Origin of the sequence: Bradyrhizobium sp. 2TAF24 (genome assembly GCF_052115025.1) — a bacterium.
Taxonomy (GTDB): Bacteria; Pseudomonadota; Alphaproteobacteria; order Rhizobiales; family Xanthobacteraceae; genus Bradyrhizobium_A.
Map to the genome: position 1 here is coordinate 54,836 of NZ_JBFRFW010000004.1, position 54,927 is coordinate 109,762.

At 68.5% G+C, this 54,927-nt stretch carries 55 protein-coding genes (1 of these 55 running past the window's edge); 15 read left to right on the forward strand and 40 right to left on the reverse strand.

Annotated features, from left to right (window positions below):
• Positions 1-10: 10 nt before the first annotated feature.
• The gene (locus AB4Z37_RS08170; protein WP_441516472.1) at positions 11-337 is read left to right on the forward strand and encodes a PilZ domain-containing protein; all 327 of its coding nucleotides are present in this window, start codon (positions 11-13) and stop codon (positions 335-337) included.
• A 21-nt stretch (positions 338-358) separates the two neighbouring features.
• Here AB4Z37_RS08170 and AB4Z37_RS08175 read toward each other — a convergent pair whose 3' ends face one another.
• The 8 genes from AB4Z37_RS08175 to AB4Z37_RS08210 form a co-directional block, all read right to left on the reverse strand.
• Positions 359-1,183 carry a creatininase family protein gene (locus AB4Z37_RS08175; RefSeq protein ID WP_441516208.1) on the reverse strand — a complete coding sequence of 275 codons (825 nt, stop codon included), beginning with the start codon at positions 1,181-1,183 and terminating at the stop codon, positions 359-361.
• Between the two features lie 154 nt (positions 1,184-1,337).
• Positions 1,338-2,036, reverse strand: coding sequence for an ABC transporter ATP-binding protein (locus tag AB4Z37_RS08180; protein ID WP_441516209.1), 699 nt, complete (start codon positions 2,034-2,036; stop codon positions 1,338-1,340).
• Positions 2,023-2,796, reverse strand: a complete 774-nt coding sequence (locus tag AB4Z37_RS08185; RefSeq protein ID WP_441516210.1) for an ABC transporter ATP-binding protein — start codon at positions 2,794-2,796, stop codon at positions 2,023-2,025. Before AB4Z37_RS08185 ends, AB4Z37_RS08180 begins: the two co-directional genes overlap by 14 nt.
• The gene (locus tag AB4Z37_RS08190; RefSeq protein ID WP_441516211.1) at positions 2,793-3,755 is read right to left on the reverse strand and encodes a branched-chain amino acid ABC transporter permease; all 963 of its coding nucleotides are present in this window, start codon (positions 3,753-3,755) and stop codon (positions 2,793-2,795) included. The genes AB4Z37_RS08185 and AB4Z37_RS08190 overlap by 4 nt, the downstream gene beginning before the upstream one ends.
• Complete coding sequence (locus AB4Z37_RS08195; protein WP_441516212.1) at positions 3,752-4,615, reverse strand: branched-chain amino acid ABC transporter permease; 864 nt, start codon at positions 4,613-4,615, stop codon at positions 3,752-3,754. Before AB4Z37_RS08195 ends, AB4Z37_RS08190 begins: the two co-directional genes overlap by 4 nt.
• The gene (locus AB4Z37_RS08200; protein WP_441516213.1) at positions 4,615-5,817 is read right to left on the reverse strand and encodes an ABC transporter substrate-binding protein; all 1,203 of its coding nucleotides are present in this window, start codon (positions 5,815-5,817) and stop codon (positions 4,615-4,617) included. Before AB4Z37_RS08200 ends, AB4Z37_RS08195 begins: the two co-directional genes overlap by 1 nt.
• A gap of 90 nt (positions 5,818-5,907) precedes the next feature.
• The gene (locus AB4Z37_RS08205; RefSeq protein WP_441516214.1) at positions 5,908-7,137 is read right to left on the reverse strand and encodes a gallate dioxygenase; all 1,230 of its coding nucleotides are present in this window, start codon (positions 7,135-7,137) and stop codon (positions 5,908-5,910) included.
• A gap of 227 nt (positions 7,138-7,364) precedes the next feature.
• Positions 7,365-8,069, reverse strand: coding sequence for an isochorismatase family protein (locus AB4Z37_RS08210; RefSeq protein WP_441516215.1), 705 nt, complete (start codon positions 8,067-8,069; stop codon positions 7,365-7,367).
• A gap of 192 nt (positions 8,070-8,261) precedes the next feature.
• On the opposite strand from AB4Z37_RS08210, the gene AB4Z37_RS08215 reads away from it, so the two are divergent.
• Entirely contained in the window at positions 8,262-9,464 is a 1,203-nt protein-coding gene (locus AB4Z37_RS08215; protein ID WP_441516216.1) for a LysR family transcriptional regulator, read from the forward strand.
• A gap of 423 nt (positions 9,465-9,887) precedes the next feature.
• Here the strand turns inward: AB4Z37_RS08215 and AB4Z37_RS08220 are convergent, their stop codons facing one another.
• From AB4Z37_RS08220 to AB4Z37_RS08240, 5 genes are all read right to left on the reverse strand, one after another.
• Positions 9,888-11,063, reverse strand: a complete 1,176-nt coding sequence (locus AB4Z37_RS08220; protein WP_441516473.1) for a 4-hydroxybenzoate 3-monooxygenase — start codon at positions 11,061-11,063, stop codon at positions 9,888-9,890.
• A 146-nt stretch (positions 11,064-11,209) separates the two neighbouring features.
• Positions 11,210-12,463, reverse strand: a complete 1,254-nt coding sequence (locus tag AB4Z37_RS08225) for an MFS transporter (protein WP_441516217.1) — start codon at positions 12,461-12,463, stop codon at positions 11,210-11,212.
• Positions 12,441-13,100, reverse strand: a complete 660-nt coding sequence (locus AB4Z37_RS08230) for an isochorismatase family protein (protein ID WP_441516218.1) — start codon at positions 13,098-13,100, stop codon at positions 12,441-12,443. Before AB4Z37_RS08230 ends, AB4Z37_RS08225 begins: the two co-directional genes overlap by 23 nt.
• A 215-nt stretch (positions 13,101-13,315) precedes the next feature.
• Complete coding sequence (locus tag AB4Z37_RS08235) at positions 13,316-13,759, reverse strand: abscisic acid-deficient protein Aba4 family protein (protein ID WP_441516219.1); 444 nt, start codon at positions 13,757-13,759, stop codon at positions 13,316-13,318.
• A 137-nt stretch (positions 13,760-13,896) separates the two neighbouring features.
• Positions 13,897-14,826 (reverse strand): LysR family transcriptional regulator, encoded by a 930-nt coding sequence (locus tag AB4Z37_RS08240; protein WP_441516220.1) that lies wholly within the window; start codon positions 14,824-14,826, stop codon positions 13,897-13,899.
• Positions 14,827-14,926: 100 nt separating this feature from the next.
• Here AB4Z37_RS08240 and AB4Z37_RS08245 point away from each other — a divergent pair, with 100 nt between their 5' ends.
• Both AB4Z37_RS08245 and AB4Z37_RS08250 read left to right on the forward strand, forming a co-directional pair.
• On the forward strand, positions 14,927-15,814 hold the full coding sequence (locus AB4Z37_RS08245) for an NmrA family NAD(P)-binding protein (RefSeq protein WP_441516221.1): 888 nt from the start codon (positions 14,927-14,929) through the stop codon (positions 15,812-15,814).
• A 95-nt stretch (positions 15,815-15,909) separates the two neighbouring features.
• Entirely contained in the window at positions 15,910-17,166 is a 1,257-nt protein-coding gene (locus tag AB4Z37_RS08250; RefSeq protein ID WP_441516222.1) for an MFS transporter, read from the forward strand.
• Here AB4Z37_RS08250 and AB4Z37_RS08255 read toward each other — a convergent pair.
• Positions 17,150-17,371, reverse strand: coding sequence for a hypothetical protein (locus AB4Z37_RS08255; RefSeq protein WP_441516223.1), 222 nt, complete (start codon positions 17,369-17,371; stop codon positions 17,150-17,152). The two genes, AB4Z37_RS08250 and AB4Z37_RS08255, sit on opposite strands and share 17 nt — an antisense overlap.
• Positions 17,372-17,706: 335 nt before the next feature.
• Here AB4Z37_RS08255 and AB4Z37_RS08260 point away from each other — a divergent pair, with 335 nt between their 5' ends.
• Complete coding sequence (locus AB4Z37_RS08260) at positions 17,707-17,919, forward strand: hypothetical protein (protein WP_441516224.1); 213 nt, start codon at positions 17,707-17,709, stop codon at positions 17,917-17,919.
• A 168-nt stretch (positions 17,920-18,087) separates the two neighbouring features.
• On the opposite strand, the gene AB4Z37_RS08265 is transcribed toward AB4Z37_RS08260, so the two are convergent.
• On the reverse strand, positions 18,088-18,828 hold the full coding sequence (locus AB4Z37_RS08265; protein WP_441516474.1) for an esterase/lipase family protein: 741 nt from the start codon (positions 18,826-18,828) through the stop codon (positions 18,088-18,090).
• A gap of 206 nt (positions 18,829-19,034) precedes the next feature.
• On the opposite strand from AB4Z37_RS08265, the gene AB4Z37_RS08270 reads away from it, so the two are divergent.
• The gene (locus AB4Z37_RS08270; RefSeq protein ID WP_441516225.1) at positions 19,035-19,478 is read left to right on the forward strand and encodes a MarR family winged helix-turn-helix transcriptional regulator; all 444 of its coding nucleotides are present in this window, start codon (positions 19,035-19,037) and stop codon (positions 19,476-19,478) included.
• Between the two features lie 81 nt (positions 19,479-19,559).
• On the opposite strand, the gene AB4Z37_RS08275 is transcribed toward AB4Z37_RS08270, so the two are convergent.
• The 5 genes from AB4Z37_RS08275 to AB4Z37_RS08295 all read right to left on the reverse strand — a co-directional run bounded on the left by AB4Z37_RS08275 (position 19,560) and on the right by AB4Z37_RS08295 (position 26,858).
• Positions 19,560-21,011 (reverse strand): NAD-dependent succinate-semialdehyde dehydrogenase, encoded by a 1,452-nt coding sequence (locus AB4Z37_RS08275; RefSeq protein WP_441516226.1) that lies wholly within the window; start codon positions 21,009-21,011, stop codon positions 19,560-19,562.
• A 30-nt stretch (positions 21,012-21,041) separates the two neighbouring features.
• On the reverse strand, positions 21,042-22,313 hold the full coding sequence (gabT, locus tag AB4Z37_RS08280) for a 4-aminobutyrate--2-oxoglutarate transaminase (protein ID WP_441516227.1): 1,272 nt from the start codon (positions 22,311-22,313) through the stop codon (positions 21,042-21,044).
• 368 nt (positions 22,314-22,681) lie between these two features.
• Complete coding sequence (locus AB4Z37_RS08285; protein WP_441516228.1) at positions 22,682-23,569, reverse strand: LysR substrate-binding domain-containing protein; 888 nt, start codon at positions 23,567-23,569, stop codon at positions 22,682-22,684.
• Between the two features lie 296 nt (positions 23,570-23,865).
• A complete protein-coding gene (locus tag AB4Z37_RS08290) occupies positions 23,866-24,711 on the reverse strand; it encodes an outer membrane protein (RefSeq protein ID WP_441516229.1) in 846 nt (281 codons plus the stop codon).
• Positions 24,712-25,112: 401 nt separating this feature from the next.
• Complete coding sequence (locus AB4Z37_RS08295) at positions 25,113-26,858, reverse strand: CocE/NonD family hydrolase (protein ID WP_441516230.1); 1,746 nt, start codon at positions 26,856-26,858, stop codon at positions 25,113-25,115.
• Positions 26,859-27,031: 173 nt separating this feature from the next.
• Between AB4Z37_RS08295 and AB4Z37_RS08300 the strand changes: the two genes are divergently transcribed.
• On the forward strand, positions 27,032-27,664 hold the full coding sequence (locus AB4Z37_RS08300) for a TetR/AcrR family transcriptional regulator (protein WP_441516231.1): 633 nt from the start codon (positions 27,032-27,034) through the stop codon (positions 27,662-27,664).
• A 48-nt stretch (positions 27,665-27,712) separates the two neighbouring features.
• Here AB4Z37_RS08300 and AB4Z37_RS08305 read toward each other — a convergent pair whose 3' ends face one another.
• Positions 27,713-28,384 (reverse strand): TetR/AcrR family transcriptional regulator, encoded by a 672-nt coding sequence (locus AB4Z37_RS08305; protein ID WP_441516232.1) that lies wholly within the window; start codon positions 28,382-28,384, stop codon positions 27,713-27,715.
• Between the two features lie 167 nt (positions 28,385-28,551).
• On the opposite strand from AB4Z37_RS08305, the gene AB4Z37_RS08310 reads away from it, so the two are divergent.
• From AB4Z37_RS08310 to AB4Z37_RS08320, 3 genes are all read left to right on the forward strand, one after another.
• Positions 28,552-28,812 carry a hypothetical protein gene (locus tag AB4Z37_RS08310; protein ID WP_441516233.1) on the forward strand — a complete coding sequence of 87 codons (261 nt, stop codon included), beginning with the start codon at positions 28,552-28,554 and terminating at the stop codon, positions 28,810-28,812.
• Positions 28,813-28,988: 176 nt separating this feature from the next.
• The gene (locus AB4Z37_RS08315; RefSeq protein WP_441516234.1) at positions 28,989-29,252 is read left to right on the forward strand and encodes a hypothetical protein; all 264 of its coding nucleotides are present in this window, start codon (positions 28,989-28,991) and stop codon (positions 29,250-29,252) included.
• A gap of 372 nt (positions 29,253-29,624) precedes the next feature.
• The gene (locus AB4Z37_RS08320) at positions 29,625-30,125 is read left to right on the forward strand and encodes a hypothetical protein (RefSeq protein ID WP_441516235.1); all 501 of its coding nucleotides are present in this window, start codon (positions 29,625-29,627) and stop codon (positions 30,123-30,125) included.
• A gap of 3 nt (positions 30,126-30,128) precedes the next feature.
• Here AB4Z37_RS08320 and AB4Z37_RS08325 read toward each other — a convergent pair whose 3' ends face one another.
• Both AB4Z37_RS08325 and AB4Z37_RS08330 read right to left on the reverse strand, forming a co-directional pair.
• Positions 30,129-30,920 (reverse strand): shikimate dehydrogenase family protein, encoded by a 792-nt coding sequence (locus tag AB4Z37_RS08325; protein ID WP_441516236.1) that lies wholly within the window; start codon positions 30,918-30,920, stop codon positions 30,129-30,131.
• Positions 30,917-31,732 (reverse strand): sugar phosphate isomerase/epimerase family protein, encoded by an 816-nt coding sequence (locus tag AB4Z37_RS08330; protein WP_441516237.1) that lies wholly within the window; start codon positions 31,730-31,732, stop codon positions 30,917-30,919. Before AB4Z37_RS08330 ends, AB4Z37_RS08325 begins: the two co-directional genes overlap by 4 nt.
• A gap of 233 nt (positions 31,733-31,965) precedes the next feature.
• Between AB4Z37_RS08330 and AB4Z37_RS08335 the strand changes: the two genes are divergently transcribed.
• Positions 31,966-32,646, forward strand: a complete 681-nt coding sequence (locus tag AB4Z37_RS08335) for a hypothetical protein (protein WP_441516238.1) — start codon at positions 31,966-31,968, stop codon at positions 32,644-32,646.
• Between the two features lie 45 nt (positions 32,647-32,691).
• Complete coding sequence (locus tag AB4Z37_RS08340) at positions 32,692-33,978, forward strand: MFS transporter (RefSeq protein ID WP_441516239.1); 1,287 nt, start codon at positions 32,692-32,694, stop codon at positions 33,976-33,978.
• On the opposite strand, the gene AB4Z37_RS08345 is transcribed toward AB4Z37_RS08340, so the two are convergent.
• On the reverse strand, positions 33,935-34,834 hold the full coding sequence (locus tag AB4Z37_RS08345; protein WP_441516240.1) for an alpha/beta fold hydrolase: 900 nt from the start codon (positions 34,832-34,834) through the stop codon (positions 33,935-33,937). The two genes, AB4Z37_RS08340 and AB4Z37_RS08345, sit on opposite strands and share 44 nt — an antisense overlap.
• A 92-nt stretch (positions 34,835-34,926) precedes the next feature.
• Here AB4Z37_RS08345 and AB4Z37_RS08350 point away from each other — a divergent pair, with 92 nt between their 5' ends.
• On the forward strand, positions 34,927-35,715 hold the full coding sequence (locus tag AB4Z37_RS08350) for an IclR family transcriptional regulator domain-containing protein (RefSeq protein ID WP_441516241.1): 789 nt from the start codon (positions 34,927-34,929) through the stop codon (positions 35,713-35,715).
• A gap of 509 nt (positions 35,716-36,224) precedes the next feature.
• Here the strand turns inward: AB4Z37_RS08350 and AB4Z37_RS08355 are convergent.
• From AB4Z37_RS08355 to AB4Z37_RS08365, 3 genes are read right to left on the reverse strand one after another with little or no spacing between them, the layout of a single operon-like run.
• Positions 36,225-37,037: an alpha/beta fold hydrolase gene (locus AB4Z37_RS08355; protein WP_441516242.1), complete on the reverse strand. Its 813-nt coding sequence runs from the start codon at positions 37,035-37,037 to the stop codon at positions 36,225-36,227.
• Between the two features lie 11 nt (positions 37,038-37,048).
• The gene (locus tag AB4Z37_RS08360) at positions 37,049-38,677 is read right to left on the reverse strand and encodes an FAD-dependent oxidoreductase (RefSeq protein ID WP_441516243.1); all 1,629 of its coding nucleotides are present in this window, start codon (positions 38,675-38,677) and stop codon (positions 37,049-37,051) included.
• A gap of 29 nt (positions 38,678-38,706) precedes the next feature.
• Positions 38,707-40,134 carry an amidase family protein gene (locus AB4Z37_RS08365; protein WP_441516244.1) on the reverse strand — a complete coding sequence of 476 codons (1,428 nt, stop codon included), beginning with the start codon at positions 40,132-40,134 and terminating at the stop codon, positions 38,707-38,709.
• A gap of 258 nt (positions 40,135-40,392) precedes the next feature.
• Between AB4Z37_RS08365 and AB4Z37_RS08370 the strand changes: the two genes are divergently transcribed.
• Entirely contained in the window at positions 40,393-41,427 is a 1,035-nt protein-coding gene (locus tag AB4Z37_RS08370; RefSeq protein WP_441516245.1) for an aldo/keto reductase, read from the forward strand.
• Here the strand turns inward: AB4Z37_RS08370 and AB4Z37_RS08375 are convergent.
• Both AB4Z37_RS08375 and AB4Z37_RS08380 read right to left on the reverse strand, forming a co-directional pair.
• The gene (locus tag AB4Z37_RS08375) at positions 41,408-41,539 is read right to left on the reverse strand and encodes a hypothetical protein (protein ID WP_441516246.1); all 132 of its coding nucleotides are present in this window, start codon (positions 41,537-41,539) and stop codon (positions 41,408-41,410) included. The two genes, AB4Z37_RS08370 and AB4Z37_RS08375, sit on opposite strands and share 20 nt — an antisense overlap.
• A complete protein-coding gene (locus AB4Z37_RS08380; protein WP_441516247.1) occupies positions 41,536-43,152 on the reverse strand; it encodes an MFS transporter in 1,617 nt (538 codons plus the stop codon). The genes AB4Z37_RS08375 and AB4Z37_RS08380 overlap by 4 nt, the downstream gene beginning before the upstream one ends.
• Positions 43,153-43,256: 104 nt before the next feature.
• Between AB4Z37_RS08380 and AB4Z37_RS08385 the strand changes: the two genes are divergently transcribed.
• Positions 43,257-43,478 (forward strand): hypothetical protein, encoded by a 222-nt coding sequence (locus tag AB4Z37_RS08385; RefSeq protein WP_441516248.1) that lies wholly within the window; start codon positions 43,257-43,259, stop codon positions 43,476-43,478.
• A 135-nt stretch (positions 43,479-43,613) separates the two neighbouring features.
• Here the strand turns inward: AB4Z37_RS08385 and AB4Z37_RS08390 are convergent, their stop codons facing one another.
• The 11 genes from AB4Z37_RS08390 to AB4Z37_RS08440 all read right to left on the reverse strand — a co-directional run.
• Entirely contained in the window at positions 43,614-43,769 is a 156-nt protein-coding gene (locus tag AB4Z37_RS08390) for a hypothetical protein (protein WP_441516249.1), read from the reverse strand.
• Positions 43,770-44,159: 390 nt separating this feature from the next.
• Positions 44,160-45,026 (reverse strand): isocitrate lyase/PEP mutase family protein, encoded by an 867-nt coding sequence (locus tag AB4Z37_RS08395; RefSeq protein WP_441516250.1) that lies wholly within the window; start codon positions 45,024-45,026, stop codon positions 44,160-44,162.
• 68 nt (positions 45,027-45,094) lie between these two features.
• Positions 45,095-46,195: a branched-chain amino acid ABC transporter permease gene (locus tag AB4Z37_RS08400; protein ID WP_441516251.1), complete on the reverse strand. Its 1,101-nt coding sequence runs from the start codon at positions 46,193-46,195 to the stop codon at positions 45,095-45,097.
• Entirely contained in the window at positions 46,192-47,058 is an 867-nt protein-coding gene (locus AB4Z37_RS08405) for a branched-chain amino acid ABC transporter permease (RefSeq protein ID WP_441516252.1), read from the reverse strand. The genes AB4Z37_RS08400 and AB4Z37_RS08405 overlap by 4 nt, the downstream gene beginning before the upstream one ends.
• A 7-nt stretch (positions 47,059-47,065) precedes the next feature.
• Positions 47,066-47,770 carry an ABC transporter ATP-binding protein gene (locus AB4Z37_RS08410; RefSeq protein WP_441516253.1) on the reverse strand — a complete coding sequence of 235 codons (705 nt, stop codon included), beginning with the start codon at positions 47,768-47,770 and terminating at the stop codon, positions 47,066-47,068.
• A complete protein-coding gene (locus AB4Z37_RS08415; protein WP_441516254.1) occupies positions 47,767-48,486 on the reverse strand; it encodes an ABC transporter ATP-binding protein in 720 nt (239 codons plus the stop codon). The genes AB4Z37_RS08410 and AB4Z37_RS08415 overlap by 4 nt, the downstream gene beginning before the upstream one ends.
• A gap of 192 nt (positions 48,487-48,678) precedes the next feature.
• Entirely contained in the window at positions 48,679-50,007 is a 1,329-nt protein-coding gene (locus tag AB4Z37_RS08420) for an ABC transporter substrate-binding protein (RefSeq protein ID WP_441516255.1), read from the reverse strand.
• A 196-nt stretch (positions 50,008-50,203) separates the two neighbouring features.
• Positions 50,204-52,006 (reverse strand): FAD-dependent oxidoreductase, encoded by a 1,803-nt coding sequence (locus AB4Z37_RS08425; protein WP_441516256.1) that lies wholly within the window; start codon positions 52,004-52,006, stop codon positions 50,204-50,206.
• A gap of 44 nt (positions 52,007-52,050) precedes the next feature.
• The gene (locus AB4Z37_RS08430; protein ID WP_441516257.1) at positions 52,051-52,953 is read right to left on the reverse strand and encodes a dioxygenase family protein; all 903 of its coding nucleotides are present in this window, start codon (positions 52,951-52,953) and stop codon (positions 52,051-52,053) included.
• Positions 52,950-54,110 carry a maleylacetate reductase gene (locus AB4Z37_RS08435; protein WP_441516258.1) on the reverse strand — a complete coding sequence of 387 codons (1,161 nt, stop codon included), beginning with the start codon at positions 54,108-54,110 and terminating at the stop codon, positions 52,950-52,952. Before AB4Z37_RS08435 ends, AB4Z37_RS08430 begins: the two co-directional genes overlap by 4 nt.
• A gap of 167 nt (positions 54,111-54,277) precedes the next feature.
• On the reverse strand, positions 54,278-54,927 hold the 3' portion of the coding sequence (locus tag AB4Z37_RS08440; RefSeq protein ID WP_441516259.1) for a helix-turn-helix domain-containing protein. It continues 238 nt past the right edge of the window; 650 of the gene's 888 nt are visible here — the last part of the coding sequence; its start codon lies beyond the right edge, outside the window — the gene reads right to left on this strand; its stop codon occupies positions 54,278-54,280.

The window sequence follows — 54,927 nt, forward strand, 5'->3', positions numbered from 1 at the left end:
GACGTGGGAAATGCCTGCAGAGCGAGCCGAGATCGATCGAGTCACGTTTTCACGTGGCATTACCGCGCATCTCATGGGAATCGACGGGACCTGGCGGCGCAACTGTGTCGTCGAGAGCATCTCGGACACCAATGCATCGCTGATCGTCGAAGGTTCCGTCGAAGGACTCAACCTCAAGGAGTTTTTTCTTCTTCTCTCGTCCACTGGTCTGGTCTATCGCCGCTGCGAGCTCGAGCGCCTCAACGGCGACCAGCTCGAGGTGCGCTTCCTCAAGCAGATGGCCGGCAAGAAGAAAAAGTCCTCGCAGCGCCAGGGCGCAGCCTACGCCGACGAATGACGGGCACGCCGCGCGGCGGCCTCAATGCGGGGCGCTGATCGCCGCGGCCATGATGCGCGCGGTCTCGTCGTAGTGGCGCCACAGTTCGGGATCGATCGGATTGGGCGCACCGAAATAGCCGTCGGGCGTCAGGCGCCGCGCGGCCTCGCCGCCGGTGCGCCAGGCCGCGAGATCTTCCAGCGTCAGTTGTGTCGGCGCGAGCTGACGCAGCGCCTCGATATCGACGGTCTCGGGATGGTAGCGCATGATCGCCGCCGTCTCGTACTCGTCGGCATGGACGCCGAGAATGCCGGTGACACGAAAGGCCTCCAGCCGCGGATCGTAGTCCCACGGCACCCACCACGGCTCCCTGCCGGTGTCGCCGAGGCGCTCGATCATCTTCCAGCGCACCGGCGTATAGAGCAGCCGCACGCCGGCATGGCCCTGCGCATGGACTTCGCGCAGCACCGCGAGGATCATCTCGTTGTGGGCGCGGTCGCCGTGATGGCTGACGATGTGGATCTCGGGGAAGCCGTTGGCGATCAGCGACGCGATGACGTCGGCGAGCAGCGCTTTCGCGGTCTCGGCGCGGATGCGGAACGAGCCCGTGAATTCGCCGAGCACCGCGTTGATGCCCCAGTAGTTGGGCGGCGCGATGATGGTCTCGCGGCCGGCCTCCGCCGCATAGCGCTGCGTCGCCTTGCACAGCGCCAGCGCGATGAAGGCGTCGGTGCCGACCGGCAGGTGCGGGCCATGGGCCTCGATCACGCCGACCGGCAGCAGCACCGCCGCCTTGCGCCGCGCCGCCGCCGCGACCGCAGTCGCCGTCATCTCGGCCATGGTGCCGGCCAGCAGGTTGTCGCTCATGAATACGTCTCCTCGCGCTTCGCGGTCTCCTCATGGTGAGGAGCGCGGCTTGCCGCGCGTCTCGAACCATGAGGCCAGTGACGCCTCGGCCTCATCCTTCGAGACGCCGCTTCGCGGCTCCTCAGGATGAGGAAGTAGTTCGTATCGCCATCGCTCACACCGCGATCCATTCATGCACCTTGCCGAAGTCCGCGAGCAGTGCCGCCGAGGCGCCCTGCAGCACGATGCGGCCGCGGTCGAGGACGATGGCGCGGTCGGACAGCCGCAGCACGTCCTCGGCGCGCTGCTCGACCAGCACCACCGCAAAGCCGAACTCGCTGCGCAGGCGCTTGAGCGTGTCTTCGAGCTCGTCGACGATCACCGGCGCGAGGCCCTCGAACGGCTCGTCGAGCAGCAGCAGGCGCGGATCCGTCATCAGCGTGCGGCCGATCGCCAGCATCTGCTGTTCGCCGCCGGACAGGCGGTCGCCGCCATTGCGCCGCCGCTCCCGCAGCCGCGGGAACAGGCGATAGATCGCCGCGAGGTCGAAGCGACCGCCGCGCCTGTGGGCGACCAGCAGGTTCTCCTCCACGGTCAGCGACGGAAAGATGTCGCGCTCCTGCGGCACCCAGCCGAGCCCGCGCCGCACCCGCTCGTTGGCCGGCAGGCGAACGATATCCTCGCCGGCGAAACGTAGCGCGCCGCCGAAGCGCCGGGCATGGGCCATCACCGCCAGCATCAACGTGGTCTTGCCGACGCCGTTGCGGCCGAGCACCGCGAGGCACTCGCCCTCGTCGACCGCAAGACTCATGTCGTCGAGCACCACGGCCTCGCCATAGCCCGCGGTGAGGTGTTCGATCTCAAGCAGCGGCATGGTGCCCCCTGCGGCCGAGATAGACCTCGCGCACGCGCTCGTCGGCCGAAATCTCCGCCGGCGTGCCCTCGGTCAGGACGCGGCCGGCGACCAGCACGGTGATGCGCTCGGCGAAGCGAAAGACCAGATTCATGTCGTGTTCGACGAACACCAGCGTCAGCTCACGCGGCAGCGCATGGATGCGCTCGAAGATCGCCTCGCTCTGCGCCGCCGGCACGCCGGCGGCGGGCTCGTCCAGCACCAGCACCCGCGGCTTCGTTGCCAGCGCCACCGCGATCTCCAACAGACGCTGCAGGCCGTAGGGCAGCGTCGCGACGATGCGCTCGGCATGGTCAGCGAGGTTGACGAAGGCGAGATGGCCGCGCGCCTCCTCGATTACGGCGCTGTCGCGCGCCGCGCGGCGCCAGAACGCGAACGTCTTGCGGTCGCGCTCGAAGATCGCGAGCATGACGTTGTCGAGCACGCTCAGGCCGCGGAACAGCTGGTTGATCTGGTAGGTGCGCGCCAGCCCAAGGCGGACGCGACCTGCCTCGCGCAGCCGCGTGACGTCGCGGCCGCCGAGATGGACACTGCCCGCGGTCGGCCGCAGGCCGCCAGTGAGCGCATGCACCAGCGTGGTCTTGCCGGCGCCGTTGGGGCCGATCAGGGCGTGGCGGCTGCCGGCGGCGATGCCGAGATCAACGCCGCCGACGGCGGTGAAGTTGCCGAAGCGCACGGTGAGGCCGCTGGCGGCGATGGCGTTCGTCGTATCCGTCGTCATCGCGCGCCTCCGAACCGCCGCCGCAGTGCACTGACGCCGACGGCGAGCGCGCCGGCAATGCCGCCGCGGATCACGAACACCGAAACCATCAGCACCAGGCCGAGACCGAGGTGCCAGTATTTCGGCGACACCGCGGACAGATAATCCTTGAGGAAGCCGAACGCCGCGGCACCGAGCACGACGCCGGGAATGCTGCCGGAGCCGCCGATGGTGGTCATCATCATCACCTCGGCGGAACGGTCGAAGCCGAGCATGTCGATGGAAGCAAAGCGCGTGGTCTGCGCCAGCACCGCCCCCGCGAGCCCGGCAATGGCGCCGGACAGCGTGTAGGCCATGGCGAGATGGCGCGCGACCGGCGCGCCGATCGCCGGCATGCGGCGGCTGTTCTCGCGAAGGCCCCTGAGCGCGAGGCCGAACGGCGACTGCGTCACCCGCCGCAGCAGCACGAACACCGCGACCAGCACGGCGAGCGCATAGAAGAACGCGGTGCGGCCGAGGAAATCGAACGAAAACAGCCCCAGCACCGGGCCGACCTCGAAATCCGGCATGCCGTCGGCGCCGCCGGTGAGCCAGCGCGCGCTGTTGGCGGCCTCGTAGAACAGGAAGCCGATGCCGAGCGTCACCAGCAGGCGGGTGAAGTCGTTGCCGCGCACCACGACGGGTGTCAGGACAAGCGCCACCACCGCGCTGAGCAAGGTCGCACCCGCAAGCCCGAGCAGCGGCTCGGCGATGCCGGCATGGGCCATGAGCGCGGCGGTGAAGGCGCCGATGCCGAAGAATGCCGCGTGGCCCAGCGACACGATGCCGGCATGGCCCTGCAGCAGGTCGTAGGACAGCGCGAAGATGGCGAGAATGCAGAGATTGCCGAGCAGCAGCAGGTAATCCGGCAGCAGGAGATAGGCGATCACGGCGGCGGCGAGCAGCAGCCAGCCGAGGCCGGCGGAGGGCAGCGTCTTCATGCGCGTCGCCCCGCAAGGCCGGTCGGGAATGCGATCATCATGATCACCAGAAGCCCATAGATCACGAACGAGCCGACCTCCGGCCAGAGATACTTGAACACCGCATCGATGACGCCAAGGCCAAGGGCGGCGAGCACCGAGCCGCCGATCGAGCCGGGGCCGCCGATCGCCACCACCATCAGCACGATGGTGAGGTACTTGAACGGAAACGTCGGATCGAGGCCGAGGAAGCCGACCGACAGCGCGCCGCCGAGGCCGGCGAGCCCGGCGCCGAGGCCGAACGCCACCGCGAACAGGCGGTCGACATTGATGCCGATGCCCTCGGCCGTGCGGCGGCTGTCGACGGCGGCGCGGATGCGCGCGCCGAACAGCGTGCGGTTGAACAGCAGGAACAACGCGGCGGTCGCGAGCAGGCCCGCCAGCACCAGGAACACGCGATAGCCGCCGATGTGCAGGCCGAACAGGTCAACCGGCTGCGTCAGCCAGTCCGGCAGCAGCATCGCCTGCTGCTGCGGACCGAACAGGATGGTGGCGACGGCGCTCGCAGCGAAGGCGAGCCCGATCGAGAACAGCACCTGCTGCAGCGCCGGCATGGCGTAGACATGCCGGATCACCGTGCGCTCGGCGGCGATGCCGATCAGCGCGGTGACAGCAAACGCCAGCGGCAAGGTCAGGAGGAACGGCACGCCACCGCGGCCCAGCGCCAGAGCAGCGACATAGCCCCCGCACATGGCGAACGCGCCATGGGCGAGGTTGATGAAGCGCATCAGCCCCAGCGTCACCGACAGGCCGACCGAGAACAACAGCAGCAGCATGCCGTAGGCGACGCCATCGGCGATGACGGAGATCAGGCCGCTCATTACTTCGCGGGGTCCTTGACGTCCTCGATGGTGTCGATGGCGAGGTTGCGCCAGGCGCCGTCCTTCAGCTGGCCCTGGCGGATGTAGATGTTCTGGACGACGTCGCGGGTGGCGGGATCGATGGTCATCGGGCCGCGTGGGCTGTCGACGGTCATGCCCTTGAACGCCTCCATCAGCGCAGCGGCGTCGAGGTTGCCCTTGGTCTTCTCAACCGCTTTGTAGATCATCGCGGTGGCGTCATAGCCCTGCACCACGCGGTAGCTCGGGACCGCGGCCGGGCCGAACATCTCGCGAAAGCCCTTGAGGAACTCGGCATTGGCGCGGTTCTCGATATCGACCTGGTAGTGCAGCGTCGAGATCACGCCGTCGACCGCGTCGCCCATCGCCGGCAGCAGGTTGTCGTCGACGACGTCGCCAGTGACCAGCAGCTTGATGCCGGCCTTGGTCAATCCGCGCTCCCTGGCAGACTTCATGAATGCCACCGAGACGTCACCGCCGGGATTGAAGGCAAACACCGCGTCGGGCTTGGCCTCCATGGCGCGCTGCAGGAATGGCGCATACTCCATGGCGCTGACCGGCGTGCGGGCATCGCCGATCACCTTGCCGCCGCGCGCCTCGAAACTCTGCTTGAACCAGGTCTCGGCGTCGATGCCCGGCGCGTAGTCGGAGACGATGGTGTAGGCGGTCTTGATGCCGTTGCGCGCCGCCCAGCGGCCGAGCGAGGCCGCGAGCTGCGGCAGGGTGAAGGACGCGCGCACGAAGTACGGCGACTTCTCGGTGATGACTGACGTCGCGGCGTTGACGATCACCGCCGGCTTCTTCGCCTCCGTCAGCAGCGACGCCGCCGCCATGGCGTTGGGCGTGAAGCTGTAGCCGAGGATGACATCGGCCTTGTTGCGGACGATCAGCTCCTGGGTCAGCCTCCGGGCGAGATCGCCGGAGCCGGGGCCCTGGTCGTCACGCACCACCGTCTCGACGGTGAGCCCGGCGACCGTGGTGCCGTGCAGCTTCTGGTACAGCTTGATGCCGTTCTCGTAATGCTGGCCCTGGTCGGCGAAGGCGCCGGACATCGGCAGCACCACGCCGATGGTCAGCTTGCCGTCCGCGGCGCGGGACGCCGCCGGCGCCAGCACCGCGAGCAGCGCCGCGAGGCCAGCGGCCGCCCTCCCCCTGAAACCCCACCCACCGCGCAAGCCTGGCATCGACATGTCTCCTGATTGGCAGGGCCTCGCGGGCCCCTTGTCGTCATTGGTCCGGGCGCGGCGCGCCCGGACGTGAAAGTGTCAGCGGTCTCAGCGCGCGTCGGGCACCTGGCGGGTCGCCAGGAATTCCTCGAAGCTTTCGTTGCGCATCGAGGCATAGACCTCGAGATTGGTCTTGCCGACGAGACGGGCGAACTTCTCCAGCACGAAGAAGTTGGCGCCGTAGCGCACGAGACCGATCCAGTCGCGCTCACGCACCAGCCTGGTCTCCTCCGCGGTCAGGCCGGCCTTGTCGCAGGCGGCCGCCTCGTCCTGCTCGAACGCATCGCGGAACGCCGGCTCCTTCATGTTCCAGAAAAAGCGGTTGAGGCGGATTCGCTCGGTGCCGGTCTTGATGTCGAAGGCGTACGTGCCGGCGATATCCTCGACACCGGCGAGCTGCGGATTGCCGCTGCGGGCCTGTGTCTTCGCCGGCGCGCCCGGATTGTTCTCCTCGAACACCAGCACGGTCATCGCGGTGGTGGTGGCGAGATAGTAGTTCTGGTGCACCTTGGTGATGTCGTCGCTGAGCGCGCCGCGCATCGCCAGCCACATGATCACCTCGACGCTCTCGGCGCCGCCGAGGCGGATGTAGTCGACATGGCGCATGTTCGCGAGCGTCATCGGGTCCTTCTCGATGAGGTCGATGAAGCGCATGTCCCAATCGGTGTCGTTGTAGCCGGTGCGCTCGCCATGGATCTGGTGCGACAGCCCGCCGGTGCCGACCACCACCACCGAGAGGTCCTCGGGATACGATTCGACCGCGCGGCGCAGCGCCTGCCCCAGCTTGAAGCAGCGCATCGCCGTCGGCAGCGGATACTGCACGACATTGACCTCGATCGGGATCACCGCGCCCGGCCAGCCGTCGTTGTGCGGCCACAGCAGCGGCAGCGGCGAGAACACGCCGTGATCGAGGGGGCGATCCTGGAACACCGAGAGGTCGAACTCGTCGTTGACGAGGCTCTCGGCGATGTGGGTCGCAAGCCCGGGATGGCCGGCGAGCGTCGGCAGCGGCCGGCGGCCGGCGCCCTCGTCAGCCACATCGTAGCTCGGCGCGACGCCGAGCGCGAAGGTCGGATAGAGGTCGTAGAAGAAGGCGTTGAGATGGTCGTTGTAGAAGAACAGCAGTACATCGGGCTTCTTCTCCTTCAGCCAGTCGAACGCCGGCTCGAAGCCCTTGAACAGCGGCGCCCACGCCGGCTGCTCCTGCTTGTTCTTGTCGTAAGCGACCCCGATGGTCGGCACGTGGGAGGAGCCGATGCCGCCGATGATCCTTGCCATTCGCCTTGTCCTTCCTTCACCCGTTCACAACTGCCGTGCAGCCACGCTGTATGTTCAACCACCGTGGCGGAGCATCCGCCGAGCGCCGCATGTGATCCGCCGCGGCGATTCTGATCCACCCCTGCGGCAGCGATAGCCGCAAAACGGAAAAATGGCATCTAAAACGCTTATGAGGACTTGCACGGTCCGCGGGCATTGCGCAGCCGCGATGCCCGCGATCGCAGCGCTCACGCCCCCGTTCGCGCCTTGTCCTCTGCACTGACCACGAGATCGTCGATCGTCTCGGCCACCGTGACCACGTCGCCAAAACTCTGGAACACGGTGGTGAAGCCGACATTGTGGTCCTCGGCGAAGCGCGCGGCGTTGGCGTCGGAGACCATGGCGACGCGGTAGTCGAGCATCATGGCGTCGCGCGCCGAGGTCTCGCAGCAGAAATTGGTCAGCATGCCGGTGATCACGACATTGCGGATGCCCTTGGCCGCGAGTTTCTCCGGCAGGTCGGACACGCCCGGCAGAAACGCGCTGAAGCGGCTTTTGGTGGCGACGATGTCGCCGTCCCTGGGATCGAGGTCGGGATGCAGCGCGTGGCCCGGCGCGCCTTCCGTGAGGTTGTCGCGATGGCGCTCGCCGTTCTCCTTGCTGAAGAAATAGTCGTGGTACAGCGGCCACAGGCTGCGGCCGCCCTCGCCCGCGGTCATCTTGACCCAGGCGACATGGGCGCCGCGCTCACGGAATACGCGCGCCAGGCGATTGATGTTGGGGATGATCGCAATCGCGGGGGGCACGTCGGAGACGTAGAAGGTCTGCATGTCGACCACCACCAGCGCGGTCTCGCGCGGCTCGAAGCGGTCGAACACCCGCAGCCGCCCACGCTTCTTCATGACGCGGTCGATCACATAGGACGGCATGACATAGGGGGCCGGTGGCTGCATCGCGGATTCCATGGTTGGCACTGACGGGTCTGCGCGGCACGAAAGGCAGCCACGCGAAACTACCCCTAGAATTGTCTTGCGGCGCGGCGCTGCCTAGGCGCAAATCAAGCGCGGCGCTATCTAAAAAGCTTATCGCGAGAACCGGGCGCACCGGTTCCTCGACGCAACCGGCGCAGGGGGACGAAACGAACCGTGCTCAACACCAGGCATCTGCGGGCATTCCTGACGGTGGCGCAATCCGGCAGCGTGATCCGCTCCAGCGAACTGATCCGCCGGGCACAGTCCGCAGTGACGCGCACCATCAAGGAGCTGGAGAAGGACGTCGGCGTGCCGCTGTTCGAGCGGCGCGCACAGGGCATGCTGCTCACCGAGTTCGGCCGCGCGCTGCAGGTCCGCGTCGAGCGCGCCTTCGCCGAAATGGACGCCGCCCGCGCCGCGTTCACCGCCGCCTGCCCTGCCGTCAAGTCGGTGGCGCAGGCGCCGATCTTTGCGCTCGCGATCGGGCGCCAGCGCCTTCTGGTGTTCGTCGAGCTGGTCGAGCAGCATCACATGGGCGCGGTCGCCGACAGCCTCGGCATCTCGCAGCCCGCGGCGAGCCAGGCGCTGCGCGAGATCGAGAGCGGGCTCGGCGTGCGGCTGTTCAGCCGCAGCGCTGGCGGCCTGCAGCCGACCCCGCTCGGCGCCCTGCTCGGCATGCACATCCGCCGCGCGCTGGCGGAAATCCGTGCCGGCGAGCTCGAGATCGCCTCGCTGCAGGGCGCGATGGCCGGCAGCGTCATCGTCGGCACGCTGTCGCTGGGGCGCGCCCGGCTGCTGCCGACCGCGATCATCCGCCTGATGAAGCAGTACCCCAAGCTGACGGTGTCGACGGTCGAAGCCTCGTTCGAGCATCTGGCGATGCGGCTGCGCGCCGGCGACATCGATTTCATGCTGGGCGCGCTGCGCGAGCCGGAGCACACCATCGGGCTGTCGCGCGAAGTGGTGACCCATGACCTGCTGTCACTGGTGGTGCGCAAGGATCATCCGCTGGCGCGCAAGCGGCAGATCACACCCGCCGATCTCTCCGCCGTGAGCTGGGTGCTGCCGCAGCGCGGCACGCCGACGCGCGAACTGCTGGAGCGCGCGCTCGCCGCGCGCGGCCTCGGCAAGGCCCGCGTCGCGGTCGAGACCGCCGACCTCGCCATCACCCGCGGCCTGCTGCTCGGCAGCGACCTCATGACCGCGGTGTCGGCGCACCTCTACCACCACGAGATCGCCGCAAAGCTGCTGGCGGTCCTGCCCGCCGCGCTGCCGGAGACGCGCCGCCCGATCGGCATCCTGCAACGCCCGTCCTCCAGCCCGTCGCTGGCGGCCCGGCTGCTGATGGACGAACTGCACGCGATCGGGAAGCTGTAGGGCGCAGGCTGGCCATGGCGCTGCATATGCCTCCGCATAACGCGGCATGTGACGCTCGGTGCCGGTCCCACCCAACGCGTCATTGCCGGGCTCGACCCGGCAATCCAGATCCGCGCAACGCGATGAGAGCTTTTTGAAGCTGGATCACCGGGTCAAGCCCGGTGATGACGCAGAATATGTCGATACGCCCCCTCTCACGCGAGCGGAGCTCGTGACCGTCTTCGTCGTGCCTGAACCGTCAACTCCTCATCCTGAGGAGCCCGCGCAGCGGGCGTCTCGAAGGAGAGGCCCGGTGCGACGACGCCGGTTGTCAGCGACGTGCGCGCACGGCCTCGGCCTCATGGTCGAGACGCGCGGCCGAGGCCGCGCTCCTCACCATGAGGAAGGAAGCAACATCCCGCGAGAGAAGCTGTACGCCCCCTGTCAGATCGGCTCGAACGGCAGCCCGACATACTGCTCGGCGATCGCCGTCTGGGCCGCGCGGGAGCCGTGGAGGTGTTCGAGTTCGGTGAGCTGCAGCTCGCGCTCGAACGGGGTGTGCGACGGGAACTTGTGCAAGAGGCCCGTGAGGCGCGTCGAGAAGCCGACCGCTTTCCACACCCGCTTGAGGCAGTGCTCGGAATAGCGGTCGAGCTTGTCGCGCCGGCCGCTCTTGTAGAAATGGGTCACCGCGCCGGCGAGCGCGCGGACGTCGGCGACCGCGAGATTGAGGCCCTTGGCGCCGGCGGGCGGGGTGATGTGCACGGCGTCGCCGGCGAGGAACAGGCGGCCGTATTGCATGGGTGAAGCGATGAACGAGCGCAGCCGCGCGAGGTCGCGCTGGAAGATCTCGCCCTCGACGATCTCGGTGCGGCCCTCGTCGAACATGCGGGCATGCAGCTCATCCCAGAACCGCGCGTCCGACCAGTTGTCCGGATCCTCGTCGGCGCCGACCTGGAGATACAGGCGCGACACCTGCATCGAGCGGCGGCTGCACAGCGCGAAGCCGCGGTCACTGTTGGTGTAGGTCATGTCGGCGATCGGCCGCGACCGCGACAGCACGCCGAGCCAGGCGAAATCATAGACACGGTCGTAGGTGGTGATCTTGTCCTGCGGCACCGCGGCGCGGCTGACGCCGTGGAAGCCGTCGCAGCCGGCGATGAAATCGCACTCCAGCGTCTTCTCCTCGCCGTCGTGCAGGTAGCGGATGCGCGGCCGCTCGCCGTCGAGGTCGGCGAGCTCGGTGACCTTGGCGTCGAACACCAGCGGCTGGCCGGAAGCGACGCGCGCGGCGATGAGATCCTTCACCACCTCCTGCTGGCCATAGATGATGACGCGCTTGCCGGTCAGCTCCGGCAGGTCGAGGTGGATATTCTTGCCCCGAAACCGCATGTCGAGCCCTTCGTCGATCATGCCCTCGCGGTGCATGCGATCGCCGAGCCCGAGTGCCTCCAGCGTCTCGATGGTGCCGGGCTCGAGCACGCCGGCCCGCACCCGCCCCTCGACATAGGCGCGGCTGCGCGCCTCGAGCACGACGCAGTCGATGCCCGCGCGGTGCAGCAGATGCGAGAGAAACAGTCCGGCCGGGCCGGCGCCGATGATTCCAACCTGAGTGCGCATATCTTGATCAGCCATATCTTGATCAGCTTTGAAGGCCGAAGCGGCAGGCGCCGCCTCGGCCGGAACGTTGAAGACGTTCAGGATGCAGTCTGCCGGCCCCCGCCGGCGAGACAAGGCGAAATGCAAAATACCCTGATCGAAACTGCTTATCGGGGGGATGCGGTCTCGGCCGCCGGCAGCACCGGCGCAGCGTCGGTCACGGCCGTGCGGCGGGGCGCCGTCTCGCGCAGGAACAGGCTCGCCGCCATGCCGGCGACGAGGCCGCCGAGGGCGAGGTCCAGCGTGTACTGGATGCCGAAACGATCGCCGATGAAGCCGGCGACGAACGGCGCGACGCCGCCGCCAAAGATCTCGCCGGCGCCGGCGACAAGCCCGATCGCGGACGCCGCGAGCGAGGCCGGCACCGCCTCCGTCGACACCGGCCCGGTGAGCAGCGCCAGGATGCCGAGGCAGAAGAACGCCGAGCCGAACAGGCAGACGAACAGCAGCACGGGGCTGGCGCCCGCATGCATGAAGCCGAACAGGAACGCCGCCGCGCCGATGAACGCCAGCAGCATCGCCGGCCGGCGGCCGACGAGGTCGGAGGCGCCGGAGACGCCGAACTCGCCGAGGAAGCCGCCGAACCCGATCGCCGACATCACGAAGCCCATCTGCGGCGTCGACAGCTTGAGATAGTCGACGAGGTAATTCGGGATCATCGCCCCCATCACGAACACCCCGCTCATGGCGCAGAGCAGGCCGAGCATCGCTACCAGCACGTTGCGGGTGCGCAGCAGGTCGCGCCAGCGCACGTCACCGGCGGTCGCCGCGACAGGCGCCGGCTCGCGGATGACCCGCACCAGCAACACCGCGAGCACGAGGCCCGGCAGCGCCGAGACCACGAACACCCAGCGCCAGGACGGCAGGACGCCGAGCAGCTGGGTCGCCACGATCGGCGCGAGGCCGAACCCGAACAGCGCGAACAGGCTCTGCTGCAGCCCGAGATTGAGGCCGCGCCGGCGCGGATGCGACGCCTCGCCCGCCGCCGCCACGCTGGTGACGCCGAACGAGCCCTCGGCAACGCCCATCGCCACGCGCACCACCAGCAGGCTGACGAACCCGGCGGTGAAGCCGGACAGCGCCGACAGCACCGAGAAGATGATGATGGAGGGGATCAGCACCTTGCGGCGGCCGATCCGGTCGGAGACGTTGCCCATGATGATGCAGAACAGCCCCCAGGCCATGCCCAGCACGCCGACGATGATGCCGAGATGCTGATAGGTCAGGCCGAGATCGGCGATGATCGCCGGAAACAGCGGGGTGATCAGCCAGCGGTCGAAGCCGAGCAGGCCGAAGCCCAGCCCGAGCAGCGTCACCGCCTTCCATTCGTATCCACGATCAGTCCCGCCTGTTGTCGCCATCACGTTCCTCCTGTGTTGCTTGTTTGATGAAGTCCGCCGTGCTCAGCACGCGGCCGAACACGCTGCCGATGATGCGCAGCGTCGCCTGCTGCGAGGCGTCGTCGAGGCCGCCATTGGCGTCGCTGATGAACAGCACCTTGTAGTCGCGCATGAAGGCGCTGCGCGCCGTCGACTCGCAGCAGATGTTGGTGACGGTGCCGATGATGATCAGGGTGTCGACGACGCCGGGGCCGCGGATGTTGCGCAGCACGGTGTCGAGCCGCGTGTTGTAGAACGCGTCGAAGCGGTGCTTGTGGATCACCACTTCGTCCGGCTGCGGCGTCAGCTCCGCCACCACCTCGATGCCGTCGGTGCCCGGCCGCATGCCGCCGACGCGCAGCCGCGGCTGCAGCGCGACTTCGAGCGGCGAAACGTCGAAGGCGTCGGACAGCACGTGGGCGGTGTAGAGCACGGGGATGCCAAGCGCGCGGCAGTGTGCCTGGACCGCCTGCATCGCCGGCAGGAAGCGGCGCGCCATCGCGACCTCCATGATCGCGCCCTCGCGGACGAAATCGTTCTGCATGTCGACGATCAGCAGCGCGCAGCGCGCGGGGTCGATGGCGTAGAGCTCGGCGGCGGTCGGATGGGCGTGGGTCAAGGGTCGTCTCCGCAGGTCGTGCGACCGGCGTGACGTTCGTCGTCACGCTTCTGGCCGCGAAGCGGCGGCACCGTAGGGTAACCGCACATCCTGCGAAAGCATTCGCCGCGGCCACGCGCCGCGACAATGCGAAACACTCAAAGACCCGATCGAAATCGCTTATGCGCGTTCGCGGGTGCAGCAGCGCCGCACGCACTGCACGCGCAGCACAATGCTCACGGCGCCGTGGCGATCAGCCGTGGCACCACGGCGCGCACGACGATGAACGCGAGCAGGCCCGCGGGCCCGGCGAGCGCTGTCAGCACAAGGCACGGCACGATCAGCCATCGCGGCAGATCGAACTGATCGCTCTCGTGCACGATCCACGCGCCGACGAACAGATCGAAGGCGAGATAGTGCAGCCAGCCGGCGGCGAACGTCGCATCGTCGGCGAGCAACGCCTGCAACTGCGCGAGCGCGCCGACGACGCCGTGCAGGGCGTCCCACCCGCGGATGAACAGCACCACATAAGCCACCGCCAGCAGGCCGGGGATGATCACGGTGGCCACCGTGCGCGCGATCGGCAGCGCGGGCCGCGCAAACAGCGCGACGATCAATCCCAGCCAGCCGGCACACGCGGTGGCGGTGGCGATCGGGATCACGGAATGAACATCAAGCACGGCCTTGTCGCTCCTGCTGCGGCCGGCCCGCGCACGCCGACGACCGGCGCGCGGCACGACGGATCGGCCGGGATCATGGCCGCACCGTCGCCGCCGGACCTTGCATCAGCATGATACGGCGGCGGCATGGCACGGATTCAATCCGGACAATCGAGCTGCCGCGCGAGGCCCGCCGCAAGATGGTCGATGAAAAGCCGCGTTCGCGCCGCAAGCAGCTTGCTCGGCGGCCACACCACATGGATCGGCACCGGCGGCAGCTCGTAGTCGGCGAGCACGATCTCGACCGCGCCCGCCTGCAGCAGCGCGCGCAGCTGCCACAGCGGCGCGGTGCCGAGCCCGAGCCCCTCGGCCACCGCGGCCTGCACAGCCATGGTGTTGTCGGAGCGGAACGCACCGTCGACCCGCACATGGGCGAGCCTGCCGTCGATCATGAAGGCCCAGCGCTGCGAATCGGGATCGGTACTGCGGATGACGCAGGCATGCTCGGCGAGGTCATGGGGATGGCGGGGGCGGCCGCGCGCCGCGAGATAGGACGGCGCGGCGAACACCACGCGGCGCAACGCGCCAAGGCGGCGCGCCTTGAGGTCGGTGTCGCCGGGCTCGCCGATACGGATGGCGAGATCGAGCCCGTCCTCGATCATGTCGACGAAGCGGTCCGACAGCCGCAGATCGACCATCACCTTCGGATGGCGCGCCATGAAGCGCGCGATCAGCGGCACGACGAAGACCGGCGCGAACAGCACGGAGGCACCAAGGCGCAGCGTGCCCGACGGCTCGGCGCCGCGGTTCGCCGCCTCGAGGCCGGCGTCGGCGATCTCCGCCAGCGCGGGCTTCACCCGCCGGTAGAACGCAAGGCCCGCCTCGGTCGGCTGCGAATGGTGGGTGGTCCGCCGCACCAGCTCGACGCCGAGCGCACGTTCCAGCGCGCCGAGCTGGCGGCTCACCGATTGCAGCGGGCGGCCAAGATGCCGCGCCGCGGCGGTCAGGTTGCCCTGCTCGACCACCGCCAGGAAGATCGCGATATCGTCCAGCCGTTTTGCCCCGGCGGGGGTCTTCGGCGAGGTCATGCCACATCTCCCGATTTTCGGGAGACCATCTCAAATAATGACCGCCTACTCAACAATTTCGGGAATGACATCTGTGCGGGACTTCAACGGAGACCTGCCCATGTCCATCCCCCCTGCCAAAATCCTGGTCGTCGGCGCCGCCGGCCGGTTCGGCGGCCTTGTCACGACCGAGCTCGCCCGCCGCGGCGCCACGGTCCGCGCGCTGCTGCGCAATCCGGCGTCGGAGGCGGCCGCGCGCGCCAACGGCGCCAGCGAGATCGTCATCGGCGACCTGCGCCGGCCCGACCGCCTGCCGGCCGCGCTCGACGGCATCGACGCCGTCTTCCATCTCGGCCCGGCCTTCGTCGCTGACGAGGCCGAGCTCGGCGTCGCGCTGGTCGACGTCGCCAAGCTCAGCGGCGTGCGCAAGATCGTGTTCTCGTCGGTGATCCATCCGACCAATGGCGATCTCGCCAACCACCGCAGCAAGCTGCCGGTCGAGCAGGCGATCTTCACTTCGGGGCTCGACTACACCCTGCTGTACCCGGCAACCGTGTTCCAGAACCTCGCCGCCGCATGGCCGGCGATCCTCGCGACCGGCGTGTTCGTCGAGGCGTTCGCCGCGAACGCGGCGCTGGCGCGCGTCGACTACCGCGACGTCGCCGAGGTCGCCGCCGAGGCCCTGACCGGCGACCGCCTCAGCGGCGGCGCGTTCGAGCTGTGCGCCGACGACGCGCTCAACCGCCACCAGATCGCGGCGCTGATCGGCGACGTGCTGGGACGGCGGATCGAGGCCGCCGAACTCGGCTTCCGCGAATGGGTGGAGATGGCGCGCCCGCCCTACGACGCGCGCCAGCTCGCGCAGCTCGAGCGCGTGTTCCAGTCCTATTCCCGCTACGGCTCGCGCGGCAACAGCCTGACGCTGACCGCGATCCTGAAGCGGCCGCCGCGCACCCTGCGCGACTATGTCGCGCATCTCGCCCGCACCGACGCCGCCTCCGCCGCGTGATCCGCAGCACGGGCGCGCCGCCGCGCCCGCGTCCCACCGTCGCCCCTCATTCCGGCGCTTGCCGCCGCACAGGTTCCCCCATGTCTTCTTGTCACATGTCCTCGTCTTCTGCCGTGCCGGCGCCGCCGGCGACGCCGACCGCACGCGTGCTGTTTCTCGCCGCTGCGATCGCCGTCATCGTCTCCAACCTCTATGCATCGCAGCCGCTGATCGGCCTGATCGCCCCGGCGCTCGGCCTCGGCCCGGCGGCGGCGAGCCTCACCACCACGGTGACGCTGCTCGGCTATGCCGCGGGCCTCGTCTTCCTGGTGCCGCTGATCGATCTCGTCCCGCACCGCCCGCTGATCGTCGGCACGCTGGCCTGCGCGGTCGCCGCGCTGCTGCTCAGCATCGTCGCGCCAACGCCGGCGCTGTTCCTGATCGCATCCGCCGCCGTCGGCGTCACCACCACCGCCGTGCAGATGCTGCTGACCGTCGCCGCCAACCTCGCATCGGCCACCGAGCGCGGCCGCGTGGTCGGCACCGCGCAGAGCGGCATCGTCATCGGCGTGCTGCTGTCGCGGCCGGCAGCGAGCCTCGTCGCCGAGTTCTGCGGCTGGCGCGCGTTCTATGGCCTGACCGCGGTGCTGATCGCCATTATCGCCGTCGTTCTCGCCCGCATGGTGGAAGCGCGGCGGCCGGCGCAGCGCGCGAGCTATCCGGCGCTGGTCCGCTCGCTCGGCACGTTGATCGTGAGCGAGCCCATCCTGCGGCAGCGCGCGCTGAACCAGGTGCTGCTGATGGGCGCCTTCGGCGCATTCTGGACCGCGGTGGCGCTGCGGCTCGCCGCGCCGCCGTTCGACTTCGGGCAGCGCGGCATCGCGCTGTTCGCACTCGCCGGCGTGTCCGGCGCCTTGATCGCGCCGCTCGCCGGCCGCATCGCCGACCGCGGCTGGTCCGATCGCGCCACCACGCTCGCCCATGTCGTCGCGGTGGCAGGCATCGTCGTCGCCGGCCTTGCCGCCGACGGTCCCTGGGCCCTGCACGCCTCCACCGCCTGGCCCGCCGCCTCGCTCGCAGCGCTGACGGGGGCGGCGGTGCTGCTCGATCTCGGCCTGTTCGCCGACCAGACGCTCGGACGCATCGCCATCAACACCGTGCGGCCGGAGGCGCGCGGCCGTCTCAACGCGCTCTACACCGGGCTGTTCTTCATCGGCGGCGCGGCGGGAGCCGCGCTCGCCGGTCTCGCCTGGAGCTGGCAGGGCTGGGCCGGCGTGTGCTGGGTCGGCCTCGGCTTCACGCTGGCCGCAGTGATCGCCGGCCGCGGCACACGCCGTCAGATGGCACCGGCCGCGGTCACATCGCGCCCTTGAGCCTGCAGGCCGTGGTGCAGCTCATGGTGTTGCCGTGCTCGCAGATCTTGCAGGTCTCGACGCACTGATCGAGGTTGCGCGGCGCCACGCTGCCGGTCAGGCCGGCGGTGCATTGCTTGATTGAATTCGTCGTCTCGGTCTCGGGTTCGCACGCCGCGAGCCCGAGCATCACCACGACAACGAGCGGAACCAGCATCCAGCGCATCGCCATCCTCCGGGTCGGATCGACCGGCCGGGAGACTCATCTGTGACAACACATCATATCATACTGCGGGCCGACAGCTCGACCGGCGTCGCGCGCGGTCGGTCCACCCGGACACGCTCGCACGCATGCCACATCGCCGACACTGGCCGCCAACGGTTAAGAAGCCGTAGAGCTCAGGCCCGCCGCGGCAATCGGGTTCCCGACTACCCCGACCTTCGGAGCCTTTGAATGCAGCGCAAAAACGGCTATGTCACCCGGGCAGCCGACCGCCCTGCGTCCGTCCGGACGCGGATCGATCGTCCAGGCCGTTGCGTACCAGTGATGAGAGCATGTCGATGAAGAAGCACGATGTTGAGGTGTTTCGCGAGGCCGTCGCCCTCGCCGCCTCGGGCGACCATGCCGACTGGCGCAGCGTCCAGGCCAGGCTCGTGGAAAAGGGCTATCGCCGCGCGCCCGACCTGCTCGACGGCAACAAGATCCGCGCCATCATCGACGCCCAGTGCGCCATCGGCCGCGCGCCGAAGAAGAAGGCCGACAAGAAGCACTGAGTTCACCGCGGCGCGGATCGCGGCCCGCGCGCATGGTCTCGCACCTTCGCTCAACCTGGTCCCGTTGCCTGCGATGGCGATCGCGCGACACGGCAAAGGCTCCCGGGCCGTTGCCCGGAAGCCTTGGTGCCGACAGCAGTCGTAAACCCTGCCTCTGGAGCGGCCGTCCTACCTTGCGGTCACCGCGGAGCCGCGCGCGGCCTGCTCGATCACGGCGGCGACGGTCTTGGGCTGCGACACATAGATCGCGTGGCTGCCGGCGACTTCGCTGACCGTCGCCTTGGCGCGGGCGGCCATCGCGCGCTGCGCCGCGGGCGGGATCATGTGATCGCCGGTCGCGACCAGATACCAGCTCTTGTGCGTCTTCCACGCGGGTTGCGTCACGGCACCGTTCAGCGCGGCGACACCCCACGGCACCTGCGCATCGGCCATGAACGCAGCGAGCTCCGGCTTGACGTCGGCGGCGAAGGCAGCCGCGAACTTCGCCTTGTCGAGGAGCAGATTGCCGTTCTGCGGCGGCAGGACCGGCGGCACCGGCGCGCCCGGCGCGGGATGGGCGATCAGCGAACCGACCGACTCGCCCTGGTCCGGCGCGAACGCGGCCACATACACAAGGCCTGCCACCTTCGGATCGTTGCCGGCCTCCGACACCACCGCGCCGCCATAGGAGTGGCCAACCAGGATGACCTGGCCATCGGCGTTGGCGATCGCCTGCCTGGTCGCCGCGACGTCGTCGACGAACGTGGCGGTCGTGTTCTGCACGATGGTGACCTTGTAACCGTCCTTCTTCAGGATCCTGTAGACGCCTTCCCAGCCCGAGCCGTCGACGAAGGCGCCATGGACCAGGACCACCGACTTGATCGGGGCGGTCTCGGTGGGGGCGGCCTGGGCGTGAGCCTGCGGCATCATGGCGGCGGTGAGGGCGAGCGAAACGGCGGTTGCGAAAGCCTTGCGGACAACGGACATGGTCAGCTCCTGCTTGTTTAGTTCACGATAATCTTTATCGCGATAATCAATTGATAGCGCAGCCCTCGACGATTGTCTAGATAAATATTATCGCGATAACCATTTTTGTGATAACGTCCTGACAAATCGGAACTTCAGGAGCCGCCGCCATGCCCGCCCCCGTGATTCCCCTCGACCAGCAGCTGTGTTTTTCGCTGTACGCGACGACCATCGCGATCAACCGCACCTACAAGCCGCTGCTCGACGGCCTCGGCGTCACCTACCCGCAATACCTCGTGCTGAGCGCGCTGTGGGAGAACGACGGCCAGACCATCTCCGCCATCGGCGAGCGCCTCGCGCTCGAGCCAAGCACCATCACGCCGCTGGTCAAGCGGCTGGAGCAGGCCGGCTTCATCGCCCGCCAGCGCAACCCCGCCGACGAACGCCAGGTGGTGGTCAGCCTCACCGCGCAGGGCAAGGCGCTGCGCGCCGAGAGCAGCTGCCTGACGGAAACGCTGCTGCAGCGCTCGGGCCTTTCGGTCGAGCAGATCGTCGATCTCAACGATCGCGTCCGCGCGCTCAACAAGGCGCTGACCGGCCACATGCCCGATTGATCGCGCGCCGCGCCCGATCCAGCAAACGCAAATGCCCGGCACAAGGCCGGGCATTTTTCATGTCGTCGCAGCGTTGTGGCGTTACGTGTCGAGGCCGCCGAGCAGGATGTACTTGATGTCGACATACTCCTCGATGCCGTGGCGCGAGCCTTCACGGCCGAGGCCCGACTCCTTGACGCCGCCGAACGGCACGACATCGGCGCCGAGCAGCGCCGAGTTGACGCCGACCATCCCGGACTCCAGCGCCTCGGCGACGCGGAACACGCGGCCGAGATCGCGGGCGTAGAAGTACGCCGCAAGACCATAGGGCGAGGCGTTGGCCTGCGCGATCACGTCGGCTTCGTCCTTGAAGCGATAGATCGGCGCGACCGGGCCGAACGTCTCCTCCTGCGTGACGATCATGTCGGTGGTGACGCCCGACAGCACCGTCGGCTCGAAGAAGGTGCGTCCCAGCGCATGGCGCTTGCCGCCGAGCACGACCTTGGCGCCCTTGGCGGTGGCATCAGCGACATGGCGCTCGACCTTGTCGATCGCTTCGGTGGTGATCAGCGGGCCCTGCGTCACGCCGTCGTCGATGCCGTTGCCGACCTTGAGCGCGGCGACCTTCTCCGCGAGCTTGGCGACGAACGCATCGTAGATGCTGTCCTGGGCATAGATGCGGTTGGCGCACACGCAGGTCTGGCCCATGTTGCGGAACTTGGACACCAGCGTGCCCTCGACCGCCGCATCGAGATCGGCGTCGTCGAACACGATGAACGGCGCGTTGCCGCCGAGTTCGAGGCCGACCTTCTTCACCGTGGACGCCGCCTGGCGCATCAGGATCTTGCCGACCTCGGTCGAGCCGGTGAAGCTGATGGCGCGCACCAGCGGATTCTCGGTCAGCACCTCGCCGATCGCTGGCGCGTCGCCGGTGATGATGTTGAGGATGCCGCCGTCGATGCCGGCGCGCTGCGCCAGCACGCCGAGCGCGAGCGCGGTCAACGGCGTCTCCGGCGCCGGCTTGACCACCACGGTGCAGCCGGCGGCGAGCGCCGGCGCCACCTTGCGGGTGATCATCGCCGCCGGGAAATTCCACGGCGTGATCGCGGCGACGACGCCGACCGGCTGCTTGATGACGAGGGTGCGGGAATCGGCGCGGTGCGAGGGAATGGTCTCGCCATAGATGCGCCGCGCCTCCTCGGCGTAGAACTCGATGAAGGAGGCGGCGTAGTCGATCTCGCCCTTGGCTTCGCTCAGCGGCTTGCCCTGCTCGGATGTCAGGATCAGTGCGAGGTCGTCGCGGTTGGCGAGGATCAGGTCGTTCCAGCGGCGCAGCAGCGTGGCGCGCTCCTTGGCGAGCAGCTTCGACCACTTCGGAAACGCCGCGCCCGCGGCGCGCACGGCGGCGAGCGCCTCGCCAGCGCCGAACCGCGGCACTCCGCCGACGCGCGCGCCGGTCGCCGGATTGAGCACATCGTCGACCGGCGTGCCCGTCCATTCACCGCCGATCAGGCAGCGGTCGGTCAGCAGGGAGGGATCCTTCAAGGTCAGCATGGTCATCGGTCCTTCAGTTACGAGCGTGCCTCACACAGAGAGGCAGCGCTCCAGGATGGCGAGGCCTTCGTCGATGATGTCGTCGGAGGCGGTGAGCGGCACCAGCAAACGGATGGTGTTGGCGTTGGTGCCGCACGACAGCAGGATGAGGCCGTTCTCATGGGCGCGCCGGGTGACGAGCTTTGTCGCAGCGGCGTCGGGATCGTCGCCGCCACGGTGCTTGACAAGATCGAACGCGATCATCGCGCCCGGGCCACGCGGCGGCGACATCGGCAACAGGGCGTTGGCGCGGGCGAAGCGCGCGATCGCCGCGCGCAGCCGCGCGCCGATGGCGTTGGCGCGGGCCACGAGATTCTCGCGCTCGAACACGTCGAGCACCGCGAGCGCTGCAGCACACGCCAGCGGATTGCCGGCATAGGTGCCGCCAAGGCCGCCGGGTTCGGCGGCGTCCATGATCACCGCGCGGCCGATGACGCCCGACAGCGGCAGACCGCCGGCGAGGCTCTTGGCGACGCAGATCAGGTCCGCCTGGACATCGTAGTGCTCCATGGCGAACATGGTGCCGGTGCGGCCGAAGCCGGTCTGCACTTCGTCGGCGATCAGCACGATGCCGTGTTCGTCGCAGATGCGGCGCAGGCCGCGCATCAGTTCGACCGGCGCCTGGTGGAAGCCGCCCTCGCCCTGTACCGGCTCGATGATGATGGCGGCGACGCGCGAGGCGTCGATATCAGCCTTGAAGATGAAGCCGATGTGGCGCAGCGCGTCCTCGACCGAAACGTCGCCGACGGGGAACGGCACATGCCAGACATCCGGCAGCGCCGGGCCGAGGCCCATCTTGTAGGGAACGACCTTGCCGGTCAGCGCCGAGGCCAGCGCGGTGCGGCCATGGAAGCCGCCCGTGAAGGCGATGACGCCGCTGCGGCCGGTGGCGGCGCGGGCGATCTTGACCGCGTTCTCGGTCGCCTCCGCGCCGGTGGAGAGGAAAATCGACTTCAGCGGGCCATTGATCGGCGCCAGCGCGTTGAGGCGCTCGGCGAGCGCGACATAGGGCTCATACGGCAGCACCTGGAAGCAGGTGTGGGTGAAGTGCTCGAGCTGGTCGCGCACCGCCTGCATGACGTGAGGGTGGCAGTGGCCGGTGTTGAGCACCGCGATGCCGCCGGCGAAATCGATGTAGCGGCGTCCCTCGACGTCCCACACCTCGCTGTTGAGCGCCCTGGCCGCGAACACCGGCGTCGCATGGCCGACCCCGCGCACCACCGCCGCCTGCCGCCGCGCCAGCAACTCCGCATTCGCCGCCATCCACGTCTCCCTGTCATCCGCGACAGGAAACGTAAGCACCGCTGGCCGGCGGACAATCAGCTTCTCCGTCGGCTCTGGTGACCTGAATGCACCAATGCGGGCGCCATCGGTCCCGGATGTCGCAGCACTCATCCGGGTCACGGGTTCAGGCTTTCGGAAAAATGCACCGAGGGCACTGGCGCCTGCCCCTCATGGTGAGGAGGCGCAAAGCGCCGTCTCGAACCATGAGGCCACGGCATCGCCAGACCACCATCCCTCGAGACGCCTGCTGCGCAGGCTCCTCGGGATGAGGCAGAATGCGTGTGGGCGATCGCCCCGTATCCGGGGCCATCGCAACACACCACCGACCTCGCCGGACGGCGCCGCGCCTACACCGCGAGCGCCTGCTTGAGCCAGTCGCGCAGCGCGGCGATGACCGGCTCGCTCCAGCGTTCTTTCAGCGCGACGAGCTGGTAGGTGCCCATGTGCACCTCCGACGTCATCACCTCGACCAGCGCGCCGCCGCGGAGGTCGTCGGCGACCAGCACGTCGTTGGCGAGCGCGACGCCCTGGCCGAGCCGCGCCGCCTCGATGGCGAGGTGGGCATGCCACAGCCGCTGGCCGCGCAGCGGCGGCAGGTCGGCGACGTCGGCGAGCGCGAACCAGCGCTCCCACTGCTCGGTGGATTCCTCGTGGATCAGCGCGATGGCCGCGAGGTCGCTCAGGCGCGACAACGCGGGATAGCGCGCAAGATAGGCCGGGCTCGCCACCGGAAACACCCGCGGCCGCACCAGCGCCTCGGCCATCAGCGCGCCGCGCGCCTCGGTGACGTCGGCATAGACGATCTCCGCATCCGCCTCGCCGCGCGCAAGGTCCGGATGCGACAGCGTCGGCTGCAGATTGACTTCCCAGTTGCGCGGCGGCCCCGTCAGTTCCGGCAGGCGCGGCAGCAGACGGCGGTTGGCAAGGCCGGGTATGCACCAGATGTTCAGCGCCGGCCGCGTCGCCGGGCGCACCGCGACGGTGGCGCGGGCGATGATGTCGAAGGCCTGCGCGATCTGGGCGTGGTAGGCGGCCCCGGCCTCGGTCAGGGTGAGGCCGCGGCCCTCGCCGCGCACCAGCACGATGCCGAGGCTCTTCTGCAGGTTCTGGACGTGACGGGACACCACCGTATGGCTGACCGCGAGCTCATCGCCGGCGGCGCGCACGCTGCCGGTGCGGCCCACCGCTTCGAATGCACGGAGGGCAATCAGGGGCGGCAGACGCGGACGGGTCATGGCCAGATTGTCGTGGCCGCGGCAGGCCCTGTCATCGCGATGGGGTAGCCCATGGTCGCTCGTGCATCTCCGTCAGACGTCGCCGGCCGGTGCCGGCGACGCCGCCCTTGTGACACACACGCGCGCCAACCACAAATGCGGTCGGCCCTCTGGGGTGGCGCGCTTGCCCACGGCGCGTGGCGCCGCGGCTTCGCGAGACCCCAACAAAAAGCCCGGCACGAGGCCGGGCCAGTTTGCTGGGATTGGGAGGAGACGATCGAAGTGAAGTCCAGTCGAAACGAAGTCCTGCACCCCACTCAGTACTTGGCGAGGATCGGGCCAAGGCTGTTGAAGTGATAGTTGATGCCGACACGCGCGCTGTCGAAGTCGTGCTTGAAGCGGTAGGTCGCGAACGCGCCGCCCGGGAAGTTGATGGGGTCGGTGGCGTTCACACTGGTACGGCCGAGGTCGACATGGAGATATTCGCCCTTCAGGCTCCAGCCCGGCAGGAAGGCCCACTCGATGCCGGCACCTGCGGCCCAGCCGACCCGCGTATCGCTCTTGCTGCCGACGAACACGCCGGCGGTATTGGGCGTGTAGATATTGCTGATGCTGCTCTTGGCTTCGCCATAGGCGAGACCGCCGGTGGCGTAGAACAGCACACGGTCGGCGGCATAGCCGACGCGGCCACGGAAGGTGCCGAACCAGTCGATGCGATCGCGGCCGGTGGAGACGCTCGGGACGATGCCGCCGCCGCCGGGGAAGACCACCGTCGAGGCGCTGCCGATGCTGGCGCCCTGGATGTCGGTCTCGAGGCCCCAGACCCACGGTCCTGTCTGCCAGTTGTAGCCGATCTGGCCGCCGCCGAAGCCGCCGTTGTGCTTGACGCCGAGCGCACGCGGCGTGCCGCCCGCGGCCACAGCCGGGGTGAAGTCGTTGCCGGCGGGAGCTGTCGAGAACGCAGCGAGCTTGCCGGTCGAAGAGCCGCCGAAGGAACCACCACCGTTGACGCCGATGTACCAGCCGGTCCAGGTGAAGATCGGTTCGACGATCGGCGGCGCCTTGGTGTAGGGGCGCGCGGCGAGGTCAGCGGCCGACGCCGAGCCCGCGACAGTTGCGATGCCAACCAGGGCGACCGCGGTGGAGAGCAAAACCTTTTTCATCTGCAATTCCCCCTGATGACGACCAACATTCGCAAAATGACTGGAGTCATCCTATGCCAGGCGTGCACGGAATTCTGTGTGGCTGCAGCAACACTCGACAAGTTCCGTCAGGTTTTGCGCGATGATAGTTATGCCTGTGCCGCAATGGTTTTCGCTCCATCTACGACAGCACTCCTGCTCGATCGACAGGCAATCGCAGGCAACAGGAGATTGTCTTGCTACGAACGGACGCTCGTCCGTCAATCCGCGCGTGATGATCTCCGCAGATCTACGTACAATCGCTCACATGCCGCCACATCGTACGATCGCGGGATCTGCGCCCGGTGCAGGGCTGACGAATGATCTCACGCGCAACCAATGAAGGGGCGGAGTGACGCGACGAAGTCACTCCGCCCTGTCCGTCACCGGCTGGTGGGGATTCGCGGCAGCAGCAGATAGGACTCTTGTCCTTCGCCGGAGGCGATGGTGTTGGTGCCGCCATAGAGCGCGGCATCGCGGCCGACATGCAGGAACGGCCCCGATCCCTTGAACGGCCCTTCGAGGCCGGGCAGCTCCCAATCCCTGCCCTGCACCGTGAGCGCGAGGCGATAGTCCCTGGGCACCACGATGCTGGTCGCCCAGATCTCGATGTCGACTTCATACGCCTGCCCGGGCGTCATCGGCTCGGCGACGAGATGCGGATGATAGGGCCGCGCCTCGGTCGAGCGCTCGGCATCGAGCCGACGATGCGACACGCGCAGCCAGCCCTGCGACACCGGCGCATGCGGCTCCGACGCGCCGTCGAAGGTGACATCATGTCCCTTGGGATCGATCAGGCGCAGTGTCGCGAACAGGTCCATGTCGGCGGTCGAGGACTTCACCCACAGCTTGAGCTTCACCGGCCCCGTGAACTCGGTGTCTGCGGTGAACGGCGCGGTGGTGAAGGAGAGGCCCTCGCCCTGCGCGGCATAGCTGCGCTCCGCCGCCGCCGGCGCCTTGCCGGCGGCGAGACCGCCGCCCGCCGTGTCGAGATAGTAGTGCTCCCACTGCGTGCCCCGCAGCGGCCATTCGCTCTCGCTGCGCCAGATGACGCCGTCGGGCCGGCGGATCGCGAGCGTGATCGGCGGCTCGCTGTCGAAGCCATTCTGCTCACCCTTCAGGAAACGATCGAAGAAACGTTTCTGCAGGCTGAGCGAATCCTCGGCATAGAACGGCGCGTGATGATCGCCGGTGTGGATGCGCAGCCATTTCTGGGCGCTGCCGGCGGCAAGATAGCCCTCGATGTTGCCGCGGCCGTGCAGGCCCTGCCCGCCCCAGTTGCCGACCGACAGCACCGGCACCTCGATGCGCGCGCCGTCGGGCGTGCGCTCGTGATAATACGCGCCGTCGAACGGCTGGCGCAGCGACGCCTCCGCCGGCTCGATGCGGTTGACGCGCAGCAGCGAGGCCGGCAGCGGCGTGCCGGTGGCGACCGCACCGGTCAGCGCATCACGATAGGGCGTCTCGCCATTGCCATGCTGGTTGATCGCGACCTGGCGCGCGAACCACATGGTCTGGAATGCGGTGCTGGGGATGCCGCCATGATGGGAGACGTCGCGATAGTGATCGAACGCGCCCTCCCACGGAATGATCGCGGCAAGGCCTTCCGGCCGGCGCGCTGCGACCTGCCACTGGTTGATGGCATAGTAGGAGATGCCGAGCAGGCCGACCTTGCCGCTGCTCCAGGGCTGGTGCGCGGCCCAGCTGATCAGCGTCGCATAGTCCTCGGTGTGGCGCGGCGCGAACGGATCGAGCAGGCCGGGCGAAGCGTTGCTGCCGCGCGAGTCGGCATGCAGGATGACGTAGCCATCGGGCACCCAGCGCTCGGGATCCGGCGCCTCCCAGCGGATGAAGCGGCACGACGAGGTCTTGCACAGCTCTGGATTCTTGATCAGCAGCTTCTTCCAGGCATCCTGATAGGCCGGTGCTTCCGCATCGGGCGTGTCCTTGCCATAGGGACCATGCAGCATCACCACTGGAAAGCGCCCCGGCTTATCGGGACGGTAGATGTTGACGCGCAGCGCCAGGCCATCGCTCATGGTGACGGCAACGTTGTGCTCGATGATCATGCCGGGGACCTGTGTCTTCACAGGTTCGGCGGCGATCGTGGGTGTGGTCGCAGCTGTCATGGCCAAGACAAATCCTGTTGTCAGAAGGGTTGCGGAGTGCAAGCATCGTCGAAACATCGGCGGTTCCCATCGCGGTGGATGATGGCGCGTGCTCTCATGGTCGCGCGCCACATCCTCCGCAGCGCGAACGAGGCCGGCAACTCGCGTTTCCACGCGTCGCAAGGGAGGCATAGATGCTCAGGAAAGCCCCGAAACAGGCGCGTTCGGAGCAGATGATCGACTGCATCCTCGCCGGCGCAACTCGCGTTTTGAACACCGTGCCATTGGCGGAAGCCACCACCAACCGCATCGCCGAGGTCGCCGGCGTCAGCATCGGTTCGCTGTATCAGTATTTCGGCGGCAAGGAGGCGATCGCCGCGTCGCTGCTGCGCCGCCACCTCGACGACACCGTGGCGCTGCTGCGCGACACGCGCCTCGCGTCGAAGGGCTGTTCGGCGAGGGCGCGGCTGCGCCTGCCCTTCCTCGAGATCCTGCGCGAGCATTGCGACGCGCGGATGCTGCATCTCAACCTGATCGGCCTTGCGGACATCACCCAGCCGTCGGGCGAGCTGCAGCAGCTGATCGCGCGGATGGTGGACGAGATCGCGCTGGCGCTGGCCGACGAATGCCCCGAGGCGGGCGCTGACGAGGTGCGGCTGACGGCGACGCTGCAGCATCGCAGCGCCACCTTGCTGGCGCATGCGGCGGTGAGCAATCCCGACCTCACACGGAGCGGCCGGATCCTGGCGCATTTCGATGCGCTGTGCGCCGCCAACCTCAGAGCACTGCGCCAGTCGCGGGCTGCGCCCCGACGCCTGCACGCCTGAGCCGCGCGATCACCGCGGCGCGAAAGGCAAGGTCACATGCCTTTGGCGTCAGACCGCGCAGCCGTGCAGGAACAGCGCCGCGCAGGTCCGCACCCGCGCCTCCGTCGCCTCGCGGCTCGGCAGCGGCTGGTGGCCGAACAGCGCGGCGCGCTGCGGCGCGAACGCCAGCATGCCGATCAGAATGCCGGCGGCTTCCTCGGCGTCGTCGAACTCGAGCAGGCTGCGCTGGCGCCGCGCCCGCAGCCAATCGGCGAGCGCCGCCACCGACCGCCGCATCGCCTTCTGGTAGAAGGTCTCCGCCATCTCCGGCACACGGTCGCCTTCCGCCAGCATCACGCGCTGCATGGCGATGACCTCGTCGTCGAACATCATCTCGGCGCACACGGTCAGCGCGGCGCGCAGCGCGAGCTCGATGTCCTGGTGCTCGCAGGTCTGCAGGTTGACCTTCTCCAGGAAACGATCGAGGCGCGCGGTCAACATCGCCTCGAACAGCGCATTCTTGTTGGGCACGAGACGGTAGAGCGTGCGGGTGGAGACACCGGCGCTACGCGCAATGGTCTCCATGCTGGTGGCGGCAAAGCCCTTCTCGATGAACTGGTGGCGGGCGGCCTCGAAGATGATGGCGCGCGTGTCGTCGTCCGAGCGCAGCTGCGGCCGGCCGCGGCAGCGGCGGTCGTCGACGTCGAGCGCGCTCTCCCGACTCTCGTGTGTCGCCTTCATGTCAGACCCTCCCGCCGAGCCATGCCTTTCGTTCGTGCCTGTCATTCCATTGACAGTCGGCATGTGGTGACTATTTTGGAAAATATCAAGTTTCCAAAATTACCGCTCCTTGCCATCATCGTCAATCTTTGAATGATTGCAAGGGGATAATGTCCGGGAGCACGCCCGTGCCCGATCCGTCCGCCCCACTCCATCGCCCGGCCCCGCGCCGGCTGCTGTTTCGCCTGGTCCGCGCCCTGCTGGTCACCGGCGCCGCCTTCGCCGTCCTGACCCTCGCCTGGCTCGCCTTCGAGGACGCTATTACCGTCGACCTGCAGGCCGGCGAGCCGGTCATCACCGCCCGGACGCCGGCTTCCGGCGCCTGCCACCTGCGTTCACGCCCGGCGACGCTCGACCTGCGCCCGACCGGCTTCCTCGACAACATCTGACCTCGCGGGAGCGTTAACGATTCGGTCATCATCCTGCCGTCCGCTGTGACGGTCCTTATGCCGTCCCTATGCGACGGCAGTGCCGTCCGTCTCGAATTCCTATGGCCGCAATGCCACGTTTTCCGCGCCGCTCCGGACTCATCCAGGGCGGCGTTAACGTGATCGGATCTGCCATCATGGACTCGAACAAACCTCCCTCGTGCAGCGCGTCGCTCTTCCTGATCGGCCGTAACCGCCGCGGCCAGTGGGTCGCGCAGGCGCAGAACGGCCTCTATGGCGGCCTCTTCATCAACCGCACGGAAGCCGTGCGTTACGCCCTGTTCGAAAACGGCCACCATCCCGAAGCCATCGTCACCGCGCCCGACGTCCTCGAGCTCGACCTCTCCGGCGTCGCCCTCGATCACACGCCGCCCCCCGCCCTCGCGCGCCGCGCGGCCTAGCGGACGCTCCATCCCCGCCAGCGACGAATGCCACGGGGCTCCCCGTCCCGCATCCCGCCGGGCGCCGCCATTTTCCAGACATGCCGAGAATGCCGACATGACCGCGCACCGCGGCTCCGTCTTGATCCGCGCGCGGTATGAAGAGACCATCCGCGACGCCGCCGGCGCTCCCGCCCTGATCGGACCTCCGATCCGCGACGGCGCGCCGGCGGCGCGGCCGCAACGAGCTCAAGCCCTACGCCGACTGGGACGACGGCGGGCCGCAGACCGAGCTGAACTTCAAGTTCTATCGCCAGGCCACCAACAAGATCGACGGCATCTCCGACGAGGCCGCCGCTTATCGCGACGGCTTCTTCTGACGCGACCCGCGCGGTGGATGACGCCGACGGTCCCCGCATGACCCGCGCGGCGATGTCGTCACTCTCACCGAACGAGGCCGCAGCGTCCGCCGCGGACGAAGGCGATGGCGCCCACGCAGCCGCGCTGCGCGGCTGGCTGCTGGCGCTGCTGCGCCTCGCGGTGACCCATGACGACATGGATCGTGCCGAGGTGCTCACCGCCGCGCGCGGGCTCGACCGCCTCCGCGCGCCGAATGGCGCAGCGTCGTCGTTCCGCTTCTTCGCCGATCTCAGCACCACGCTGTGCGCCGCGATCGTCGACACCGCGCGGCCCGATCGCCGCGACATCCTGCGGCGGCACATCGGCCGCATCGCCGACCTGCGCCTGCGCCGCGCCTTCGCCGCCGCCGTCGACATCGAGCCGGCGACGGCCACCGACCGCTCGCCGACGCCGCCGAACCGCACGGCGCCGCAGCGCTCATCCGGCGGCCGCGCCGCCCCGCCGCGCGCCGCGCTGTGGCGCGGGCTGGGCTGAGGTTCAGCCGCCGAGATAGAACTCGGCCATCAGCGCCAGCGAGTTCTCGAACATGCCGACGCCGGTGAAGATGCGGCAGCCCTTCGCTTGCGCCTGCGCAAGCTGCGGCGTGATCTCCGGCATGGTGATGACGTCGCCGACGAAGGTCTGCGGCCGCAGCGCGTCCGCCGCAAACGGCAGCGGATCGTCGGCGCGCATGCCGCGCGGGGTGGCGTTGATCACCAGATCGAACGGCGCGGGATCGGCCGAGCCGGCGACGACCTTGCCGGCATGGACCTGCGACAGCCGCGCGATCAGCGCGTCGCGCTTGGCCACATCCGTATCGTGCACCGCGAGCGATGCCGCGCCGGCATCGAGCACGGCGAGCGCGATGGCGCTGCCCGCGCCGCCGGCGCCGACCAACAGCGCCCGCGCCCCCGGCAGCGTGCAGCCGGATGCGGCAAGGCCGCGGACATAGCCGAGGCCGTCGACCATGTCGCCATGCCAGCCCTCGGGCCCGCGTCGCACGACATTGACCGCGCCGAGAAAGCGCGCGCGGTCCGACAGCGTTGTGCAGCGCGCCGCGGCCGCGAACTTGTGCGGCACGGTAGCGATGAAGCCGGCGACGTTCTGCACCGTCGCGAGCGCCGCGATCGCGCCGTCGAACTGCGGCGGCGCGACATGCCAGGGCACCACCAGGATGTTGTGGCCGCGCCGCGTGAACTCCGCCGACAGTCCGGCAGGCGCCTTCACCTGGGCGATGGGATCGCCGAGAATCGGAATGAGGCGGCTGGCGCCGTCGAGCTGAACGGTCATTGCGGGTCTCCAAGGGAAGCCAAGAGGTCGCGCGCCGCCGTGCGCGCCTGGCGCGCCTGCTCGGCGAAGGGCAGCGCGGCGCGGCGGCTGTCCGGCGCCTCGATGCCGACAGGCACGTCGGCGGCGACCGCGCCAAGGAACGCCGCGAGCGGCAGGCCGCCCTCGCCAGGATAACAGCGCTCGCCGCGCGCCTCACGCTTCATCCCGGCGACGTCCGCCGGCGGCACGGCCGGCGCATCGCACAGATGCAGGTAGTGCAGCATCTCGCGCGGCAGCTGCGCGAGCTGTGCCGGCACGCCGCCGGAGCGGCTGAGATGCAGTGCATCGACCAGCAGCCCGGCATTGGGCTGCGCCGCGGCGCGCACAATATCCACGGCCTCGTCAAGGCAGCGCACCGCGCTGTAGGGAATGAACTCGAGCGAAGTCTTCAGGGCATGCTGCCGCGCCAGCTCGCTCAGATGCGCAAAGCGCTCGACGAGGCGCGCGCGCTCCGGGTCGTTGCCGACCACCACGACATAGGTCGCGCCGAGCTCGGCGCCGAACGCGAAGGCGGGGGCGATGTCAGCGACATGGGTCTCCGGCGTCAGCCAGAACGCTTCGATATCCAGCACCGTAAGCCCTGTGTCCGCAAGGCGCGCGCGGATGTCGCGCTGGTATGGCTTGTCGCCGATCACCGGCCGCATCGGCGCATCCGGCGTCGGCGGCACGGTGCGCAGGCCGACATGACTGAAGCGCGCCGCCGCCGCGGCATCGATCAGCGCGAGCGCGTCGGCCGTCATCAGCGTCAGATGCGCCAGGGAGAGATTTCGCAAAACCGTTCTCCTTCCGCGCGATGCAGGACGCGTCACGGCAGGATCGTGACCATCGGCAAGCCGCCGCGCGAGATCAAGATGGATGTTGTCGCCGGCATCGGCCGCAAGACGGCCACGCACGCGGCGGAACGCCGCTGCCGACCCCGCGATATTGACAGGGGCCACCGCTGCTGTAAACAATAATCGCTCAAATGTGCGAATATCGCACAAACCAAACGGGAGGACGACCACCGATGGGACACCTGTTTCTGCACGAGACGCTCGATCCGGTGCGCGCCGCCGGCGCGCACACGCGCTATCTCGATGAGCTCGGCGAGGTCGTCCGCAGGGAAGGCAACGCGGAGGGCTCCGCCGGCGGCGAGTGCATCGCCGCCTGGGCGCCGGTGTTCCTGACGGGCGACTGGCCGCGCATCATCACCTTCTGGGAAATGCCCGGCGGCTGGGACGGCTTCGGCCGCCATTTCGACGGCCATGACGATCTCTTCCACAAGCCGCTGGAGCGCTGGTACGGCGAGCGCACCGGCGGCTTCGACCGTGTGCTCGAAGGCACCGACTTCAGCCCGAGCCGTGCAGAGATCGAAGCACAAGCGCTGCGCGCGCCGGTGGTGCTGCAGGAAATCGTGAGCTTGCGCGCCGGCGGCGCCGACGACTATCTCGCCCGCCTCGGCGACGCCAAGGCTGCGATCGAGGCGAGCTGCCCGTTCGGCGTCATCGGCGGCTACCGCACGGCATTCCGCCACGGCACCGAGGTGATGCTGCTGTGGCGCTTTCCCGACATGACGACACTGACCCGCGCCGAGCGCCGGCCGGCGGATTTTCCGGCCTATGCCGCCTTCCTGGAGCGTGTGCGGGCCCAAACCATCACCCACACCGGGCTTGTGCTGCGGCCCACCGCGTGGTCGCTGTTGCGCTGACGCGCAGCGCAGCCAGCCCCTGATACTCTTCGCACCGGAGGACCCATGCGAACCAAATGGACGATGCTGACGCTGTGCTTTGTCGGCGTGCTCATCAACTACATCGACCGCACCAATTTCAGCCTCGGCGCGCCGCTGATGGCGCGCGAGCTCGGCTTCAGCCCGGCCACCATGGGCCTGCTGCTCGGCGCGTTCTACTGGCTGTACACGCTGGCGCTGCTGCCGGTCGGCGCGCTGATGGACCGCTTCGGCGTGCGCACCATCTATCCTGCGGCGATGATCTTCTGGTCGCTGGCCTCGGCGGCCACCGCGCTCGGCCAGGGCGTCGCCTCGATCTTCACTGCGCGCCTGCTGATGGGCGGCGGCGAGTCGGCGTCGTGGCCGGCCAACGCCAAGGTGGTCAGCCGCTGGTTTCCGCGGCCGCAACGCGGCACCGCGACCTCGCTGTGGCACGCCGGCATCGGCATCGGCTCGGCGGTGTCCTATCCGTTCGTCGCCTACCTCATCGCCTCGTTCGGCTGGCGCGCCTCGTTCGTCATCACCGGCTTCATGGGCGTGGTGTTCGGCCTGATCTGGATCGTCGCCTACCGCGATCCCAGGGTGGCGCAGGATGCCGCGCCACCGCCGACCGCCGCGCAGCCCGCGGCATCACGCCAGCACGCGCCGTGGTGGACGCTGCTGCGGCAGAAGACGGTGCTTGGCCTCGCCATCGGCTTCTTCTTCGTCAACGTCATCAACTCGTTTTTCCTGCTGTGGTTTCCGCTCTACCTCAGCGACGCGCGCGGCTTCTCGCTGAAGCAGATCGCGACCGTCGGCGCCCTGCCGTCGGTGTCGGCGATCGTCGGCGGCCTGCTCGGCGGCGTCGTGGCGGACGCGCTCTACAGGCGCGGCTGGTCGCTGACCGCGGCGCGCAAGACCTGTCTCGTCGGCGGCCTCATCGCTTCCTCGCTGATCGGCCCGGCGGCGATGACGGCGGACATCCCGCTCGCCATCGGCCTGTTCTGCATCGCCTATGCCGGCATCGCCTTCACCAGCTCCAACCTGCAGGCGCTGCCGCCGGAGGTGGCTGAGAGCGCCGACCGCGTCGGCACCGTGGCGGCGATCCAGACCGTCGGCGGCACGCTGGCCGGCATCATCTCGAGCTGGCTGATCGGCGTCGTCGTCGAGATCAACCACGGCTCCTATGTCGCGCCGACGCTGGCGGTCGCTGCCTGTGCGCTGCTCGGCGCGCTCAACTACCTGTTCGTGGTCGGCCGCATCGGACCAGACGCGAAAGCAAAGGCCGACGTCACGCCGGCCACGTTCGCGCCAGGAATGGCAGAACCGCGCTGAGCACCTCCGCGGGCGTCTCCTCGGCGAGGAGATGGCCCGCGGCGATGGTGTGCCCCTCGACCGCGTCGGCCCAGCCGCGCCACACAGCGACCGGATCCTTGTCGAACATCAGCCGCCCTTCCTCCCACAACACCTGCACCGGGCAGGCGAGCCTGCGGCCGGCGGCCCGGTCGGCGATGTCATGATCGAGGTCGATGCCGGCGCCGGCACGGTAATCTTCCATCATGGCGTGGCGCACTTCGGGCCGGCGAAACGCGTCGCGATAGGCCGCGACCGCCGTCTCCGACAGGCGGTCGCGATAGCGCGCCATCTTGCGCAGCGTCCAGTCCAGGAAATAGTCGGGATCGCCCGCCAGCAGCCGCTCGGGCAGATCATAGGGCTGCGCGAACAGGAACCAGTGATAGGCGCCGAGCGCGAACGCCTTGTCGACCCGTTCCCACATCTCGATCGAGGGGATCACGGTCAGCGAGGTGAAGGCGGCGACTGCGTCTGGATGATCGAGCGCGAGGCGGTAGCCGACGCGCGCGCCGCGGTCGTGGCCGATCACCGCAAAGCGATCGAAACCAAAATGCCGCATCACCGCAAGCTGGTCGGCGGCCATCGCGCGCTTCGAATGGTTGACATGGGCGGCGTCGCCCTGCGGACCGCGGCTGTCGCCATAGCCGCGCAGGTCGGTCGCGACCACGGTGTAGCGCTCGGCAAGCTGCGGCGCGATGCGGTGCCAGGCGAGATGGGTCTGCGGATAGCCGTGCAGCAGCAGCAGCGGCGGCCCCTCGCCGGCGGTCCAGGCCGCGATGCGCGCCTCCCCGGCGTCGACATTATGGCGCACAAAGGGCTCGAAAAGACGATCGCTCATGGCTATTACTTCCTCATGCTGGGGTGGCGCTCGCGTCGCCTAGTGATGACGAACCGGCGCGGACCTTGCGCCCGAACAGGTTGATGAAACGTATGGCGGACGCTCTTCCGACGACACCTGATCGCGACGGCCAGAAATTCGTCGCCGGTTTCGCGCGCGGGCTCGCGGTGATCGAAGCGTTCGGGCCGGAGCACCGCAGCCTCAGCGTCGCCGAGGTCGCCGGCATCACCGGGCTCGACCGCGCGGTGGCGCGGCGGCTGCTGCTGACCCTCGTGGAACTCGGCTTCGCCACCGTGGAGAAGAAGCAGTTCGCGCTCACCAGCAACGTGCTGCGCCTCGGCTACACCTATCTCGCCTCGCTCGGCCTCGACAGCCGCCTGCAGCCGCATCTCGACCGGCTGTCCGCCACGGTCGGCGAAGCGGTGTCGGTGTCGGTGCTTAGCGGCAACGAGGTCGTGTTTGTCGCGCGCTCGGAAGCGCCCGGCGGCAGCATCGCCTATGTTCTCAAGGCCGGGCTGAAGCTGCCGGCGTTCTCCTCGTCGTCGGGCCGCGTGCTGCTGGCGGCGAAGAGCGACGACGACGTCACCGCGCTGCTGCAGGCGACGAAAATCGAAGCCCGTACGCCCAAAACCATCACCGACCGCAAGCAGGTGCTCGACCTCGTGCGCAAGGCCCGCGAGCGCGGCTATGCCACCAACGACCAGGAGCTCGAACTCGAGCTGTTCGGCCTGTCCGTGCCGATCCGCAACCGCGCCGGCGGCACCGTCGCCTCGCTCAACGTCAATTCGCAGGCCCGCCGCGTCACCGCCAAGCGCATCACCGACACCCTGCTGCCGGCCATGCGCGCCTGCGCCCAGGAGATTTCCGGCGTGCTGCTGTAGGGCGCGCTGCTGTAGGAGACGTCGATACAAGACGCGCTGCTGCACGACATATTCGCTCCCCGCGGAAACGAATGCCGTCGCTCCCATTTCTGCGTCATGGCCGGGCTTGACCCGGCCATCCAGCTTCCCTGCCAATCCGCCCGAAAGCTGGATCACCGGGTCTCGACGCTTGCGCGTCGGCCCGGTGATGACGCCGAGAGATAGGACGCGACGCATACACTGATCGCACTGACCGGGCCTCATCCTTCGAGACGCCCGCTGCGCGGGCTCCTCAGGATGAGGAGTAGATGTACGCGCGGCCCGCTCAGAACGATGCTTCCACCGCATTATTCCGTCATGGCCGGGCTCGTCCCGGCCATCCACGTCTTCGCTGCCGTTCGTCAAAAAAGGACGTGGATGCCTGGCACAAGGCCGGGCATGACGGAGAGAACAGGATCGTCTGCGCGAGCGAGGATCATCGTAGCCTACGCTTAGAGGAACGAACGGCGACAACAGCCTCTCATCCCGTGTCACGAACCGATCAACTCCTGCAACGTCCGCGCCAGCAGCTCCGGCGCCGACACCATGACATCATGGCCCTGCTGCAGCTCGACATAACGCCAGTCCGGCGCGGCCTTGATGCGGGCGCGGGTGGCGTCGAAGACGTCGAGCTTGGGCGCCATGCAGGCGATGTAGGCCGGGTGCGGCGGATGGGCGTGGCGGCCGCCGAGGTCGAGCGGCTGCAGATAGGTCTTCGCCGGCTGCGGCGTCATGCGGCGTGTCACCCAGGCCGCTTGTGCCGGATCAGACAAGCCGAACGCCGCCGCCGGCAGCGGCGGCAAGGTCGCGGCGCCGTCGTGCGCGACGCTGTCACGGATCTCCTGCGCCCGCGCGTCGCCGGCATAGGTCGCGACAACATCGCCATGCTCCGGCACGAAGGCGTCGAGGTAGATCACTTGCGCAATCGTGTCTGGCAGCCGCGCCGCGGCGCCGCGCACCACGAAGCCGCCATAGCTGTGTCCGACCAGCACCACACGGTCCAGCTCTTCCGCCGTGATGTGCGCGGTGACGTCGGCGATATGGGTGTCGAGCTCGACCGCCGCCGACTGCAGATGGGCACGCTCGCCAAGGCCGGTGAGCGTCGGCGCGGAAACACGATGGCCCGCGGCCGCGAGTAACCGCGCGACGTGCCGCCAGCGCCAGCCGCCGTGCCAGGCGCCATGCACCAGCACGATGTCGCGGGCGTTCGCGGACGCCGCCGAAGCAGAGGTCATGACATGTCCTTTCATCGTCGCGAGCACGACGCCCGCCGCGGTCAGCTGCATCAGTTGCCGGCGGTCCATCACCGCCTCCGTCACGTCGCCGGTGGACGGTAGCCGCGCCGGCTGCGCGGCGTCAGCGCGCCATAGAGCGGCCAGTGCCTGACGACGCCGAGGCCATCGAGCAGCGCCTGAAAGTCGGCGAGATGACCGGGCACCGCGCGCACCGCCGCCGCCGGCACAGCGCGCTGCAGCGCGAACGCTGCCAGCGCACCGGCCGCCTCGCCAATGCTCCATTCCACGGGATGGACGCGATAGGCGCCGTTGGTGATGCGGGTGGTGCCGATGTTCTTGCACGCCGGAATGAGATTTTGGACACGCACCGGCAGCAGCGCACCGAGCGGGATCTCGAACGGATAAGTGTCGATATCGACGGTGTCGCGCGTGCCGGTGGTTGAGGGATGCAGGTCGATGCGGTACGCGCCGACACCGACGCTGTCGGCAAAGCTCTCGGCGCGATCGTGGCCAGGCCGCGCCGCGACGCCGATGTGCTGCTCCAGCACTGTGAACTGCGCACGGATGCGATAGCCCTCGCGGTAGTAGGCCTGCTTGGCGAGACCGTCAGTGGTGCCGAGTACGTCGCCGCGCAGCCGCAGGCCGGCATAGCCGGCGCCGCCGTCGGCGCGTGGCGCGTCGGTCTGCATCCAGTAGAGAAACGCGAGGCTGAACTGGCGGGCTTCGGCGAGCGCGGCCGCGCTCTCGTCCGCCGACACGCCGACCGCGGGCTTCAGCCAGTAATCCATCTGCGGCCAGTTGGCGATGGTGATGTCGCTGGCATAGGCGCCGGGCAGGAAATTCCTGCGCCAGGCGATACGGCGGGCGTGCCAGAGATCGAACAGGTATTCCTCGTCGGTGTCGCCTGTGAACAGCTTGCGGTCGAGCGGGCGATGGGTGACGTGATCGCTCACGGTCCAGCCGAACTGCGGCCCCGGCCAGAACGGCAGCGCCAGATCGCGAAAGCGCGTGTAGTCGGCCGGCTTGTCGATGCGATGGTCCTCGCCCGGCCGGTAATCGAGCGCGAAGCACCAGGTCAGCGCCTGCTGGTCCAGCGGATCGGCGGGCCCCTGAATGGCGTTGGGCTCGCCGGTGTCGGCCTGCGCCTCGGCGCCGACGACATGCTCGACACCGGCAAGCGGCAGCAGTTCGCCAGTCTCGGTGGCGTCGATCACGATGGCCGCGGAGATCACCACCGCACGACCGCTTTCGAGATCGAGCGCCTCGACGCCCCGCACGCGATCGCCATCGGTCGGCACCGCCGTGACGCGATGACGCCGCAGGATCGTCAGCCGGCCGGCGCCGACGAACGGCGCCAGCAGCGCATCGATCGCGCGCACCGCCACGATCGGCTCGCAGCACAGCGTGCCGACATTGCCGCCGCCGGGATTGAGGATCAGCCGCGCCCGCGCCTCGGCGGTCAGCGGAGTGTGCGCGCGGTAGATCTCACGGATCTGGCGGCGTAGCTCGGCATAGCTCTGCGAGGTGACGACGCTTTCCGCCCACGGATGCTCGTCGAGCGGCACGCCCTGTGCGGTGAGCTGGCCACCGAGCCAGTCGAGCTCCTCGACCAGCACGACGCGGCGGCCGAGGCGCGCCGCGGTCAGCGCCGCGCAGACACCGCCAAGCCCGCCGCCGACGACCACGATATCCGTTGCAAGCTCCGTCACGCGTCTCATCCCTCTCGCTTCGTCTGATGTCACTTCTTCGCCACGGGCGGCGGCAGCCGCGGCAGCAGCGGCTCGACCGCGAGGCCGAGCGCCAGCAGCTCGCCGTCATGCCTGGGCAGCACCGCGAACGATACGCCGAGCGGCAGTTGCCGGCCCGACAGCCCCATCGGCAGCGTCAGCGCCGCCAGCGAGCCCTTGGTGAGGAAGTTGGTGTTGTTGATGTAAGCCTTCCAGGTCGGGATGGTGGTGCCGTCCATGGTGATGGTATCGTCGGAGCCAACGATCGGCCGCGCGTCTGTGAGCGTGGTCGGGAACGCGAGCGCGGTCAGCTTGTGGGCCGCGAAGGCGTCGCGAAACACATTCTCCAACACCGGCTTGAAGGTGAGCGCGACATCATAAGCCTCGCGCGTCGGGCTCGCCGGTCCGACGATCCGGGTCTGGTAATCCTTGATGAGATCCGGACTGCGGATCCCTGCGACGAGTTGCTCGAACGACACCCCGACATGGTAGCGCGCGAGAAATGCCGGCACCTGCGTCTTCAGCTCATAGGGCGTGATCGGCCCAAAACCCTTTTCCGCCTCGACGAGGCCGGGCAGCTCGACATCGACGACCTCGACGCCGGCCTTCTTCAATTGCGTCAGCACATCCTCGAACTGCGCCCGGCTCTCCGTGTCGGCGACGTCGACGAACAGGCGGCGCGGCACGCCGATGCGCAGGCCCTTGAGCTCGGCCGGCGCAATCGTCTCATGGCTCTGCGCCAGCACCGCGTCGACCAGGACGATGTCGGCCACCGAATGGGCGATCGGACCGAGCGTGTCGCGGGTCGGCGACACCGGCAGCACGCCGTCCATGGGATAGCGCCCGACGCTCGGGCGATAACCGACCGCGCCGTTGAGCGCCGCCGGGATCAGCACCGAACCGCCGGTGTCGGTGCCGATCGCGACGGACACCAGCCGCGCGCCGACCGCAGCTCCCGCACCGCCGCTCGAGCCGCCGGCGAAGCAGGTGGCGTCATAGGCGTTGCGCACCGGGCCGAACACAGCGTTGTTGCTGGTGACGCCCCCGGCGAGTTCGTGGAGATTGAGCTTGCCGACGATGACCGCGCCCTGGTCGATCAGGCGCTGCACGGCGGACGCCGTCTGCGTCGGCACGAAGCCCTTGGTCGCCGAAGTGCCGAAGGTCGCGCCCTGCCCGGCCACCAGCACGTTGTCCTTGATCGCGATCGGCAGCCCCGCGAGCACACCCGGTGTCGCCCGGCCCATGCACGCCGGCAGATCCTTCGGCGCGCGGGTGCTGATGAAGGCGTTGTGGCCATCGGCGGCGATGCGACCGAGCGTTGCGGTGGCGACGGCGCAGGCGTCCCAGGTGTTCGCGGCGACCCCGGCGACGACGTCGCGCGCCGACAGCATGGCGATGTCAGGCGCCTCGGCCGCCACGGCCGCGCCTGCCGTCATCATGCATCCCACCGCCGCCGCCATTGCAAGCCTCGTGCTGCGTCCGCCCATCGCCGCCCTCCCGTCCTGTGGCGCCGTTGGCGCGCCTGACGGGGGAAGCCTTATCGCCGGGAATGCACCATGTCAAATTATCGCTCATATGTGCGATTATCGCACATATTTTATTCGTGCCTTCAATTCACAGATCATGTTCCCCCGGCCGGTCTGGCCATTGGCGTGGCGACCGCCACATCAAAGCGCTCAGACACAGGAGATCGACATATGGACTATCGGCGTCTCGGCGCATCCGGGCTCAAGGTGCCCGCCCTGTCATTCGGAGCCGGCACGTTCGCCGGCTCCGGCCCGCTGTTCGGCGCCTGGGGCACGACCGACGCCAGGGAGGCGCGGCGGCTCATCGACATCTGCCTCGATGCCGGGCTCAACCTGTTCGACACCGCCGACGTCTATTCCAACGGCGCATCGGAAGAGGTGCTCGGCGAAGCCATCAAGGGCCGGCGCGACAAGGTGCTGATCTCGACCAAGACAAGCCTGCCGATGGGCGATGGCCCGAACGACGCCGGCTCGTCGCGGCCGCGCCTGATCACCGCGGTCGACAACGCATTGCGCCGCATGAACATCGACCACATCGACCTGCTGCAGCTGCACGCCTTCGACGCCTACACCCCGGTCGAGGAGGTATTGTCGACCCTCGACACCCTCGTGCGCGCCGGCAAGCTGCGTTATGTCGGCGTCTCCAACTTTGCCGGCTGGCAGTTGATGAAGTCGCTGGCGGCCGCCGAGCGCCACGGCACCCCGCGCTATGTCGCGCATCAGGTTTATTATTCGCTGGTCGGCCGCGACTACGAGTGGGAGCTGATGCCGCTCGGCCTCGACCAGAACGTCGGCGCGCTGGTATGGAGCCCGCTCGGCTGGGGCCGCCTCACCGGCAAGATCCGCCGCGGCCAGCCGCTGCCCGCCGGCAGCCGGCTGCACCAGACCGCCGAGTTCGGCCCGCCGGTCGACGACGAGCGGCTCTATGCTGTCATCGACGTGCTCGAAGCGATCGCGCAGGAGACGGGAAAGAGCGTGCCGCAGATCGCCATCAACTGGCTGCTGCGCCGCCCGACGGTGTCATCCGTGATCATCGGCGCCCGCAACGAGGAGCAGTTGCGCCAGAACCTCGGCGCGGTGGGCTGGGAGCTGACCGCCGAGCAGGTGGCGCGGCTCGATGCGGCGAGCGCGGTCACCGCGCCCTACCCTTATTTTCCGTATTACCGCCAGGAAGGTTTTGCGCGCATCAACCCACCGGTGGCGTGAGATCGACGCCGCGCAGCGGGCGCGACAACAGTGCCCGCTGCGCGATGTCGACGGTACGTTCGGGATCGGCGAGCCCGGCGACGCGGCGCCGTCCCCTGCGCAGGCCCGTCAAGCGGCGATATCCCTGTCACGGGTTTCCGGCAGCAGGAGAAGTCCGACAACCAAGGCTCCGGCCGCAAACGCCACCGGGTACCACAGGCTGAAGAACATGTTGCCGCCCGCGATGTTCATCGCTGACGTCATCGCAGACATCAGGCCGCCGATCCAGCCCGCGGCGATCTGGTAAGGCAGCGACATCGCGGTATAGCGGATACTGATCGGAAACAGCTCGACGATGCCGGCGGCCGCGGGCCCCTGCACCATCTGTCCCAGCAGCACCAGAACGACAAGCAAGCCGACCACCTGCAACGCGCGACCCTGCAACAGGTCGCCCACCGACGACAGACGCAGGATCGAGGGATCACCGACCGTCGGATAGCCGGCCGCCTTGACACGCGCGGCGAGCTTGTTCGTGAACGCGGAATCGACCGAGATCGTCTCCTGTCCGATCGTCACCGTGGTCGGGGCGCCTGCCGGCAGGCTGACATTGGCGTAGGTCACCGACAATCGTGTCAGCGTGGCCTTGGCGACGTCGCAGGGGCTGGTGAACCGGGCCGTCCCCGCCGGATTGAACTGGAACGAGCACGTTGCAGGATCGGCGTTGACGCTGACGGAAATGGTGCGTTGAGCGTGATCGAGCGCCGGATTCGCCAGCTCAGCCAGAATGTGGAAAATGCTCAAAGAGGCAACCACCGCAATGGCGCAACCGGCGAGGATGATCGGCTTGCGGCCAACACGGTCGGACCACCAGGCGAAGAAGACGCAGCCGGCGACGCCGACGATTGTCGCGGTGACAACCAGCAGGTTCGCCGAATAGCTGTCGACCTTCAGCGAGATCGTCAGGAACGCAAGAATATAGAACGTACCGACGGAGCCGAGCACGGCGGTCGCGGCGCTCATGCCGAACAGCGCGATCAGCCCGAGGCGGATGTTGCTCCAGCGGCCCAGCGCCTCGCGCAACGGCGCGCGCGATTGGCGGCCCTCGGCCTTCATCTTGAGGAACGCCGGGCTCTCCTCGAGCCCCAGCCGGAGCAACAGCGACACCACCAGCAGCGGTGCCGAGGCGAGCAACGGAATGCGCCAGCCCCACAGCCTGAACTGCGTATCGTCGAGCATACTCTGGGTGATCATGACCACCGCCAGCGCGAGCAGCAGGCCGAGCGTGATGCTCGCCGGGATGCAGCCGACATAGAAGCCACGCCGGCCCGGCGGCGCATGCTCGGCGACATAGATCGCCGCACCGCCGAACCCGCCGCTGATGGCAAGGCTCTGCAGGATGCGCGAGCCGACGAGGATGATCGGCGCGGCGATGCCGATCTTATCCGACGTCGGCAGCAGGCCGACGATCAGTGTCGACGCGCCCACGATCACGACCGTCGCGAAAAAGGCGGGCTTGCGGCCCACCAGGTCGCCGAATCGGCCCCACACCAGCGCGCCGAACGGGCGCACCAGGAGGCCGACGTAAATCGTCAGCTGCGCGAAGATGCTGCGGATCGTATCGTCGAACTGACCGAAAAACTTGATGCCCAGGATCATGGCGAGCGCGCCATAGAGAAAGAAATCGTACCATTCCAGGATCGTACCGACGCTCGAAGCGATGATGACCCGCCGCTCGTCCCTCGTCATCCGCGTCGTCTCAACAGGCGCGGATGCATTGACCAAAGTCGACATATGAAATTTCCCCCCAGACAAAAATCGAAAGGCCCGTTGCGCCCACGATCTCGACCGGCGTGCACGATCCACCGCAGCGGATCATCACCACCGGCCTCGTCTCAAGCGCTGCGCCAGCTGGCAACCCCGCCGACGGCATCTCTGCCGGTAGCACCACCATCGGTGCACCGGCAAGGCTTGCGGATGCGATCGGCGGCCGGAAGCCGGCAATGCCGCAGCATGATGCGGGCGTGCAGATCAAACCGCTGGTATCGGAGTCCGTCGCAGCCGGCGAAAGGTAGATGGCAACCGTCGGCGGCGATATGGTCGCGCGCGGATTACCGCTCGCACCAGACGCGGCGCCGTTGCTGGTGCAACGCAACACACAGCGGCCAGGCCGACGATGAGAACAGTCGAGCCGGATCGAACGACCAGCGTCAGCGATCCGACACCATCTGCAGCGCGCGGAACGTCAGCCGCTTGGCATCATGGATGCCCGACAGGTACAGCTTCATAATGCAGTCGGATACCGCCTTGCGGTCGCATCCGGTCAACGACACCACGGCCTCGACGGCCATCTTCTGCGCGTCCATGTGGCTTCCTCACACAGCTCGCCCGGCCCGACCATCATGGTGAGCATCCGGTTAACGGACCGTTCCTTTCGCTGATTTGCGGCGTCCCCGTCACTACGTGGAATTGCGCACCCGGTGCCTGCAGCAACGGGCGCGCGGGCCTCATCCTTCGAGACGGCTGCGATGCAGCTGTGCGGCACGCGAGTAGCCACACCCAATGCGTCATTGCCGGACTTGATCCGGCAATCCAGCTGGCTCACCCCACGGCGAGAAGCTCAAAGCTGGATCACCGGGCCTCGACGCTTCGCGTCGGCCCGGTGATGACACCGAGAACGGAGAGCCGCATCGTTCCCAGGGCGACAGTCAACGCCATCGACATGGCAGAGACCTGATGCCTCAACGCCCTGCTCCTCAGCTTCGCTCCCCCTCCTTCGGCTGGTACCGCGCCTCGATCTCCGCCCAGCGTTCGAAGCCGACGATCGACTTGTAGTCCTCGAAGCCGACGCCCTTGCCGGCGAAGCCGATGTCGCCGCGGGCGAGGCTGTCATAGACGTTCTGCATGGCGCGCACCGCATGCATCAGCGCCGAGATGCCGTAGATCACGATGCGAAAGCCGAGGTCCTCGAGCTCCGCCGGGCGCAGCAGCGGCGTGCGGCCGCCTTCCAGCATGTTGGCGAGCTGCGGCACGTCGAAAGTGCGGCCGATCACTGCCATCTCCTCGACGCTGGTCGGCGCCTCGATGAACAGCGCGTCGGCGCCGGCGCGGGCGTAGCGCTCGCCGCGGCGCAGCGCCTCGTCGAGGCCATAGACCTCGCGCGCGTCGGTGCGGGCGATGATGTAGGTGTCGCGGTTGATGCGGTTCTCGGCCGCAGCGCGGATGTTGGCCTCCATCTGCGCGCTGGACAGCAGTTGTTTGCCGGCGATGTGGCCGCAGCGCTTGGGCGACACCTGGTCCTCGAAGAACACCGCCTGCGCGCCGAGCCGCTCGTAGAAGTTGATGGCGTGCACCACCGTCTTGACGTCGCCATAGCCGTTGTCGGCATCGACCAGCACCGGCAGGTCGGAGCCGGCCATGGTGTCGCGGATGCCAGCGCCGATCTCGCCGAGCGCGACGAGGCCGATATCCGGCACGCCATAGCGCGCGCCGACCAGCGGAAAGCCGCCGATGAAATAGGCCTTGAAGCCGGCGCGCTGGATCAGCCGCGCGCTGATGGCATCGTGGGCGCCGGGCAGCACCAGCGGCCGCTCGCTGGCCACCAGCTGTCGAAACGTGGTCATCGGTCGAAGATCTCCTGTGGTCCGTCCGCCACCGTTTAGCGGCAATCACGGCGCCCGTCTCGGAGAAATCAGCGCCGTTCTAGCCAGCGCTGCGTCGGGAACAGGCGCAGTTGCCAGCGCCGCGCCGCCTCGCCGCCGACGCCGCGCGGCATGAACAGCATGATCAGGATCGCCAGCGTGCCCAGCACCACGAGATAGAGACTGCCATACTGCGACAGGTAGGTCTGCAGCCCCCACAGCAGCAGCACGCCGACCATCGGCCCCTCGATGGTGCGCACGCCGCCGATCACCACGATGAAGATGACATAGGCCGTCCAGTCGGTGACGCTGAAGGCGGCATCCGGCGAGATGCGCGCTTTCTGCAGGTAGACGACCGCGCCGATGATACCGGTGGCGAACGCCACGATCACCCACAGGCCGTAGCGGATCCGCCCGGTGCGCACGCCGACGCTGCGCGCCGCCGCGGCATTGTCGCGACTCGCGGCGAGCGCGAGCCCGAGCCGCGAGCGCACGAACGCATAGAGGGCGAGCGTGATCGCGACGGCGAGCACGAGCGCCAGCCAGTACACCAGAACGTCGCGCGCTGCCGCCGGACGCAGGCCGAGCAGCGCCTGCACCGCCTTGAGGCCGGCCATCTGCGACAGCTCCGCCGGCGCGATCGACATGCCGGTGCCGCCGCCAAGCGACTTGACCTGGGCGCAGACCAGCCGCAGCGCCTCCGCCGCGACCCAGCTGCCGATGGCGAAATACGGTCCCTCCAGGCGGAACAGCAGCGGCCCGAGCACGGCGGCAACCACCGCCGCGGCGATGCCCGCGAGCAACACGGCGAGCAGCGGATCGCAGCCGGCGATGACGATCGCGCCGAACAGCGCGTAGCCGCCGAGGCCGACGAACGCCTGCTGGCCGACCGAGACGAGACCACCCCAGCCGGCGAGCGCATTCCAGAGCTGCGCCAGCGCCAGCATGGTGAAGACGAAGATCAGATCCTGGATGAGGTTGCGCGAGGCGACCGCCGGCAACGCGGCGAGGCCGACGACGACCACGACACCGACGATCCCGGCGACGCGCGACAGCCGCGTGCCGACGCGGACCTGCCACAGCGGCGCGTCGCTGCACTCTGCCGCATCCGCGGACACTGCCACGCGCTCGGAGACGCTGTGCACGGTCATGGCCGCCTCGCGGGAAACAGGCCGCGCGGCCGCACCATCAGCACCGCGAGGAAGGCGAGATGGCCGGCGAGGATCTGCCATTCCGGATTCAGCCGCGCGCCGACGCTCTGCGCCAGCCCCAGTACGATGCCGCCGGCGAGCGTGCCCCACAGGCTGCCGAGGCCGCCGATGATCACCGCCTCGAACGCATAGAGCAACCGCGCCGGCCCGATCGAGGGATCGAAATTGGCGCGGATGCCGAACACGATGGCAGCGATCACCGAGACCGCGAGCGACAGTCCCACCGCGATGGCATAGACGCTGCGCTCGTTGACGCCCATCAGCTGCGCGATGGCCGGATTGTCGGCGGTGGCGCGGAAGGCGCGACCGAGCGATGTGCGATAGAACACCAGCTGCAGCAGCACCACCGCGGCAATGGCGATGACGAGGGCGATCAGCGGCGCGAGCCCGACGCTGAGCCCGGGCGTGAGCGTCACCGACGCCGCGTCGAACGCCCCGGCCTGCAGCCGGCGGCTGTCGGCACCATAACCCAGCAGCAGGCCATTCTGGATCACGATCGACAGGCCGAAGGTGACGAGCAGCGGCGGCAGGATGTCGTCGCCGAGCACCCGCTGCAGCACGAGGCGCTGCAGGGCGAAGCCGAGCACGAACATCGCCGCCACCGCGACCAGCGTCGCCGCCGCGAGCGGCAGGCCGAACGCCGTGGTCAGGCTGAGCACGAGATAGGCGGCGAGCAGCACGAGATCGCCATGGGCGAGGTTGACCAGCCGCATGATGCCGAAGATCAGCGACAGCCCCAGCGCGAACAGCGCATAGACGCCGCCGAGCAGCACGCCTTCGATGACCGTATCCAGTCCGCTCATGACGCCCTCATGTTCCGAAATAGGCGGCGTGGATGGCGTCGCGATCGACGCCATGGCTTGCGCCCTGCAGCGTCACCCGCCCCTCCTGCAGGCAGTAGAAGCGGTCGGTGGCGCGCAGCGCGCGGGCAATATCCTGCTCGACCACGACCACCGCGGTGCCGTTACCCCGGATCTGCGGCAGCATGCGGTAGATGTCCTCGACCACGATCGGCGCCAGTCCGAGGCTGATCTCGTCGCACAACAGCACCGTCGGATTGGACATCAGCGCGCGGCCGATCGCCACCATCTGCTGCTGACCGCCGGACAGCACGGTGACCGCGCTGCGCCGCCGCTCGTGCAGCACCGGAAACATGCGGTAGACCGCGGCGAGGTCCCACGGCGCGGCGCGTTCGCCGCCATAGGCGCCGATCAGCAGGTTCTCCTCCACCGACAGCGAGGCAAACAGTTGTCGCCCCTCGGGCACGAGGGCAAGGCCGAGCCGGACGACACGCGCCGCCGGCGCGTCGCCGATCGGCCGCCCGCCGAGGCGGATGGCGTCGGCGTGGTTGCGCACGAGGCCGGCGAGCGATTTCAGCAGCGTCGACTTGCCGGCGCCGTTGGCCCCGATCACTGCGACGGCCTCGCCCGCGGCGAGTTCGAAATCGATGCCGAACAGCGCCTGGAAGTCGCCGTAGAAGGCATCGAGCGCGCTGGCGCTGAGCAACGCGGTCATGCCGGCACGCCCATATAGATCGTCTGCACCTCGCGCGAGCGCATCACGGTCGCCGGATCGCCCTCCGCCACCACGCGGCCGAAGTCGAGCACCATCAGGCGGCCGACCACGGCGAGCAGCGCATGCACGACATGTTCGATCCAGACGATGCCGACGCCCTGCGCATGGATGCCGCGGATGGTGACGACGAGCTCGCGGCACTCGCCTTCGGTGAGGCCGCCGGCGATCTCGTCGAGCAGCAGCAGGCGCGGCCGCGTCGCCAGCGCCCGCGCCAGCTCCAGCCGTTTGCGGTCGAGCAGCGGCAAACTGCCGGCGAGACGGTTGGCCCTGCCTTCGAGCCCGGTGAGCGCGAGCGTCGTGCCGCAGTGCTGCACCGCCTCGGCTTCCGACAGGCTGCCGCCGAACAGCGCCGCGACCGCGAGGTTCTCGTAGACCGAGAGATGATCGAACGGCTGCGGGATCTGGAACGAGCGACCGATGCCGGCGCGGCAGCGCGCCTCCGGCGGCAGCGCCGTGATATCGGCGCCATCGAGCATGACGCGACCGGCATCCGGCCGCAGCATGCCGGTGATCAGGTTGAACAGCGTCGACTTGCCCGCGCCATTCGGCCCGATGACGCCGAGCGCCTCGCCCGGCGCCAGCGCGAGGTCGATGCCGTCGGCGACCACGATGGCGCCGAAGCGTTTGGAGACGCTGTGGAGTTGAAGCATGGCCATGTTCGCAGCTCGTCGCAACCTATCGATGTGAAGCAACTCCTCATGGTGAGGAGCGCGGAACGCGCGTCTCGAACCATGAGGCCCGGCTCTCGCCATCCGTGGCCTCATCCTTCGAGACGCCCGCCGTGCGGGCTCCTCAGGATGAGGGGATGGGGCGGCGCACGCTCCGCAAACCGCCGCCGCCCGCCACCCTCAGCTCAGCGCCTGCATCTCGCCGCCGAGCGGGATTTGCGACGCCGTGCGGTTTTCGGTGATGACCATGTCGTACCTGTCGCCGTTGAGACGCCACTGGCCGCCGACCAGCGGCGTCTTGGCGATGTTCTTCGCGGCGAATGGCGGCACCTTGTCGGAGCCGAACGCCACCGGGCCCACAATGGTGTCGAGCCTGGTCGCGCCGATCGCCTTCGCCAGCGCCGCGCCGTCGTTCGGATCGGCCGCGCGCTTGAGCGCATCGACCGCGACCTCGAACAGCGAATGCACGAAACCGATCGGCTGCGTCCACTGCTTGCCGGAGGCCTGCTCGTATCCCCTGGCGAGTTCAGCGGCGCTGATGCCTGTCAGACTCGACTTGTAGGGATGGCTCGGCGTCCACCACACCTCGGTCGAGATGTTGTTGCCACCCTTGCCCAGCGCCCGCACCGTGGTCGGGAACAGCAGCGCCTTGGCGACCGACACCACCTTCGGCTTGTAGCCTTTCTGGCGCGCCTGATTCCAGAACGTGGTGAAGTCCGGCGGGATGATGACGCCGGTGACGATCTCCGCATCGGCGCCGCGGAAGGCGGCGATCTGCGAGCTGAAGTCGTCGGTGAGATTCTGGAAGCGGCCGGGATCGGTCAGCTTGTAGCCGCCCTTGGCCAGCACCGGTGGAAAGCCGATGGCGCCGTCGCCCCAGGCATTGCCGTCGGCGTCGTTGGGGAACAGCGCGCCGACCGACTTGTTGGTCGCGACCTGGCTCCACATCCCGGTGAACACTGCGATGACGTCCTCCAGCCCCCAGAAGTAATGGAAGGTGTAGTCGAACGGCTTCCAGCTCTTCGGGTCGGCCGGGTTGGCCTGGCGGCCGATGAAGTTGGTCTGCCACGGCGCGACGCTGGACAGGCACGGCACCTGCTCGAGCTCGCACTGGGTGGCGACCGGATTGTTGGTCTCGGGCGTCGCCCCGACCACGATCATTGCGACGTTGTCGCGGGTGATCAGCTCCTTGGCGACCTCCGCCGCGCGGTTGGGATTGGACTGGCTGTCCTTGGTGACGACCTCGACCGGCACGGTCTGGCCGCCGAGCTTGAGGCCGTCCTTCACCACTTTCCGGAATTCGCCGAGCACGAAATCGTCGGCCTCCGCGAACGCGGCGAGCGGGCCGCTCTTCGGCGACACGTAGCCGATGCGGATCGGCTTGGCGGCGGCCCGCACCGCCGGGCTTGCGAACGTCGTCGTGCCCGCGGCGATGCCGCCGGCGATCCCCTGCAGCAGGCGGCGGCGGTCGATCCGCCAGGGCGTCGCTGTCGTCAGCTTGTGGTCCATCGTTCCCTCCTTGTGTTGCAGCCGATGCATTGCCGGCCGCGTTGCTTGCTCAAATTCTCTCGTCCCGGTCGGCCTCGCACGCTGCATTCCTCTTCATGGTGAGGAGGCGCGCAGCGCCGTCTCGAACCATGAGGCCGATGCCGCACCGCCAGTGCCCTCATCCTTCGAGACGAGGATGAGCGGGCGGCCGATCATCTCATGCCGCCGCCGACGCCTTCGGTTGCCGCCCTTCGGCGCCACGGCCCAGGATCGTGCCGAATACCTCGACGAGCTTCGTGGACGCATCGACCTGCGCCGTCTTCGCGCGCCAGGCGACGTACATGTCCGGGCGCACCAGCACGCAGCCGTCCTCGTCGACCTCGCTCTGGCGGAACCAGTCGGCATAGATGTCGAGCGCGTCGCAGCCGGCGGGCCCGATGGTCACGACCTCGACCGGCACGCCATAGGCCGCCTCGACCGCCGCGGCGGCATGGCGCCAGCCATCGCCGCCGATACCGGTGAACAGCGTGAAGCGTCCCTTGCCGGCGAGATCGAGCGTCGACTTGCGCTGCGCCTGATGCTCGACCCAGACATGCGGCAGATGGGCGCCCGGCCAGGTGGTCGCCTGATAGTAGAGCTCGGCGTCGCGCGCGAAGGCCGGCGCCGGCGTGCCATCCGGCACCACGGCGGCCGAGGCATAGCGCTGATTCATCTCGACACCGTGGCAGTTGAACTCGTAGCTCTTGTGCGCCACGGCGTCATAGAAGCGGCGGCGGCGCTCGCGCGCATCGGCCGTGTTGGCCTTGCGCGCGTCCATGTTGCGCCGCGCCTGTGCGGGATCGCTCGACGACAGCAGGCCGACAGCATCGAAGATCGGCTCGAACTCACCGATGCTCTTGTTGGCGCGCTTGACGATCTGCGCGCCCACCGGCTGGCGTTCGGCGCTGTAGCTATCGAGCAGCGACGGCGCGGCCTTGCCCTCCAGGACCAGCTTCAGCTTCCAGCACAGATTGTAGGCGTCCTGGATCGAGGTGTTGGAGCCCAGGCCATTGCTCGGCGGATGGCGGTGCACGGCATCGCCCATGCAGAACACGCGGCCGACGGCATAGTGCCCGGCGTACATCTCGTTGACCGTCCAGGTCGAGGTCGAGCGGATCGTGACGTCGAGGCTGTCGTCGCCGACGAGATTGCGCACGATCGACACCGCCTCGTCATCGCTCAGCCGCCGCTCGCCCTGCGAGATGTCGTAGCCCCAGATGAACAGCCACTCGTTCCACGGCCGCACCATGCGGATGACGCCGGCGCCGATGCCGCCGATCTGCGCGCCCGGCTGCAGCACCCAGTAGAGCACGCTCGGGCGATGGGCGACGTATTTGGTCAGATCCACGTTCGCCACGATGTTCATGCTGCCGGCGCGGCCCATCTGGCCTTCCATCGGCAGGCCGATCACCTCGGCGACGCGGCTGCGGCCGCCGTCGGCGCCGATCAGGTATTTGGCGCGGATCTGCGAGGTCTCGCCGCTCAGGCGATCCCTGACCGTCGCGGTGACGCCGTCGGCATCCTGCACGAGGTCAATGAACTCGGTGTTGAAGCGCAACGAAGTGCCGCGCTGGCCGGCGGCCTCGATCAGGATCGGCTCGAGGAAGTTCTGCGGCAGGTCGCAATGGCTGGTCGGGCTGGCGAGGTCGTAGTCCGCCTTGCGCGCGGGATGGTTGCCCCAGGAATACAGCCGTCCCAGCTCCTCGCCGGCGAGGCTTTCGCAGAACACGTTGTTGGCCATCAAATGCTGCGGCGTGGCGTAGACCTTGGCGCGGTCCTCGAGGCCGAGGTCGCGCAGCACCTCCATGGCGCGCTGGTTGGTGATGTGGGCGCGCGGCGTGTCGGCAAGCCAACCGTATTTCGTCACCAGCATATGCCTGACGCCATAGGTGCCGAGCAGCGCGGCGGCGGTGGCGCCGGCGGGGCCGCTGCCCACCACCAGCACGTCGGTCTCGACGATCGGCTGTCCTGCCTTGGTCATTCCCTCTCTCCGGTTGTTGTTGTGTGTCGTATCGTCGTCCGCGCTCATTCCGCCGCCATCAGCGGCTTTGGCACCGCCCCGCTGCCCGGCTTCATCTGGAAGTGGTAGGTCATGCGGTGCCAGGGGCCGTCGACGCGCTCACCGTTCGGCAGCGTTGGCGTGTCCTGCGCCTCGACCTTCGCCACCAGTTCGTCCTTGACGCCGAACACCGCGTCGGAGCGCAGATACTCGTCGCCCTCGAGGAAGACGTGGGTGATCAGCGGCTCGAAGCCGGCGGCCTTGACCAGGAAGTGGACGTGCGCCGGCCGCATCGGATGGCGCGCGCTGGCGCGGATGAGATCGCCGACCGGGCCGTCGGTCGGGATCGGATAGCTGCACGGCAGAATGGTGCGGAACGAGAACCGCCCGTCGTCATCGGTGACGAAGCGCGCCCGCAGCGACGGTCCCGTCGTGGCGTATTCCGGTTTCTGCGAGTCGTAGAAGCCGTCGTCGTCGGCGTGCCAGACATCGACCTCGGCGCCGGCGATCGGCTTGCCGGCGAGATCCGTGACGCGGCTCTCGACGACCATCGGCGCGCCGTCGATGCCCTTTGAAATATCGCTGCCATGGGGCGTCTGGCGATGATCGCCGACATAGAACGGGCCGAGCACCGTGGTCTCGGTCGCGCCCTCGCGCTCGCGATGGTTGACCGCGTCGACCAGCATGGAAATGCCGAGCACGTCGGACAGCAGGATGAACTCCTGGCGCAGCGGCGTGCACGTCTGCCCGGTGCGGGTGAGGAAGTCGATCGCCTCGTTCCATTCCTCGAAGGTGAGGCCGGTGCGGCGCACGAGGTCGTGCAGCGTCGTGATGGTCTCCTGCAGCAGGTATTTGAGCCGCGGGTTGGGCGTGGCAGCGAATGCCTGCAGCACCTCGGCGGTGAGTGCGTGATCGTCGAAGGTCGTCATCGGCGGATCTCCTCGAACGGGACGGGAGCGTCGCCGCGCCAAGCGGCGGCGATCAGGTTGCGCAGCGCGGCGCGGTCGAGCGGCCGCGGGTTGGGATAGGGGTTGTGAACGGCGAGATCGGCTGCGCGGTCGATGCCGCTCGACGGCATCCCGATGGTGCCGAGCGCCGTCGGCAGACCGAGGGCATGCGCCAGATCGAACAGACCGCGCGGCGCATCCGCGACGCCGAGCGCGCGGGCGACCCGCGCCATGGCGGCCGGCGCGGCCGCGGCGTTGTAGGCGGCGGCATGCGGCAGCACGATCGCGTGGGTTTCGGCATGCGGCAGATCGAAGGTGCCGCCGAGCACATGGCAGAGCTTGTGATGCAGCGCCATGCCGACGGCACCGAGACAGACGCCGCACAGCCACGCACCATAAAGCGCATCGTGGCGGCCGACGGCATCGGCCGGATCGGTGACGATCCGCGGCAGCGCCCGCGCCAGCGCGGCAATGCCCTCTTCAGCCATCAGCGATGTCAACGGGTTGGCGTCAGCGGCATACAGCGTCTCGACCGCATGGGCGATGGCATTGAGGCCGCTCGCCGCCGACACCTGCGGCGGCAGGCCGAGGGTCAGATCGACGTCGTAGATCACGGTGTCCGGGATGATGTCCTGCGACTTGCGCGTCGTCTTCACCCCATGATGGGTCTCACCGAGAATCGGCGTCATCTCGGAGCCGGCATATGTGGTGGGAACGGCGATGTGCGGCAGCCCGGTGCGCAGCGACAGCGCCTTGCCGAGCCCGACGGTCGAGCCGCCGCCGAGGGCGACGAGGCCATCGACCTCGGACGTCTCGACCACCTGCAACGCGGCCTCGGTCACCTCCACCGGCGTGTGCATGCGCGCGCCGGCAAACTGGCCGGCAAGCCGCTCGCCGAGGGTGGCGCCAAGGCGGCGGCCGTCGTCGCGCTGCTGCGGCGTGGTGAGAACGAGAGCGCGGCGGATGCCGAGGCGTTCGACCTCCTCGCCGAGGCGGGCGATGGTGCCGGAGCCGAACAGCACGCGGTATTGCTGCGAGCAGTAGGAAAACGACCGCGGCGTCGCCTCCGGCCCGCCCCCGGGCGCAATGTCCGAAACGATGGCGCGCGCAGGCGCGGCGTCAACATCCGCGGTCGTCATCGGCGTTTTCTCCCCTGCCGGTCGCCCGGCGGTCCTGCTGTTGTGGGGAGGAGGTTAGCGGCGGGCGAGCGCGACCGGCCTGCACGAAACCGGAGGAATCCTGCACAAAGTTGGAAAAATCGCCGGCAGGCCTTCCCGCCGAACGGTCCCGGCCGGGCGCGCGGGCGCTAATGGCTGCGGCGGTAGCGCCCCGGCGTCACGCCGGTGAAGCGGCGGAACATGCGGGTGAGATGTTCCTGGTGGGAGAAACCGCATTGCAGCGCGACGTCGGCGATGCTGTGGGCTTCGTCGGCCAGCAGCGCCTTGGCGCGCTCGATGCGCAGGTTCAGCACATACTGATAGGGCGAGACCCCGGTGGTCGCCTTGAACAGCCGCACGAAATACTCGGTGCTGCGGCCGCACAGCGCAGCCAGAGCATCGAGCCGGATATCGCCCGCGAGATGCACCTCGACATAGTCGCGGACCCGCTGCATCTGCCGCACATTCAGCACCTGCGGATGCTTGCCGGCCTCGGCGGGGCGCTGGTGATAATTGAGGGCGATGAAGCGGTTGGCGATGGCGCGCGCGATCGGATCGGCGAACAGCGACGATGCCGGCAGATGGCCGGTGATGGTGTCGCCGATCGCGGCGGCGAGATGCTCGAGCACCGCATCCTTCTCGCCCAGCATGGGCGCGAGCCCGCCGATCAGACTGCGCGGCTGTTCGGCATCCTCGAACAGGTCGGAACGCAGGTAGATGTGAGTGGAGTCGAGCGCGGCATGCAGCAGCACGTCGCACTCGTGCCCCGCCGGCAGGAAGAACACGCCGCCGCGCGGAA

Bases quoted from the DNA above. Each gene is read 5' to 3' on its own strand.
- AB4Z37_RS08170 (WP_441516472.1), top strand. From the start codon at position 11: ATGCCTGCAGAGCGAGCCGAGATCGATCGAGTCACGTTTTCACGTGGC.
- AB4Z37_RS08175 (WP_441516208.1), bottom strand. From the start codon at position 1,183: ATGAGCGACAACCTGCTGGCCGGCACCATGGCCGAGATGACGGCGACT.
- AB4Z37_RS08180 (WP_441516209.1), bottom strand. From the start codon at position 2,036: ATGCCGCTGCTTGAGATCGAACACCTCACCGCGGGCTATGGCGAGGCC.
- AB4Z37_RS08185 (WP_441516210.1), bottom strand. From the start codon at position 2,796: ATGACGACGGATACGACGAACGCCATCGCCGCCAGCGGCCTCACCGTG.
- AB4Z37_RS08190 (WP_441516211.1), bottom strand. From the start codon at position 3,755: ATGAAGACGCTGCCCTCCGCCGGCCTCGGCTGGCTGCTGCTCGCCGCC.
- AB4Z37_RS08195 (WP_441516212.1), bottom strand. From the start codon at position 4,615: ATGAGCGGCCTGATCTCCGTCATCGCCGATGGCGTCGCCTACGGCATG.
- AB4Z37_RS08200 (WP_441516213.1), bottom strand. From the start codon at position 5,817: ATGCCAGGCTTGCGCGGTGGGTGGGGTTTCAGGGGGAGGGCGGCCGCT.
- AB4Z37_RS08205 (WP_441516214.1), bottom strand. From the start codon at position 7,137: ATGGCAAGGATCATCGGCGGCATCGGCTCCTCCCACGTGCCGACCATC.
- AB4Z37_RS08210 (WP_441516215.1), bottom strand. From the start codon at position 8,069: ATGCAGCCACCGGCCCCCTATGTCATGCCGTCCTATGTGATCGACCGC.
- AB4Z37_RS08220 (WP_441516473.1), bottom strand. From the start codon at position 11,063: ATGCGCACTCAGGTTGGAATCATCGGCGCCGGCCCGGCCGGACTGTTT.
- AB4Z37_RS08225 (WP_441516217.1), bottom strand. From the start codon at position 12,463: ATGGCGACAACAGGCGGGACTGATCGTGGATACGAATGGAAGGCGGTG.
- AB4Z37_RS08240 (WP_441516220.1), bottom strand. From the start codon at position 14,826: ATGACCTCGCCGAAGACCCCCGCCGGGGCAAAACGGCTGGACGATATC.
- AB4Z37_RS08245 (WP_441516221.1), top strand. From the start codon at position 14,927: ATGTCCATCCCCCCTGCCAAAATCCTGGTCGTCGGCGCCGCCGGCCGG.
- AB4Z37_RS08250 (WP_441516222.1), top strand. From the start codon at position 15,910: ATGTCCTCGTCTTCTGCCGTGCCGGCGCCGCCGGCGACGCCGACCGCA.
- AB4Z37_RS08255 (WP_441516223.1), bottom strand. From the start codon at position 17,371: ATGCGCTGGATGCTGGTTCCGCTCGTTGTCGTGGTGATGCTCGGGCTC.
- AB4Z37_RS08260 (WP_441516224.1), top strand. From the start codon at position 17,707: ATGAAGAAGCACGATGTTGAGGTGTTTCGCGAGGCCGTCGCCCTCGCC.
- AB4Z37_RS08265 (WP_441516474.1), bottom strand. From the start codon at position 18,828: ATGATGCCGCAGGCTCACGCCCAGGCCGCCCCCACCGAGACCGCCCCG.
- AB4Z37_RS08270 (WP_441516225.1), top strand. From the start codon at position 19,035: ATGCCCGCCCCCGTGATTCCCCTCGACCAGCAGCTGTGTTTTTCGCTG.
- AB4Z37_RS08275 (WP_441516226.1), bottom strand. From the start codon at position 21,011: ATGCTGACCTTGAAGGATCCCTCCCTGCTGACCGACCGCTGCCTGATC.
- gabT (WP_441516227.1), bottom strand. From the start codon at position 22,313: ATGGCGGCGAATGCGGAGTTGCTGGCGCGGCGGCAGGCGGCGGTGGTG.
- AB4Z37_RS08285 (WP_441516228.1), bottom strand. From the start codon at position 23,569: ATGACCCGTCCGCGTCTGCCGCCCCTGATTGCCCTCCGTGCATTCGAA.
- AB4Z37_RS08290 (WP_441516229.1), bottom strand. From the start codon at position 24,711: ATGAAAAAGGTTTTGCTCTCCACCGCGGTCGCCCTGGTTGGCATCGCA.
- AB4Z37_RS08295 (WP_441516230.1), bottom strand. From the start codon at position 26,858: ATGACAGCTGCGACCACACCCACGATCGCCGCCGAACCTGTGAAGACA.
- AB4Z37_RS08300 (WP_441516231.1), top strand. From the start codon at position 27,032: ATGCTCAGGAAAGCCCCGAAACAGGCGCGTTCGGAGCAGATGATCGAC.
- AB4Z37_RS08305 (WP_441516232.1), bottom strand. From the start codon at position 28,384: ATGAAGGCGACACACGAGAGTCGGGAGAGCGCGCTCGACGTCGACGAC.
- AB4Z37_RS08315 (WP_441516234.1), top strand. From the start codon at position 28,989: ATGGACTCGAACAAACCTCCCTCGTGCAGCGCGTCGCTCTTCCTGATC.
- AB4Z37_RS08325 (WP_441516236.1), bottom strand. From the start codon at position 30,920: ATGACCGTTCAGCTCGACGGCGCCAGCCGCCTCATTCCGATTCTCGGC.
- AB4Z37_RS08335 (WP_441516238.1), top strand. From the start codon at position 31,966: ATGGGACACCTGTTTCTGCACGAGACGCTCGATCCGGTGCGCGCCGCC.
- AB4Z37_RS08340 (WP_441516239.1), top strand. From the start codon at position 32,692: ATGCGAACCAAATGGACGATGCTGACGCTGTGCTTTGTCGGCGTGCTC.
- AB4Z37_RS08345 (WP_441516240.1), bottom strand. From the start codon at position 34,834: ATGAGCGATCGTCTTTTCGAGCCCTTTGTGCGCCATAATGTCGACGCC.
- AB4Z37_RS08350 (WP_441516241.1), top strand. From the start codon at position 34,927: ATGGCGGACGCTCTTCCGACGACACCTGATCGCGACGGCCAGAAATTC.
- AB4Z37_RS08355 (WP_441516242.1), bottom strand. From the start codon at position 37,037: ATGGACCGCCGGCAACTGATGCAGCTGACCGCGGCGGGCGTCGTGCTC.
- AB4Z37_RS08365 (WP_441516244.1), bottom strand. From the start codon at position 40,134: ATGATGACGGCAGGCGCGGCCGTGGCGGCCGAGGCGCCTGACATCGCC.
- AB4Z37_RS08370 (WP_441516245.1), top strand. From the start codon at position 40,393: ATGGACTATCGGCGTCTCGGCGCATCCGGGCTCAAGGTGCCCGCCCTG.
- AB4Z37_RS08380 (WP_441516247.1), bottom strand. From the start codon at position 43,152: ATGACGAGGGACGAGCGGCGGGTCATCATCGCTTCGAGCGTCGGTACG.
- AB4Z37_RS08390 (WP_441516249.1), bottom strand. From the start codon at position 43,769: ATGGACGCGCAGAAGATGGCCGTCGAGGCCGTGGTGTCGTTGACCGGA.
- AB4Z37_RS08395 (WP_441516250.1), bottom strand. From the start codon at position 45,026: ATGACCACGTTTCGACAGCTGGTGGCCAGCGAGCGGCCGCTGGTGCTG.
- AB4Z37_RS08400 (WP_441516251.1), bottom strand. From the start codon at position 46,195: ATGACCGTGCACAGCGTCTCCGAGCGCGTGGCAGTGTCCGCGGATGCG.
- AB4Z37_RS08405 (WP_441516252.1), bottom strand. From the start codon at position 47,058: ATGAGCGGACTGGATACGGTCATCGAAGGCGTGCTGCTCGGCGGCGTC.
- AB4Z37_RS08410 (WP_441516253.1), bottom strand. From the start codon at position 47,770: ATGACCGCGTTGCTCAGCGCCAGCGCGCTCGATGCCTTCTACGGCGAC.
- AB4Z37_RS08415 (WP_441516254.1), bottom strand. From the start codon at position 48,486: ATGGCCATGCTTCAACTCCACAGCGTCTCCAAACGCTTCGGCGCCATC.
- AB4Z37_RS08420 (WP_441516255.1), bottom strand. From the start codon at position 50,007: ATGGACCACAAGCTGACGACAGCGACGCCCTGGCGGATCGACCGCCGC.
- AB4Z37_RS08425 (WP_441516256.1), bottom strand. From the start codon at position 52,006: ATGACCAAGGCAGGACAGCCGATCGTCGAGACCGACGTGCTGGTGGTG.
- AB4Z37_RS08430 (WP_441516257.1), bottom strand. From the start codon at position 52,953: ATGACGACCTTCGACGATCACGCACTCACCGCCGAGGTGCTGCAGGCA.
- AB4Z37_RS08435 (WP_441516258.1), bottom strand. From the start codon at position 54,110: ATGACGACCGCGGATGTTGACGCCGCGCCTGCGCGCGCCATCGTTTCG.